We start from the raw sequence: 57,671 nt of genomic DNA on the forward strand, positions 1-57,671 counted from the left end.
GGGGAGACGTTTGAAGCATAATTTACTAGCGAAATTGACATTCGCAAATTTGTTTAACTCTGAAAATTAATTTCAAAGTACTTACACATTTGATTGTCAAAACTTTATTCAGTTTTCAAAGATCTACATCGTTGCTAACAACTTAATATGTCGCAACAACATTTATTAATAATATCAGACAGCATTGTTAATGTCAACAACATTTTGAAATTATTTTTGTTGCTTGGAGAAGTTTTTAGTAACCTCTTTAACAACAAATAATATATTACTATGAACTATCATATTCGTCAATAACTTTTGTTTATTTTAATTCAAATAAACAAAATAATAAAAAAGACTTGGAATTAATATTTCCAAGTCTTTTAGTAGTCTAGCAAAATTATGGACGCATAGTTGGGAATAATAACACATCACGAATTGATTCTGAATCAGTTAATAACATAACTAAGCGATCGATTCCAATTCCCAATCCTCCTGTAGGTGGCATACCATATTCAAGGGCTTCGATAAAGTCTTCATCAATTCCTTCAGCTTCATCATTACCAGCTTCACGTTCAGCAACTTGTGCCTCAAAGCGTTCCCGTTGATCAATTGGATCGTTTAATTCAGTAAAGGCATTGGCATATTCACCACCCATGATAAACAATTCAAAACGATCAGTAAAACGAGCATCAGTATCATTTTTCTTAGCCAATGGCGATACTTCCAGTGGATGACCGTAAACAAACGTTGGTTGAACTAGAGTGTCTTCAACAAATGTTTCAAAGAATTCATTAATGATATGACCAACCGTCCAGTATGGTTCATACTTAACGTGTTTTTCATCAGCTAATGCTTTTGCTTCTTCGACCGTCATTGGTTGCCAGAAATCTACTCCGGTTTGTTCTTTAATTAAATCAACCATATGTTTACGCGCAAATGGTTGGTCTAAGTTGATTTCAGTCCCTTGATAATTAACAATTCCATTATCCGTAACAACTTTTGCGGCTGCTTTGAAGATAGCTTCAGTTTCGTTCATAACGTCTTCAAAGTTCCAAAAGGCTGCATATGATTCAAGTACGGTAAATTCAGGGTTGTGTTTAGTATCCATTCCTTCATTACGAAAGACCCGCCCAATTTCATAAACGCGATCCATACCACCAACAATTAAACGCTTCAAATGAAGTTCAAGCGCAATCCGAAGATACATGTCAATATTCAAGGCATTGTGGTGTGTAATAAATGGACGGGCTGAAGCACCACCTGCTTCAGTTTGAAGCATTGGTGTTTCAACTTCAGTAAACATTTGGCTATCCAAGTAGGCCCGTACTGCAGAAATAATCTTTGAACGTTTTTGGAATTTATCAAATGATTCTTCATTGGCAATTAAGTCCAAATAACGCTGACGATAAATTGTTTCCACATCGGTTAAACCGTGGTATTTATCTGGTAATGGACGAAGTGCCTTACTCAAGTGAGTTACATGGGTTGGTTTAATCGTCAATTCACCCATATCAGTCTTGATTAATTCACCTTCAACCCCTAACCAGTCACCGAGGTCAGCTTTTTTAAAGATAAAGTAGTTTTCTTCACCGACAACATCTTTACGCACGTAAATTTGTACCTTACCACTACGGTCTTTAATATCCGCAAAGCCAACTTTACCTTTACCACGTTTAGACATCATCCGACCAGCGATTTTTACAACAAGATGTTTATCATTTAATTCATCTTTTTCTAAATCGCCATATTCAGCATGTAAATCAGCAGCTAATGCTGTTCGATCAAATTTTTGACCAAAAGGATCAATCCCATTTTCGCGTAATTCAGTCATCTTTTCGCGACGGGCGATCATTTGATCATTCATTGTTGGTTCTTGATTTGCCACAATTATTCCTCTTTTCTGCAGTTATTCCTTTATTACTATTACAAGAAACACATAAAAATGCAAGTCTTTAAATGGAATTTACCAATGGTTTACGCTTGATTATTAATAATAGTTTGTAAATCATTTTCGCTAAATTGATAATGGGTGTTGCAATATGAGCAAACCACTTCTGCTCCATGATCATTATCAATCAAATCCTGTAAATCGGCCTTAGGTAAAGCTGCCATCCGTTCAGCAAATTTATTTTTTGAGCAATCACATTCAAATTTAACCGGAATCTTGTCAATTACATTAACTTCGGTATTATCAAACAACATCGCTAAAACATCTTCCGGTTGTTTACCAGCTAAAAGTAATTCTGACAACATAGGCATTTCTGCTAACTTCTTTTCTAATGCTGAGATTGCTTCATCGTCTGCACCTGGGAGTAATTGAATTAAAAAACCCCCGGCTGCAGCAATTGAGCTATCAGCGTTTACAAAAACCGATACACCGACTGCTGATGGGATTTGCTCAGACTTTGCTAAATAATACGTAAAATCCTCACCAATTTCACCACTAACAATCGGTACTTGCCCTGTAAACGGCATGCCAAAGCCTTGATCTTTAGTAATTGTTAAAAAACCATCTCTACCAACTGCTTGAGCTACATCGATATGTCCATCTGCTTTAGGTGCTAAATTAACATGTGGGTTTTGAATGTATCCTTTGACGATTCCCTTGGGGCTTGCTTCAACAACCACATTTCCAACTGGCCCTTGACCATCAAATTTGATACTTAACTTATCATCACCTTTCAAAATTGATGACGCCATTAATAAACCACCCGTTAACGTACGACCCAATGCTGCTGATGAAGAAGCCCAAGTATCGTGTAGCACTTGCGCTTGAGCAACTAGATCAGTTGTTAAAATGGCATATGCACGAAAATTGCCATCTTGAGTAACACTTTTAATTAAATAATCTGACATTATATTCTCCTATATTATTTATACTTACGTTTATTTTAGCAAAAATTAGAACTTGATTGTACTTTCGTTACTATTTTCATGCAAAATAAAAAAGTCTTCCCAACCAGTTGATTAGGAAGACTTTTTTATTTATTTTTCATTCACATCATTATCCGTTGAATCAGATGCTGTATCATCATTTTTTGCTTCTTCTGGTTGCGTATATTGAGCGGCTTGTTCCGCATCTTTTTTAGCAGCCTCAGCTTTAGCTTCTTCAAAAGTTGCTGCTGAATGTTCAGCATTCGCTTGTGCTTCAGATTCAGCTGGCATTAAACCAGTTTCAAATAAGCTCTTAATTTCCTTAGCATCAAGGGTTTCGTATTTCAACAAGGCTTCCGCAATTGCTTTATGTTGCTCACGGTGACTTGCAATGATTTCCTTAGCTTGTTGGAATCCTTCAGTTGAGATACGACGAATTTCTTCATCAACCATCCGTGAAGTTTCTTCAGAAAATGGTGCATTACCACCAAATTGTTCACCAGCAAACATGGCACCGCCACCTTCAAGTTGAACCATCCCGACTTTGTCAGACATTCCATATTGGGTAACCATAGCACGGGCAATCCCTGTTGCCTGTTGGAAGTCATTTGAAGCCCCAGATGATTGTTGGTGGAAGATAATTTCTTCAGCCGCACGACCACCCATCAAACCAGCGATTTGATCCATTGCATCATCCTTGTTAAGCAACATTTGATCTTCTTTTGGTAAGACAATCGCGTAACCACCAGCACGACCCCGTGGCACAATTGTAACTTTGTGAACCACGCGAGCGTTGCTTAAAACCATCCCCACTAGGGCATGTCCAGCTTCGTGGTAAGCAACCGTTTCACGTTCATGTTTAGAAATCACACGATCTTTCTTAGCTGGTCCAGCAATAACGCGGTCTTCAGCTTCATCAACATCAGATGCATCAATTTCTTGCTTATTGCGACGAGCAGCGAGTAACGCAGCTTCGTTAAGCAAGTTCTCAAGATCAGCCCCTACAAAACCAGGCGTTTGTTGGGCAATCACTTTTAAGTCAACATCAGCTGCCAATGGCTTGTTCTTAGCGTGCACCCGAAGAACTGCTTCACGCCCTTTAACATCCGGTGCGCCAACTAGGATTTTACGGTCAAAACGACCTGGACGAAGTAAGGCTGGGTCTAAAACGTCAGAACGGTTAGTTGCTGCAATAACAATAACTGCATCAGTCTTTGTGAATCCATCCATTTCAATCAACATTTGATTAAGAGTTTGTTCACGTTCATCGTTACCGCCACCCATACCTGAGCCACGTTTACGACCAATGGCATCAATTTCATCAATAAAGATGATTGATGGTGAAGTCCGTTTGGCATTATCAAAGAGATCACGAACCCGTGATGCCCCAACCCCAACAAACATTTCAACGAAGTCTGATCCAGAAATTGAGTAGAATGGTACCCCAGCTTCACCGGCAACGGCTTTAGCAAGTAAAGTTTTACCAGTTCCGGGAGGGCCTTCCAACAGTACACCGGCTGGAATGCGGGCACCTAAAGCTGCAAACTTTTTAGGATCTTTCAAGAAATCAACAACTTCAACTAGTTCTTGTTTTTCTTCTTCAGCTCCGGCAACATCTGCAAATCGGATTGTATTTGACTTTGGATCTGCTGGCTTAGCCTTAGATTTACCAAAGTTCATTACACCGCCACGGCCGCCACCGCCACCTTGACCAGCTTGACTCATCATCAAGTAGAATAAACCAACAAGTATTAACATTGGTACTAAGGTAATTAAAATATTACTTAGAATTCCTGATGGTTGTGACTTAACTACTTCAGAAGCGTCACCTTTTTTAGTTGCTTCTTGAATTTCCTTTACAACAGGATCATTAGTTAAAACGGTTGTAGTAAAGCTTGTTACTTTATTGGTTGTTGAACCACCTAGTAATGGTGACTTACTTGAAACTGTTTGAGCTTTCTTGTAATCACCAGAGATTTTATAAACCCCATTACCAGGTTGAATTGAATAGGTTTTAATTTTCCCACTCGTTAACTGGCTAGTGAATTTTGTTGCATTAATTTCTTGTGTACCACTTTGACTACCGCCATTGGTGAAAAAGGTAATTACCCCAATTACGGCCAAAAACATAATGATATATAAGAAAGAATTGCGGAATACACCATTATTCCGTCGATTATTCATATATGCCTCCTTGCTGAATCTTTCGAATTTAGCGTTAGCTTATCCATTTAATTGATAATATACCACAGTTGACTAATCTTGACCATTTAATGTTGCACTATCTTCAGCAGTATATACCGCTGGCTTTAAAATCCCAACATATGGTAAGTTACGATATAAATCTTTATAATCTAATCCATATCCAACCACAAATTCATTTGGGACATCAAAACCGATATAATCAACATCGATATCAACAACCCGGCCTTCTTTTTTATCAAGTAGGCTTGCAACCTTGATACTTGCTGCACCACGTTGTTCTAATAATTCAACCATGTACTTTAAAGTTCGACCAGTATCAACAATATCTTCCAAAATGATAATATCCCGGCCTTTAACATCCGTTGTTAAATCAGTGCGCAATGTTATTGTCCCCGCTGATTCAACACCCCCATGATAACTTGATACATCAATAAATTCAATTTCAGCATATTCATCCATTGCTCGCATAACATCAACTGTCCAAAGGATTGCACCTTTCAATACTGAAAGTAAAATTGGGGTCTTACCAGCATAATCTTGCGCTAATTGAGCACCTATTCGTTGCGCGGCGGCTGCAATATCTGCCTCGCTATATAAAACGCGCTCAATGTCGTTGTTCATTGTCATTTAACAAAATCTCCTATTTAATCTCTGGAATATAGTGTACTTCATAGTTTACCTGATCGGCATTAACCCAATTTGCTTTATAACCAACTACCCATAGCACTTGATCATGTGCATCAACCATTATAGAGATTAAATCACGTTCTTCAATTGGAACTTTGGCATCGATTAATACTCGTGTAACTTTTTGATGCCCATTTTTTAATGTCAATTTATCTCCACGCTTACGATTTCTTAAATGTAATGGCCAAGCATTGGGTTCAAGATGAAATGGGATAATTATAGCGTTATTATTCAAATCTTGTGGCTGTGTTGTTTTTTGTTTAACAATAAATTTACCACCATTTGGCAATAAATACCACTCATTCAATGTTATCACATTATCTACTAAGTTTTGTTGTTGATTAGCTTTTATTGTAATAGCTAATAAATCTAATTTTTTATATGTTTTAACCAACTCATATTCTTGATTTAATCGAATGCGGCCATTGGGGTGGTTAACATTATAATATAAATGCTCAATTTGCTGTAATTGTGCTTGTTTGATACTGACATTAGGCAATTTTATTGCTAAATATTCCTTCAAAGTTGCTTGAAACCAAGTTCGTGGAATTTGTTGCCAATCTTGTGTTTTTTGAATCATCTTTAAATATAAACTTACTTGTTCTTTAATCATGGTATCAACATCAGAAATTTGTTTGGCATATTGATTAATCTGGTTTAAAGCATCGCCGTTTTCGGCCATAATTTGTGGCAAGATGGTATTTCGAATTCGATTACGGGTATATATCAAATCTTGATTACTCTCATCTTCAAACCAAGGTAATGCATTGATTTTAGCATACTCGATTAGCTGTGCTTTAGGGATGTTAAGCATCGGTCTTACTAAGCTACTTTGCTCATCAAAAGTACGCGACCAACGAATGCTTGCCAATTGTTCCCATCGGCCGCCACGAAAAAGTTTCATCAAAAAAGTTTCAGCTAAATCATTGGCGTGATGTGCAGTCAAAATTTTAGTTGCCTGATATTTATGTGCTATTTTTTTTAAAAATTGATAACGAATTGTTCGACCAGCAGCTTCGACTCCACTTTGAGGATGCTTTGCTTTAATCCAGGTTAATGCCTCGTAGCTAAAGCCATAACTAGCTGCTTGTTTAGCAACAAATTCAGCTTCATCGGCTGCCTGAGGACGCATATCATGGTTAATATGCACTACGATAACTTTGCTACAATCATGAATTTGAGCCAAAGATTCTAATAACACTTGTGAATCAACTCCAGCAGAAGCAGCAACTACCAAGATATCAGCAGATTCAAATAACTGATGTTGCTCAATATTATTTTGAATTTGCTTTACAATATTAATTTTTTTCACCACTATTAGCCCCCTTTATTTTTAACATTAAATAAATAAAAAGCTACGCCATAGCGTAGCCCTTTTATTTATTAGCATCTGGATCAGTTGCTGGCAAATTATAAACTTGTTCACCATCTTTAGTGTACATATACTTTTCACGAATTAATTGTTGTAAATACGTTGAATCATGTAACGAGGTTACCTGTTGTTTAAGTTCAAGATTAGTTTGTTTTGCTTTTGCAACTGTTTGATTCACTTCGGCAATTTGTTGTTTAACAATTTTGTACTGTACCATACGATAACCAATCGTTAGCCCACAAACAACTAAAAAAGCAACCGTCATCCACCGCAACATTTTACGGCGACGACGATGGATACGAGCATGGTATGAATCTCGTTTATTATTTAAACTTTCACTTGCTCGAATGTCTTGCTTAAATTCTGAATTTAATTGCATACTTTTAGCCCTCACCGTTTTTTAGCACTTACATATTTACAATATATTCTACCACGAACACCTTATGCTTCATTGTCAAAGCTTTGTTCGTAATCTTCTTTTAATACTTGATACATCTTATCGGCATCTTCTTTTTTAGTTGTTTCAAGCAATGCAAGTACTTCAATAACTAAAGTTTTATTTCCAAAATGAATTTCTAATTCATCATTAATGTTTAAATTAGATGATGACTTAGCTTTTTTGCCGTTAATCAAGATACGACCTTGATCAGAAATGTCTTTAGCAACACTTCGACGCTTAATGATACGTGAAACCTTCAAAAATTTATCTAATCGCATTTGTTTTCCTCAATTTCTTGGTTAATTTAATAATGAACTTGCCCTTAGGCAAAAGTTGCCATTCGCTATCAGTTAAAGTTTGTTGCCATATTGACAAACTAACAAAAACAAGTACTCCTACTATACTGCCAAGCATAATTGGTAGTATTGTTATTATACGGCTTGAACCGACTAATGAAGTAACTTCATAAGTTATAAATTTAACAAGTACCGCCATAATAATCAAGTGTAGACCAATTTTTACTAGCAATTGCCAAGGTAAGAAAATTACTTGTAATCTTTTAGGTAAACTAATAAGAATGTAGCCTAACATTAACCCTAATGAGATAATTGTCGCCCAACTAGCGCCAATTAAGCCGATATACTTAATTAGTAATAAGTTTAAACCTATTTTGCTGATTAAAGCAACTAATATCCCACGTGATAAAAAATTTGTTAAGTCCAAACTTTGTAAAATGCTCGTTAGCAAGATTAAAATCGACATACTTATGATACTTAAAACGTACACAGCTAAAACATTACTTGATGTCATACTACCAAAAAGCAGGTAATTAATTTGGGGCATTAAACACATCATCCCCACAGTTGCTGCACTAGCTAACCAGACGGTCAACCGTAGTAAACTCCGCCCAGTTGTTGCTACGCTGTCCCACTTACCTGCCAAATAAGCATGTCTTAATTGTGGAACTAACGCTGTCCCAAAACTGGTCGCTAAAACGAGGCCAAATTGAACTAATGGCTGGGAGCGATCATAACTTCCTTTTGCCATTTTTGCGGCTGTTTCTGTCATACCATTACTAACCAAACTATTTTTGATGGTGAACGAATCAACTAATTGCAAAATAATTAATAATGCTGCCAAAATACATACTATAGCCCCTTCACTACATATCTTTTTTAGCAATCCCCAATCCATTTTACTTGCACGTGTAATTCTCCAATAATGGATTGTTGATTTAATAAAGAACATGCTTGCACACGCACTTGCGATAGGTGCTGATAACATCGCCAATGTGCCCATTAAATAAACATCCATTCCAATTTTCATCGCTTGATAGGCAACAACTACAATAATAACAACACGTACTAATTGCTCAATCACTTGTGAATAAGCAGTTGGCCGCATATTTAATTGTCCTTGAGCAACCCCACGTCCAACTGCTAAGATTGGCATCATTATGAACATTAGGCTAACTGCACGAATAACATTAGTTAATTGCTGATCACCCATCCACTTAGCCAATGCAGGAGCCGTTATATTTAGTAAGATCACGATTATGCATGCTATTACAAATAATAGCCGTAATAGTTGACCTGCTAGCCTATCTCGCGCCTCATCAGTTTCCGCAACAATTAATTTTGAAATAAAGTTTGGAAGGCCATTTAATGCTAAAATCATGCCAATTCCATAGATGGGATAAATTTGTTGATAAACATAAAAACCCGTATCACCAACAAAATTTTCCAAAGGAATTCGATACACCGCACTTAAAACTTTAGCAATTAGTGCCGCAACTGCCAAAATAGCCGTCCCTTGTGCTAACTTATTATTGCCCATTGGATTCCTCATCAATTACTTGCGTTTCATTAATTGCGGTTAAATAGTTACTTAGTTCTGTAAACCAAATTGCCTGTGTCATATTAGGTTGGATAACAAATTTAATCTTAAGTGCCTCATTGTTTCCTTGGCTAACTACAGAACGTAATTTTGTATGGCCTAAACTTGTCATTAAATTTTCCATAGTCAGCACTTTGACCGCATGCGCTGAGAATTGCACAAAAATAAAGTTGCTTTCTTGCCAAATTTTTTCAACTAGTGTTACATCCGCTAACGTCTTTAAACGACTAATTTGTAAAAGATTGGCAACCTCATCAGGATAATCACCAAATCGATCTACTAAGTCTTCTTCTACTTCGATAAATTGATCTTCTTTGGTTGCTTGCCTAATACGACGATACATTTCAATTTTTTGACCTTGGTCGTCAATATAAGTACTTGGAATATATGCTTCAATCGCCAAATCAATTTCAGCATCTGATAATGTAGTCTTACCTTGTCCGCGTTTTTTAGCAACTGCTTCAGTTAGCATCTGTGTATATAAATCGTAACCAACTGAATCAATAAAGCCATGCTGTTGCTTACCTAATAAATTACCAGCTCCACGAATACTTAAATCACGCATAGCAATTTTGAACCCGGAACCTAGTTCTGTAAAATCACGAATTGCTTCCAATCGTTTTTCGCTTTCTTCATTAAGAGTCCGATTAGCTGGATATGTAAAGTATGCATACGCCACTCTTGATGAACGACCAACTCGACCTCGAAGTTGATAAAGCTGAGCCAGTCCCATATGATCTGCATTTTCAATAATTAATGTATTAGCATTTGGAATATCAACACCCGTTTCAATAATTGTTGTGGCAACTAACACGTCATATTCACGATTAATAAAATCATATAGAACTGTTTCTAATTGATTTTCACTCATTTGACCATGAGCGTAAGCAATCCGCGCCTCTGGTACTAATGATCCTAAATATCCTGTCACTTTTTCAATGTCATCAACACGATTATGAAGATAAAACACTTGACCTTGACGCCCCATTTCACGTTCAATCGCATCAGTAATGACCCCACCATTTTGTTCCATTACGTAAGTTTGAATTGGATAACGATTAGCTGGCGGGGTTTCAATTACTGATAGATCACGTACACCTAACATTGACATATGCAATGTTCGTGGAATTGGAGTGGCGGTTAAAGTTAATACATCAACATTGGTTTTTAATTCTTTCAAGCGCTCTTTATGTTTAACCCCAAACCGTTGTTCTTCATCAACAATCAATAAACCGATATCAGCAAACACTACATCTTTTGACAATACGCGATGTGTCCCAACAACTATATCAATCGTATGTTCCTTCAATCCAGAAATTGTTTCTTTCATTTGCTTTGGTGTTTGAAAACGTGATAATAAACCAACTTTAACCCCAAAATCCGCAAATCGTGCTTGCATTGATTCAAAATGCTGTTGTGCTAAGATGGTTGTCGGTACTAAAATAGCGACTTGTTTTTGATCTAAAACGGCTTTATATGCTGCCCGAAAGGCAACTTCAGTTTTTCCAAAGCCAACATCACCAACTAATAATCGATCCATTGGCCGTTGTTTTTCCATATCAGCTAAAACTTCAGCGGTTGAGCGTAATTGATCAGGCGTTTCAGTATATGGAAATGCATCTTCAAATTCCTGCATCTCTACTTGATGGGGACTGAATGCATATCCCTTAGCTGCTTCCCGTTCAACATATAGTGCTAAGAGCTGATCGGCAATATCTTCAATTTGACTGGCAACCTTACGTTTAGTTTTTGCCCATTCTGTCCCACCTAGCTTATTAATTTTAGGCGATTTATCTTCCGCACCAACGTATTTTTGAACTAAATTAAGCTGAGAAGCTGGAATAAAGATTTTAGCATCTTTTTGATAGCCAATTGTAATGTAATCTTGGTGTACACCATGGATTTCTAGAGTTTGCATACCTTCAAATACCCCAATACCATGGTTAACGTGAACCACATAATCACCAACCTTAAGTTCTGAATAGCTTTTAATACGTTCTGCATTAGCTAAAGTTTGCCGTTTGGGGTGCGCTTTTTTTCGAATATTTGCAAAAATTTCATTTTCAGTTAAAATTGCTAAGCGTTGCGTTGTTAATTCAAATCCACTATGTAGTTGGCCCACTGCAACTTGTACTAGTTGTTTTTGAATTTCATCTTCTTTAACAATTATTACCTGAATTTCAAAATCTGCTAGAATACGCTGAATTTCAATTATCCGTTCTTGCACATTAGCTAAAATTACCACCGTATATTTTTGTTTTTGCCAACGTTCTATTTCAGCTTTTAATAACGGTAGTTGCCCAAAGAATTGTTGCATAATCCGGGAATTAACTTGTACTAAATTATCAAGCTTTAATTTTCCGATGCCTTTTTGAAATTGACTAACAATTACTTGAGCATGCTCACTATGATGTACAATATCTATTAAGTAATTAGCCGTTTCAATCTGTGGAAGTACTTGCTGCTTAGCTAAGCGATCAGCAATCCATTCAGCATCATTAGTAATAAATTGTTGTTCAACGTCTTGTAAATGCGCTAAATCTTCAAAAATCAAAATTCCATTAGGTTGCAAGTAATCTATTAACGATGCCGCTTTGGGATAAAAATAATCTATATATAGACTCAATTCTTGCGAGCGAACTGAGGCATCACTAGCTAATAGTGGTGCAAAATATTCTGTCAGATGCTTCTTATCAGCACCCGCTAAACTATTGCGGTGCATTGTCATGGCCGCTGATAACTTTGTTTGCCCCATGGTTAAAGTTTCACTATTAAGGACAAACTCATTAACTGGTAAGACTGTAAAACTTTCAACGCTGGTCAATGATTTCTGTGTAACAATATCAAAAAAACGCATTGAATCAATTTCAGTATCAAAAAAATCAACTCGTAATGGATTCTCAACTCCAAATGGATAAACATCTATAATTGACCCACGAATGGCAAAATCGCCCGGCTTGTCAACCATTTTTACCGGTTCATACCCCATCATCAGCAACTGTAGTCGAATATTCTCAAATTGATATTCAGTTTTAAAATCAAAATCTAATTTTGCTGCTTGGAAAATAGTTGGTGGTGTCAGTTTTTTTCGGATTCCGGCTAACGTTGTAACAATAACAACCGGTTGATCAGTTAATAATGCATTTAAAGTTGCTAATCGTGCAGCTCGGGCATCCGGTGAGGCGGTTGCCAATTCAACTTCAATACGGTCTTCAGTTGGAAAATTCAAAACTTGCTCTTCTGTTAGGAAGTTCTTTAAATCTTCAGTAATTTGATCAGCATGTAGTTGATTATCCGCTACAATTATTTGTGGTTGGTTTAAATGATCAAAAAACGAAGCATAATAAGTTGTTCTTGCTGCACCTGTTAAACCAGTAATTAATTGCCGTGTATGAGGTAACAAATGTTGTAAAACGTTTTGGAATTCATCCGTTCTAGCAATCAAATCTTGAATTTGCATCTTTCAACTCCTTTTATAGATTATTTTGTTATAAAATTAATTAAATTTATTCATAGTTGCTTGGAAGTTATCATTAGATACCCAATCTTCAATAATCTGGATTGCTAAGATTATTCCATCTGCTAAAGGTTGTTGCTGATCCTTACTAAATTTACCTAACACATAATTAACAACTGCATCTTGTGTATGTGCTGGATGATCAATTCCAAATTTTAAACGCTTAAATTCTTGAGTTCCAGTATGAGCAATAATGCTCTTAATTCCATTATGACCACCAGCTGAACCCTTTTGACGTAGGCGTAATGACCCCATCGCTCGATCCATATCATCAAAAATAATTAATATATCTTCAATAGCAATATCATAATACTTCATCAAAGCTGCAACCGCGCGTCCTGAATCATTCATATACGTTGTTGGTTGTACCAATAATACTTTTTCACCTTTTAGCTCAGTTTGAGCAATAAAAGCTTCTTGTTTGACTTTATTTAAGTTAATTTGCAATTCTTTACTTAATGCATCAACTACCATAAATCCTACATTATGGCGTGTTTGTGCGTATTTTTCTCCAATGTTTCCTAAACCAACAATCATTTTCATTATCTATCTATATCCTCATTTCATCATGCCAAATCAGAGGAGGCCTGAAATGGCCTCCTCTGATTTTTAATTTAAATTCTATTAAAAATATTATACCATGCTGGTGCCTTTTTCACCGATTGTTCTATTTTTTTACCCTTTCATATGATAAGATTAGATATTATCTCAGCAAATTCTAATCGGAGGCAAAATTTTGGATATTTCGTTCATAAAACCTAAGCAAATGCTCACAATAGTTCATGAAAATACAACAATTGCTGAAGCACTTGATATCTTTGAAAATTCTAATTTTCGTGCAATTCCGATTTTAGATACAACCGGTGAACTTTTCCGTGGGAATATTTATAAAATGCATGTATATCGTCATATGGCTGAACACGGTCAAATGGATTTACCAGTTACGACATTAATGCGTAACTCAACTAAATTCATTAATCTTGATGCAGCTTTTTATTCTATTTTCTTTGCAATTCGTGACTTACCGTATATCGCTGTTTTGGATCACCAAAATCATTTTTATGGGATTTTGACGCATGCAAGTTTGATGGAATCACTTTCAACGAGTTGGAATGTTGACCGTGGCTCATATGTTTTGCGGGTTCGAACGCCTGGACAACGAGGTGATTTGCAACTAACATCTAAAGTTATTTCTAAATATACTGATATTGAGGCTGTGATGACGTCAAATTCACATCCTGAGAATAAGTCAGTTGATATTTTATTTACTTTGCCAATCGGCCTTGATAATATGCTTTTACAAAAGATTATTCGCGGTTTACAACGTAAAGGTTATCCAGTTGTTGAAATTGAAGATTTACAGCTAAATCGTATTTCAAAGATATATTAAAAACATGGCAAATAGCGGCTATGACATATTTAAAATTTAGTAGTAATTTGCTTATAGAACGTGTCTCAAAAGGTAGATACTAGCATAAAATATGAAAATCCCGGCCGAATTTTTTTAATTCGGCCGGGATTTTCTAATCTTATACCGTATCTATACGGCTTTGGGCACATTTTTTAATTATTGTGCACTTTTATCTGCATCGCTAGCTTCAGTAGCTTCCAAAAAGTCAATTAAACCAGCACTGTCAATGCGACCATCTAAAACCATGCCCACACCAGCCATAAAATTCATTCCTGTTTGGACACCATTATAAAATGCCTTAGCAGTTTCATCACTTCCTACTTGATCAACAATTGCATCAGTATATGCTTTTTGATAATCACCTAAACGACCAATCAAGTATGATACTGTTTTAGCACGACCTAATTCCGTTGCTAATTGTTTTACTTGTTCAGCAATCTCAACATCATCGGTATCAATGGGCATTCCATTAGCAAAATTCAAAAATGCCTTGCTAATTGCTTCTGCTTCAATTGCATCTAATTTAGTAAAACTCCGTACGTGCTGCTTCATAATGTAAATCTCCTACTTTTTTTCCATTAATTCTTTTGTGCGTGCCATTATTGGCCCTAAATACTGTCCAGTGTAAGAACTTACTACTGAAACAAGTTCTTCAGGCGTCCCAGTTGCTAAAACTGTACCACCACCAGCACCACCTTCTGGTCCCATATCAATTAAATAGTCCGCTGCTTTAATTACATCTAAATTATGTTCAATAACCAAGACCGTATTTCCAGCATCAACTAAGCGATTTAGGACAACCAATAAACGCGCAATATCATCAGTATGCAGCCCTGTTGTTGGTTCGTCAAGAATATAAAAATTCTTTCCGCTTGCTTTTTTGTGTAATTCTGATGCTAGCTTCATTCGTTGTGCTTCCCCACCGGATAAAGTGGTAGCACTTTGACCTAATGCCACATATCCTAAACCAACATCTTGAATTGTTTGTAGTTTACGTCTAATTTTGGGAATTGGCTCAAAAAATGCTAAAGCTTCATCAACTTTCATTTCTAAAACTTGAGCAATATTTTTACCTTTGTATTCAACTTCCAGAGTTTCTGAATTATAACGTGCTCCATGACATACCTCACATGGAACGTATACATCTGGCAAGAAATTCATTTCAATTTTTATGATACCATCACCATGACACGCTTCACAACGGCCACCTTTAACATTAAATGAAAAGCGACCCTTTTTATAACCACGCATTTTAGCTTCATTCGTGGTAGCAAATAAATCACGGATATCATCAAAAACACCAGTATACGTAGCTGGATTAGACCTTGGTGTTCGACCAATTGCACTTTGATCAATATCTACTATTTTCTCGATATTTTCATAACCCAAAATTTCATCAAATTTACCTGGCTTTTCAGAATTGTTATTTAATTTTTGTTTCAAAGCACGTTTTAAAATCATATTAACTAATGTTGATTTCCCTGAACCAGATACCCCGGTGACTGCTATAAATTTACCTAACGGAAAATCAACGGTCACGTTTTGTAAATTATTTTCAATAGCACCAACAATCGTTAATTTTTGGCCATTCCCCGCACGGCGCTCCATCGGTAATGGAATAAATTTTTTACCTGATAAATATTGACCTGTTAATGATTTAGTTGTTCGAGCAACTTGTTTAGGAGTTCCTGCTGCCATTACTTGGCCACCTAAATCACCTGCTCCAGGACCAATATCAATTAGATAGTCCGCTGCCCACATGGTATCTTCATCATGTTCAACCACAATTAAAGTATTACCTAAGTCACGCATTTTCTTTAATGAAGCAATCAAACGGTCATTATCACGTTGATGTAATCCAATTGACGGTTCATCAAGAATATATAAAACTCCGGATAAGTTAGAACCAATCTGGGTTGCTAATCGAATTCGCTGTGCTTCGCCTCCCGAAAGAGTGCGCGCTGAACGTGATAATGTTAAGTAGTCCAAACCAACATTTTCTAAGAAAGTTAATCGATCAATTATTTCTTTAATAATTGGTTGCGCAATGGTTGCATCTTGTTCACCGAACGTTACTTGCTTAAAGAATGCTAATTCTTCTGTAACAGCCTTTTCAGAAATCGCTGCAATATGCTGACCATTTATTTTAACTGATAATGCAGCGGGATTTAAACGATACCCTTGACAAGCTACGCACGTCAATTCTGTCATATATTGGCGCATTTGATCACGGGTGAAATCTGAATTAGTTTCTTTATAACGTCGTGAGATATTATTAATAACACCTTCAAATGGTGCATCAACATCACGAACACCACCAAAATCATTTTTGAAATGAAAATGAAACTTTTTCTTACCAGACCCATATAAAACCAAATCTCGTTGTTTTTTCGTCAACTTGTTAAATGGTATATCCATTGGGATTTTAAATTGTTCAGCAAATTGTTCCAACATTGCTGGATAATATTGTGATGAGATTGGACTCCAAGCAGCAATTGCACCATCTGCTAACGTCATTGTTTTATTGGGCACAATTAAATCTTCATCAACTTCAAGTTTAACCCCTAAACCTTCACAGACCGGACAAGCACCCAATGGAGCATTAAATGAAAATAAGCGTGGTTCTAACTTGCCAACGCTAAATTCTTTTAATGCACCTGTGTAATGATCAGAAAATGTCACCTCTGTTTGTCCAATAATATCGATTGTTACTAATCCTTCAGCCAAACGCATTGCAGATTCAATTGAATCAAATAAGCGGGAACGAATACCATCTTTTAAAACAATTCGATCAACAATAATTTCAATCGTATGTTCTATATTTTCATCTAATGAATAGTCCTCAGCTAAATCAACAATTTCACCATCTAAACGAATTCGTACAAAACCTTCTCGCCGAATTTTTGCAAAAATTGACTCGTGAGTCCCGGTCTTAGCCACAATAACTGGGGCTAGAATTTGAAGCTTGGTCCGTTCAGGATAATGCTGCAAAATATAATCGGCAATTTGCTCAATTGAAGGTAGCGTAATAACACCATCTGCGGCCGTATCTGGCTTTCCTACCCGAGCCCAAAGTAATCGTAGATAATCATTAATTTCAGTTACTGTACCTACCGTTGAACGTGGATTTTTAGAAGTTGTTTTTTGATCAATTGAAATTGCCGGACTTAAACCATCAATTGAATCAACATCTGGCTTATCCATTTGGCCTAGAAATTGACGTGCGTATGCCGAGAGGCTTTCTACATATCGGCGTTGTCCCTCGGCATATAATGTATCAAATGCTAACGATGATTTTCCTGATCCAGATAGTCCTGTTACAACCACTAATTTATCTCGTGGAATTGTTACATCAATATTTTTTAAATTATGGGCTCGAGCCCCATGAATTACAATCTTATCATTTGCCATACTTTACCCTCAAGCTTTTTTAAGTGCCTTTAATTCCATTATCGTATCACGCAATGTTGCAGCCTCTTCAAAATCAAGCCGTTTAGCTGCATTCTTCATTTGATCCTCTAAACTGGCTAAGATTAATGCTTGGTCAGCTTTTTTCATATCTTTAAATTCAACTTCCGTTAAACTAGCTGATTGTGATTGTCCACCGTCAGAACTAGGCTGCGTAATCGAAATTAGATCACGAACTGGTTTGATAATTGTTTCGGGCACAATTCCATGTTCAGTATTATATGCCATCTGAATTTCCCGTCGACGAGCAGTTTCAGCCATTGCATTTTTCATTGAATCAGTTATCTTGTCAGCATACAAAATAACATGGCCCTTACTATTTCTGGCAGCACGCCCGATTGTTTGAATCAATGATCGTTCATTTCGCAAGAACCCTTCTTTATCTGCATCTAAAATCGCAACCAATGATACTTCTGGTACATCAATACCTTCACGTAGCAAATTAATTCCAACTAGTACATCAAACTTTCCTAGCCTTAAATCACGAATAATTTCTGTACGTTCAAGCGTCTTAATGTCAGCATGTAAATATTTGACTTTAATGCTTAAATCGTTAAAGTAATCTGTTAAATCTTCTGCCATTTTTTTCGTCAATGTTGTAATAAAGACGCGTTCATTACGATCAACACGCTCATTAATCTCACCAACTAAATCATCAATTTGTCCCATTACTGGTCGAACTTCAACAGTTGGATCAAGGAGCCCTGTTGGCCGAATGATTTGTTGGGCGATATCATTTGCTGGGACCCGCTCAGTCTCATAGACTCCCGGCGTTGCTGACATATAAACAATTTGATTAACGTGCTTTTCAAATTCTTTAAGCGTTAACGGCCGATTGTCTAGTGCAGATGGTAATCGAAAACCATAATCAATCAACTGCTGTTTGCGAGCTCGATCACCATTATACATTCCCCGAATTTGAGGCATTGTAACATGGCTTTCATCTACAACAATCAAAAAATCATCCGGAAAGAAATCAAGTAAGGTAAATGGTGGTTCGCCAGCCTTGCGGCCATCCATATGCCGTGAATAGTTCTCAATTCCTGTTGTGAAGCCCATTTCTTTAAGCATTTCAATATCATATTCAGTCCGTTGTTTCAATCGTTGTGCTTCAAGTAATTTTCCTTCATTTTCAAGGATTTTTAGTTGTTCTTCCAATTCTGCTGCAATTGTACGCGTTGCTCGCTCAACAATCGCATCATTAGTCATGAAATGCTTAGCAGGAAAAATCGACACGTGGGCTTGATCACTAAGAATTTCACCTGTTAATGAATCAATTTCACGAATTCGATCAATTTCATCCCCAAAAAACTCAATTCGTAGAGCTTTTGAATCACTAGAAGCTGGAAATATCTCAACCACATCTCCTCGAACTCGGAAGCGACCACGTTGAAAATCAATATCATTGCGTTCAAATTGGATATCAATTAATTGCCGCAATAAAGCATCACGTTCAACTTCCATACCCGCCCGCAAAGAAATAACGTGCTCTTTATATTGATGCGGATCACCTAATCCAAAAATCGAAGAAACTGATGCCACCACAATAACATCATCACGCTCTAGTAATGATGCCGTTGCTGAATTTCGTAACTTATCAATTTCATCATTCACAGATGAATCTTTTTCAATATATGTATCTGAGGATGGTACATATGCTTCTGGTTGATAGTAATCATAGTAAGAAACAAAATATTCAACAGCATTATCTGGAAAAAATTCTTTAAATTCACTATATAGTTGCCCGGCTAATGTTTTATTATGTGATAAAACAAGCGTTGGTTTGTTAACTTCTTTAATAACATTACTAATCGTAAATGTTTTACCTGTTCCGGTTGCCCCTAATAAAATTTGTTCCTTTTCCCCTGCATTAATCCCTGCAACCAGTTGATTAATCGCTTTTGGTTGATCTCCGGTTGGTTTGTATTTTGAATGTACTTGAAATGCATGTGATGTCTCACGATTAATCATAAGTGACCCCTTTCAAAATAAATAATCGAATAAAAAAGAAAGCTTAATTCTAAGCTTTCTTTTTACTTAATTATTTAATTTTACCATATAGAACGATTGTTCGGTTAAATAATCACCGGCTTAACTATTTTAAAATAGTTTTCGTTAAAGCCATTAATTTACCACGATCAGAAAATTCTTGATCTAGCATTTCCGGCAATACAGATTTGATTACATATTTAACACTCGGCATATCACCAAATTCCAACATTGTTTCTAAGCTTTCTTTATAAATTTCAACGAATACTGGCTCTGGATTGCCCTTTTGAATTTCGCCAAATGCTTCATAAAGTAAATCTAATTTATCCGCAACTGATAAAATACGTCCTTCTAAGGTATCGTCCTTACCTTCTGTCAAACGACGACGATACCGGTCCGCTAGTTCTGATGGAATTTCATTTTCAATAAAGTTTTCTGTTAACGAATCCTCAACATCTGAAAGCATCATTCGTAACGTATGCGTCGCATATTTGACTGGTGTCTTAATATCACCAATAAATCGCTCCGTATAGTCGTGATTAAGAGCTTTTTCGTATAAGCTTTGCCAATTGACCTCATTGCCATTAACTTCCTCAATATCGCCTAAAAATTGAGCAGCTTGGGTTACCTTCCATGAGTGAGCAGCTACGCTATGTCCTTGATACTTGAAATATCCTGGCGCGCGTACAACCATCTCAAGTTCACTTAATCCTTGCAAGTATTCGTGCATCCCCATTGAAATATTCCTCCGATTTGTTTTATATATCCTATCAAAATGCGAAAAAAGTTGCAATATCTAATTGATATTGAAAAAATCCTGGGGATGTAGCATAACTATTTTTAATTATTATGCAATAAAATCACTAATTGCTGTTTCAAACGCAGCTAATTGTTTTAATGACTGTTCTTCCGAACTAGCCACCGTACCAATATAGAATTTAATCTTAGGTTCAGTTCCTGATGGCCGGACTGCAATCCATGTGCCATCGGCAAGATGATATTTTAAAACGTTGGCAGTCGGTAACGTAAGTGGTGTAACATTTCGTGTTTCGACATCTAGAGAAGTTTGCTGACTGAAATCTTCAATTTGTACAACCTTAACACCTGCAAATTCCTTTGGTGCTTGTTGGCGGAATTTAGTCATGATTGCATTAATTTGCTCACTACCATCAACTCCGGCAAAAGTCTCAGAAATAGTCTTTTCACGGAAGTAACCATATTCTTCAAACAAACCTACTATGCCATCATAAATTGTTTGTCCCTGTGCTTTGTAATATGCTGCTACTTCAGCTAATAAAACTAGTGTTTGGATGGCATCTTTGTCATGTGAAAATGGTTTGATTAGATACCCGTATGATTCTTCAAATCCAAACATGAAAGTATGTGTGCCAGTTGCTTCAAAATTTTCAATCTGCGCTGCAATATATTTAAATCCTGTTAAAACGTTAATCATCTCAACATTAAATGATTTAGCAATTGCGGTCGCAAATTCAGATGACACAATTGATTTAACTGCTGCCGCATTCAATGGTAGTGTCCCAGCATTTTGATTGGCTGTTAAAATGTAGTGTAATAAGACACCAGCAATTTGATTCCCAGTTAATAATTGATAATCTCCATTAGGTAATCGAACTGCCGCACCTAGACGATCAGCATCTGGGTCTACAGCCATCAACAAATCAGCATCAACTTTTTGTCCAAGCTTAATGGCCAAATCAAAGGCAGCAGGTGACTCTGGATTAGGTGATGTAATTGTTGGAAAATCACCATCTATTACCGCTTGTTCTGGTACGATTACATAATTATTAAAGCCTGCATTCTTAAGTGCTCGCTCACCAATCATTTGACCGGTTCCATGAAGTGGAGTAAAGACAAGCTTCATATCTTTACCAACTGTGTCAATTAATTCTTGATTGATCGTAACGGTTTTAATCGCTTGTAAGTAAGCTTGATCAATATCTTCTCCAATTATTTTGACAGTCCCAGCAGCAATTAATTCTGCCTCATCGGCTGCTTTAATATTGAATAAATCAATTACATCACGAATATAACCTGTAATTAAATCAGATTCTTTAGGCGGCATTTGACCACCATCTTCACCATAAATTTTATAACCATTATATTCTTTAGGATTGTGCGATGCTGTAATCATAATTCCTGCGTAAGTATTTAAGTGTCGAACTGTAAATGACAACTCAGGGGTTGGCCGTAAGCTTTCAAATACATAAACCTGAATACCATGCGCACCCAACACGCGGGCTGCTTCATGTGCAAATAATTCTGAGTTATGGCGTGAATCGAAACTAATAGCAACGCCACGTTTACGTTCAGCAGCTGACAACGTATCCATAAATTTTGCCAAACCTTCAGTTGCTTGACGGACAGTATAGATATTCATCCGGTTAATACCAGCTCCTAATACTCCACGCATCCCTGCTGTTCCAAAACTCATTGGTTGATAAAAAGCATCTTCTAATGCTTCTTCATCATGTACTTTAGCATCCAATTCACTTCGTAAATCAGTTGCTAAATTTTGGTAATCCCGCCAGACTTCATAGTTATCTTTCCAACTCACAATATTTGCCTCCGCATCGTTAATTTGTATATTAATTATAACTTATTAATCAAAAAAAATCAGATAGAAAACTATTCCCATCTGATTTTATCAATTAATCACCTAATGATTGTAAATAGCCATATGCACTTTGTCCTGCAATGGCACCATCACCAACCGCTGTCGTAACTTGACGAAGTTCTTTTTCACGAACATCTCCTAGTGCGTAAATACCAGGAACTTTAGTTGCCATTGAATCATTAGTTTCAATCCAGCCTTCTTCATTTGTAATTCCTAAATCAAGAAATGGTGCTGAAATTGGGTTTATTCCAACATAAATAAATACTCCATCTGCATCAATTTCAGAAACTTCTTGTGTTTGGTTATCAATAACTCGTACACCCGTAACTTTTTTGTCATCACCTAAGATTTCTTGCACTTCAGTAAACCACTTAAAGCTAATCTTTTCATTCGCAAATGCGCGATTTTGTAAAATTTGTTGTGCCCGTAGTTTGTCACGACGGTGTAAAATGGTAACCTTTTCAGCTAAGCCAGCTAAATAAGTCCCTTCTTCAACGGCTGAATCACCACCACCGACAACAATAACATGCTTGTTACGGAAGAATGCACCATCACAAACGGCACAGTATGAAACACCACGGCCACCAAATTCTTCTTCACCAGCCACACCTAATTTCTTATATTGGGCACCAGTTGCGATGATAACACTCTTAGTTTCATAAGTATCCATATCAGTTACAACCGTCTTGGTTGTCCCATGGTCTTCAATTTTTGTAACCGTACCAAAAGCGTATTCGGCACCAAATTGCGTTGAACTTTGGTACATCTTTTCAGCTAAATCCGGACCTAAGATTGAATCAAATCCAGGATAATTTTCAATCTCTGCCGTATTATTCATTTGACCACCATAAACACCACGATCAATCATTAATACTGATGAGTTTGAACGTGAAAGATATAAAGCGGCTGTCATTCCACCAGGGCCCGCACCGATAACAATTGCGTCGTAAGTCTTTTCTGCCATTTAAATCGCCTCTTTTAATTTATTTTTATCTATTCTACTATATTTTAGTAAGTAAGTCACTAAATAACTTTCTTATCAAAAAGGGACTAGAAACATTTCTGCCCTAATCCCTACAATTACTAAGCTTGATGCTTAAAGCTCTTTAGCAATTTTTTTGATATATTCACGCAATTCGTCTTTTGTTTCTGGGTGTTCAAGTCCAAATTCAATTGATGTTTCTAAGAAACCAATCTTAGAACCAATATCATAACGACGACCAGTAAACTCATGTGCATATACATGTTGACGCTTATTTAAGCTATCGATAGCATCTGTTAACTGAATTTCGCCACCTTTACCAGGTTTTGTATTTTCAAGTTCTTCAAAGATTTCAGGAGTTAATAAGTAACGACCAATAATTGCTAAATCAGAAGGTGCTTCCTCTGGCTTAGGTTTTTCAACGAATTGTCGAACTTGATATAAATTATCCCCAACTTTTTCAATTGGATCAATTACACCATATTTTTTAGTTTCTTCATGTGGCACCTTAACTACAGCTAAAGTTGATTCACCAGTTTTTTCATATTGATTAATCAACTGCTTAGTCAAAGGCACTTCATCACGCGTCATATCATCACCAAGTAAAACAACGAATGGTTCATCACCAACAAATGCTTTTGCTTGTAAAACAGCATCCCCAAGTCCACGTGGTTTTGACTGCCGAATGAAGTATAAGTTAATGTCAGTTGTTTCTTGAACCATTTGTAATTTTTCAAGCTTTCCATCAGCTTCAAGTGCTGCTTCAAGTTCTGGATTTGAATCAAAGTGATCTTCAATAGAACGCTTTGATTTACCATCAACAATCAAAATATCCTCAATACCGGCTGCCCGAGCTTCTTCAACAATGAATTGAATGGTTGGCTTATCAACGATTGGTAACATTTCTTTAGCTAATGCCTTGGTAGCTGGTAAAAAACGTGTTCCTAATCCAGCTGCAGGAATAACTGCTTTTTTAACTGCTTTCATTTTACATACTCCCAAAATAGTCTGTATATTTTTATTAAATAATTAATTATGCTTATATTCTAGCACGATTTAGCGCTTACATGTATTCTTTTAATCGATTTCTGAAGTTGCTTCTCGTTGCATCAACTCGCAAATTGCCATTTTAATATCTTTGCCTTCATACAAAACTTGATAAATTGCATCTGTAATTGGCATCTGAACATGACGCTGTGCAGCTAATTCTTTCGCTGCTTTGGTTGTTGAAACACCTTCAATAACCATCCCCATTTCATCCTCAACTTCAGCTAATGACTTTCCCAAGCCTAACTGATAACCAGCTCGCCAGTTTCGGGAATTTTTAGATGTACCTGTAACAATTAAATCCCCAACTCCTGATAAACCAATAAAAGTTAATGGATTAGCTCCAAATGCCAAACCTAAGCGTGAGATTTCAGCTAGCCCACGTGTCAACAATGCTGCTTTAGCATTATCACCATAGCCCAAGCTTACTAATGCCCCTGCTCCAATCGCAATAATATTTTTAAGCGCACTACCCATTTCAGTACCAATGACGTCATCATTAGTGTATACACGGAAATTATGGTTTGAAAAAGCCTTTTGAACGCGTTCTGCAATTGGCATACTTGAACTTGCAACTGTTACTAATGTTAAATCATGTTTAATTACATCTTCAGCATGTGAGGGACCTGATAAAACAGCAATTGCCACTGTATTTTCAGTTGGAATTTCCTCACTTAACATTTGAGAAACACGCTTATACGTCTTTGGTTCAATCCCTTTAGTTGCATGTGCAACAATGACTTTTTGCTTATTAACAATCAAAATTTTGGCAAGCTGTCCAGCAACTTCTCGAACCGCCTTAGTTGGGACTACACTTAAAACAATATCAACACCATCAACGGCTTGTGCCATATCATCAAAAGCTGTTAATTTGGCATCAAGTTGTGCTTCATTTAAGTAACGTTGATTAGTATGTTGTTCATTTATTTCGATTACTTGAGCTGGATTATGTGACCATAATCGAACATCATGACCATTTTCTGTTAAAACATTGGCTAAGGCCGTTCCCCAAGAACCTGCGCCGAGAACTGCTATTTTTTCTGTCATTTGCAATCTCCTTAATTACTTATTACACATTTTGACTCAAACTATGGCCATCTAAATACCAACGATTCTCTGGATTACGTTTGCGACGAACATACCATAGTATTATTGCACCAAAGAATAAGATTAGTGATAGCACTTGTGAAACTCGGAATGGGCCCCAATACAAACTATCTGTTCGCATGCCTTCAATCCAAAAACGACCAAATGAATACCAAATAATATAGGTTAAAACAACTTCACCTTGTTTAAAAAGTTGTGGTCGATGGCGTAAAAGCATAATCACAATAAACCCTATGACATCCCATAATGACTCCCATAAGTACGTGGGCATTCGATAATGACCACCAATAAACATCTGATTAACAATAAAAGTTGGTACATGTAAATTGGTCAAAAAGGAATGTGATACAATTCGCCCGTATGCTTCTTGATTCATAAAATTACCCCAACGCCCAATTCCTTGAGCCAAGATAACTGTTGGAGCAATGATATCTAAGTATAACCAAGTGTTAATCAACTTATGCCGAGTTACCAATAAGACAACTAGTAAGCCACCAATTAAACCACCATAAATAGCGATTCCACCGTCCCAAATAGCCGGAATTAAAGCCGGATGTTGGCTGTAATATGACCATTCAAAAATCACATAATAAATTCGGGCAGTTACAAGTGCTACAGGCATACCAATTAAAATCACATCATAAATATCATCTGAAATCAATTTACGTCGCTTAGCTTCACGTACTGACAAAACAACCGCTAAAACTACTGCACTTGCAATAATTACACCATACCAGTGTACTGGCCAAGCTCCAATCTTAAAGGCAATTGGATTTAAAGCCATCATTAAATCAAACAAAATATTAGTCCCCAACTCTCATTTAGTTTTCGCTATTTTCAGCAATTAATTTATTTAAATTGTTATCAAATTTTTTCATAGCGTCATATCCCATTGATTTAGCACGGAAATTCATGGCTGCTGCCTCAATAATAATCGCCAAGTTACGTCCAGTTCTAACAGGAACTGCAAAGCGTGGAATATCAACCCCAAAAATACTTAACACATCACCAGCGTTACCTAAGCGATCAAATTTAGCTTCTGGTGTCCAAGTTTCCAAATGTAGATTCATTGAAATTGTTGCATGTGAACGGACCGCACCCGCCCCATAAAGATTCATGACATCAATAATTCCGACTCCACGAATCTCCATTAAATGATTCAAAATTGCCGGTGCTTCACCCACAAGACGTTCTTCATCTTGTTGATAAATATCAACACGGTCATCGGCTACTAAACGGTGTCCACGACGCACTAATTCCAACGCAGTTTCTGATTTACCCACACCAGAGTCACCTGTGATTAGCACTCCTAACCCATAAATATCGACTAAAACACCATGGACTGATTGCCGTTGAGCAAGTTTACCACCTAAAAAGTAAGTCATATTTGCTAGAATTCGTGAAGAAGTTAATTTTGTACCTAAAATTGGAATTTTAGCTTCTTCAGCAGCTTGAATAAATTCATCCGGAACATTTAACCCAGTCGAAACCACAAAAGCAGGAGTCTCTTCTGAAGCCATTTTACGAGCTATCATTAATAACTCATCATGACTCATTCTTTTTGAAAATGAAATTTCAGTAATTCCTAATAACTGAACTCGATTAGGAGCATAATAACTAAAATACCCGGTCATTTCTAAGCCAGGTCGTGAGATATCACCAGTTGTAATAACACGATCTAAATATTCAGATCCTGCTACAACTTCCAAACGTGTATTTTCAACTAAATCCTGTACCTTAACAACTTCTGCCATGTAATATATTCTCCTAATTTGCGCGATTGAAATAATTTGAAATTACTGCATTAATGACTGACATAATAATTGCCATCAATATTGTGGCCCCAAATGATGAAAAGTGAAAATGATGGGTCCCAACTAGATAAGCAGTTAGTTGCAGTAACAGTGCATTAATGATGATACTAAAAAGGCCTAATGTCATAATCGTTATCGGTAATGAAATCACAACTAATAACGGTTTTACAAACGCATTTAGGAATGCTAAAACAATTGCTGCTCCTATTGCTGCCCAGATACTACTAACGAAAAAAATCTGTGTACTTTGCAGTAATCCTGCCAAAGCCACAAAACTAATTGCGTTAATGATTACTCGTTGTAAAAATGTCATATATTACTTTTCTTTCTTTGAATTACGTTCGTCAAGAATATCGCCATCAACAATAATCGTTGCTTTGTGTTGACTCGTTTTCTGACGTGATGTGTCACGTTTAGTGGTATTTGCTCTTTTATTACCAGATGTTTGTTGTTCACGACTAGCATCTTTTAATTGAGAAAATATATTTAGCCAACTGCCGACCGGTGCTGGCATTAAAATTGTTGCAAGTAGGTAAATCAATAACCATGTACCTATTCCAAAATGGGCGTGGCTAAAAATAGTAATTAAACCGATGATTATTAGAAAACCTAATCGCATAATTTTGGCATCAATGCCAAAATATTCAGCAAAACCGCCCAAAACTCCAAACACAACGCGATTATTTGAGCGTCGTAATTTTTTTGTTTGTTTCATTAACTTTTCTGTACCTCGTAAACTTAATATTTTATAGCTTTACTATCTAATTTTATCTTATATAAAGGCTTTTTAACACTATAAATCTAAAATGATAACCAAAGCTTTAAGCAATTAGTTATCATTTTACACAACTATTACATGGTGCTAGTATACCGATAAACAAAAAATCTCAGCAAGAATTTTATCTTACTGAGATCAATAATTAGTATACTCACTAAACAAATGAACTACTATTACCAGGATTTAAATCAACAATTTTCCCAGTACGTTTGTACACAATCCATTCTGCAATATTAGTTACATAGTCTGCGATTCGTTTTAAGTGCCCCGCTACAATTAAATAATCCGTTCCTGACGTTGCAAGTTCACTATCTTTTTCAATATTGGTGATGACATCTAAACGAACTTGGTGTGATAATTGACCTACACTAAGATTATTAGCTGCGATAACGCTCGCACCTTGAGCATCATCATTAACATATACACCAAGAATGTCTTTAACCATTTGGCGAGTTTGTTCACCCATTGTGGCAATTGTTTCCTCAATTGATGCTGAGCGCTTAGTACCTTTAACCCGAATAGTAGCTTCGGCTACATCCCGGGCATGATCTCCCATTCGTTCAAGTTCAGATACCGCTTTTAAGACCGTCACAATTTCACGTAAATCAATGGTTACTGGTTGGTACAAAGCAATCATTTCAAAAGTTTTCTTTTCAATTGCTACTTCACGTTGGTTAATTTGTTCGTCAGAATTGATAATTTCTAATGCTGTTTCACGATCGTGGTTCACAAAAGCCACAACTGATTTACCAATGGTTTCACTCACGAGCATCCCCATTTCAGTAAAGGAAGCATCCAAATCTGCTAATTCTTCATCAAATAAGCGTCGCATAATAATCTCCTATTCTACTTAACTAGCCGAAACGACCAGTGATATAATCTTGTGTTTGTTTTTCTTTTGGATCAGTAAATAATTGTGTAGTTGGACTCACTTCAATCAAGTTCCCATCCATGAAAAATGCGGTACGATCAGAAATACGAGATGCTTGAGACATATTATGTGTAACGATAATAATCGTGTAATCGTTACGAATGTTCATCAATGTTTCTTCAATTTTATGTGAAGAAACGGGGTCAAGTGCACTAGTTGGTTCATCCAATAACAAGATATCAGGTGAAACAGCCAAGGTGCGGGCAATTGAAACCCGTTGTTGTTGACCACCAGAGAGTGACAAGGCACTCTTGTGAAGCACATCTTTAACTTCATCCCAAATGGCAGCTTGCTTTAAAGATTTTTCAACAATTTCATCAAGTTCAACTTTTTTAGTTTTACCTGCAATCCGTAACCCAAAGGCTACGTTATCATAAATTGAAAATGGAAATGGGTTGGGTTGTTGGAAAACCATCCCAATTTGCTTACGCAATTCAACCGTATCAGTTGTGGGGGCGTAAATATTATTACCTTTAAACATAAAGTTTCCAGTAACTGTTACCCCTTCAGTCAGATCGTGCATCCGGTTAATTGCCCGAATATATGTTGACTTACCTGAACCAGAAGGTCCAATTAAAGCAGTAATCCCCTTTTCAGGGAAATCTAAATCAAACCCATGGAGAGCTTCTTTATCGCCATAATAAAGGCGCACATTTTCTGTTGTTAAAATTGAATCTGCCATTGTGGCCTCCTATCCTACCCAAAATTACCTGAAATATAATCATTAGTTAATTTAACCTTTGGTCGGGTAAAGATCTTACGTGTTTCATCATATTCAATTGCTTTTCCCATATGGAAAAAAGCAGTATAGTCTGAGATTCGGGCTGCTTGTTGCATGTTATGCGTAACAATAACGATGGTGTACTTTTCCTTAAGTTCAAGTAAAGTATCCTCAATTTGTGATGTTGAAATTGGGTCTAAGGCACTAGCCGGTTCATCGAGCAATAAAATATCTGGTTTCATTGCAATTGCACGAGCAATCACTAATCGTTGTTGTTGCCCACCTGACAAAGCCAATGCACTCTTACCTAAATCATCTTTAACTTGATCCCAAAGGGCAGCTTGTTTAAGTGATGTTTCAACAATTTCTTCAAGTTTATTTTTGTCACGCATTCCTCGTTGCTTCAATGCAAAAGTAATGTTGTCTTTAATCGACTTGGCAAATGGATTAGGTCGTTGAAATACCATCCCAATATGACGACGCATTTCATAAACATCAACTTCTTTAGAATTAATATCAATCCCGCGGTACATAATTTGGCCTTTAACCGTTGCAACATTATCATTCATTCGATTAAGCGAACGCAAGAATGTTGATTTACCTGAACCTGACGCGCCAATTAATGATGTAATCTTGTAGCGCTCAAATTCTAAATCACCTTCTGATAATGCCTCGTTATCACCATAAAAAACATGGAGATCATGGGTTGATAACGCAATTTCTGCGTTTTCACCAAAGCGATAAATATTTCGTAATGGTGCATTATCAGTATTTAATGCTTCATTTTCTAACATACTTTTAATTCCTTTCAGATTCCCACGGTCTAACGAGCTGAGGTCAAACGCTTGTAGAGTGCCTTTCCAATCCAACGAGCTGAGATGTTAAAGATTAGGACAGCAATAATTAAAACTGCTGATGCACCTGCTGAAACTTGAGCGGCATCAGGTTGAATTCCTTCAGAGTTAATTTTCCAAATGTGGACAGCTAATGTTTCTGCTGGTCGCATTAAGTTCAATGGACTAGCTGCATTAAATGGATTCCAATCTGTAAAATCAAGGGCTGGTGCAGATTGACCGGCTGTGTAAATCAAAGCCGCCGCTTCACCAAATACTCGCCCAGCAGATAATACAACCCCTGTCACAATACTTGGCAATGCTGCTGGGAAAATAACATGAATAACTGTTTCCCATTTTGAAAGGCCTAAGGCAGCCCCCGCTTCACGTTGTAAATCAGGAATTGACTTAAGCGAACCTTCAACTGAGCGTGTTAATAAAGGCAAATTAAAAATTGTTAAGGCAATCGCTCCTGAAAGGATTGAAAAACCTAATTGCAATTTAACAACAACTAATAAAAAACCGAATAAACCAACAACTACTGATGGCAATGAACTTAAAATTTCAATTGCAGTACGAATAATAGTTGTAAAAATATTTTGCTTAGCGTATTCGTTTAAGTAAATTCCAGCCCCTAAAGCAATAGGGAAAGAAATAATCATAGTAATAAATAAGAGATAAATTGAGTTAAACAATTGAAACTCAATCCCCCCGCCGGCTTGAAAGGCCAATGAAGGACTTGTTAAGAAATGCCAACTTAGGTGTGGTACACCATTAAATAGGATAAAGCCAAGTAACCCAGCTAAAAGAAGAATCACCAATCCGGCAATTAAATACAAAACTGCTGTAGCAATCTTATTAGTTAATTTTGCATTCATTATTTCAATTCTCCCTTCTTACCAATGACCCGAATAATAATATTAAATACTAATGACATGAGCAACAAGATTAATGCTAATGTCCAAAGAACATCGTTTTGCATTGAACCCATGACGGCATTTCCAATACCTTGCGTTAAAATAGAAGTTAATGTCGCAGCTGGACTAGTTAAATTAGTTGGTAAGATTGGTGCATTACCAACCACCATTTGCACAGCAAGGGCTTCACCAAAAGCACGTGCCATCCCAAATACAATTGCCGTTAAAATTCCTGGTGTTGCTGCACGTAAAATAACTTTGTAAATTGCTTGCCAACGAGTTGCCCCAATAGCGAGGGCAGATTCACGGTAATATTGTGGTACTGAACGTAAAGTATCAACGGTCATTGAAGTAACCGTTGGTAATATCATGACAAATAAGACAATCGTTCCAGCTAGTACCCCAAATCCTGAGCCACCAAAAATATGTCGTTGTAGCGGTACAATAACCGTTAACCCAATAAAACCATAAACAACTGAAGGAATCCCTACCAATAATTCGATAACTGGTTGTAAAATACGGGCACCATTTTTTGGTGAAATTTCAGTCATAAATACTGCAGTACCAATTGCAAATGGTGTTGCAATAATTGCCGAGAGCACTGTAATTAAGAATGATCCAACAATCATTGGTAGTGCCCCAACTTCTGGCTTTCCATGAGCATCAGTCGTACCAGGATTCCATGTTTTACCACTTAAGAAGTCCCAGATATTAATCTTATCAACAAAGAATGTTGACAATCCCTTTGAAGCAATAAAATAAAAAATTGAAATAACTACAACTGCAATTAAAATTAATGCCGCCATTGTAATTGACCTACCAAAACGTTCACGTTTAGTTCCAATTGATGTCTTTAATAAACTTTCACGGATTTGATCCATGAGCACTCTCCTTCTAATTAACCCACTTAAGTACATAGTGCTCTTATGGACAGCTATGTATCAAAAGTACCTACATACTAGGTAGACAATAAAATTTATATTTACAAACTTACATTAAATACACAATATTTTTCTAGTAACAAATTAAAATCACAAAGTATCACACACTCATTATTTAAATTCTTACTTGTATAATCTGCGTATATCCAAACTTATCTACTAGGTTAGTATACGTAAATAACGTAAATCCACTGTAGTGGTAATGTAAATATTTTGTAAATGTTCTTTAAATCAACTAAAAAAAGCCTAATCAATCTTTTGACTTGGCTTTTAATTTATTAAGTGCTTAGCTTTTATTTATACTTATACGTTATTAAAAATGATTGTAACAGTTGTTCCTACTCCAACTTGACTTTTCATGCTAATTTCACCGTTTAATTTAGTAACAAGCTCTTTAACAATTGCTAAGCCTAAACCTGTCCCACTAGCAATCTGTTGCGTTCGTGAAGCATCACCACGATAAAAGCGTTCGAATACTCGTGGAAGTTGTGTACTTGGAATTCCAATACCATTGTCTTTAATCTCTAGTTGCCAACCTGTTTTGATAGGTTGAGCAGTAATTACTACTGCACCCCCATCTTTATTGTATTTGATAGCATTGCTAACCAAATTCTTAACGATTTGTGTTAAGTAATTTTCTTTGGTAGTAACATTAAAGCTTACCGGTGTAGCATCAATAACTTCAACATTTTTATTGGCTGCAATTCGTGACATACTTGCAATTTCATTATCTAACCAGGTCTTTATCGCTATTTGAACATCGTCTTGTTCATCACCAACATCAGCAGTAGAAAAACGTGAAATTGATAATACATCTTCAACTAAATCAATCAAGCGTTTACTTTCGTTATTAATAATCATTAAGAATTGATTTAAAGTAGCCGGATCATCTTTAGCACCAGCTAGTAAAGTTTCTGCAAAACCATTAATAGCTGTAACAGGCGTCTTTAACTCATGCGAAGCATTTGAAACAAAATCAACTTGCATTTGTTCAAGTTGAACAACTTCTGTTAAATCATAAAGAATAATTACAATTTGAAAATGAGTTTGCGAAGTTTCATGATAAACCATCGTTACTTCTAGATGTTTAATCCCTTCATCAGTTTCAATTTGAATTGCTTTGCGTTGTTCTTCGTGTGTATCCATTATTTTTTCAAGTAATACCGTTAATGCGTAGTGATTCGTAATGATGCTATATAATGGTTCGCCAATAATTAAATTAACACCTAATAAATTATTAGCAGCCGCATTCATTATTTTTATTTTACGATGATGATTAACGACTAATACCCCAACTGGTAGATGTTGAATTAAAGTTGTCAATTCACCTTCACGGCGCCGTAACCAATATACTTTGTTACTTTCAAATGACTGAACGTTATTGATTGCATTAATCACGTCATAGTATGGATCGCCCTTATCCAATAATATATGACTAGGATTTTTTTCAGCTGCAATAGCTTCTAGCTTCTCTGTCATGATGTTCAGATATGATTGACGTTGCATAACAATCATGGCATACATGCCAATTTGAACACTAGTTAAAATAGTACTTGCAATAATTGCGGTCCAAGCAAAATTTAATTTTAGCATCGTGTCCAAAACTCGGACTAAAATCAATGCAATGCTAATATTAATGCTTAGCAAGACCACACTAATTAAAGTTATTCGTTGCCATACTTGCTTTTGCATTGATTAATCCTTCTTAACTACAAATTGATAGCCAAAACCACGAACAGTTTTTAAAATTTGGGGATTCTTTACATCAACTTCTAACTTTTCACGAAGGTGTGATATATGAATATCTACCATTCGTGTCTCACCAGCATAATCATAGCCCCATACACCACTTAGAATTTCTTCTCGACTAAGTACGCGATTTTTACGTTCAACTAAAAATAATAATAGCTCAAATTCCTTTGGCGTTAAGTTAATATCATTACCTTCAATTGTTACTGTTTTTCGATTTTTATCAATTTGTACACCAGAAAAACGTAATATTGCACCGTGTTCCTCATTATCATTTAGCATCGTCATTTCTTCATATCGCCGCATAACTGCTTTAATTCGTGCTAATACTTCACGTGGACTAAATGGTTTTGTAATATAATCATCGGCGCCAATTTCTAGTCCTAAGACTTTATCAAATTCATCACCTTTAGCCGTAATAATAATGATAGGTGTCTTAACTTTTTCTTGCCGCAATTTTTTAGTGACATCAATCCCATCCATTCCAGGTAACATCAAATCTAATAAAATAACATCATATTGATTTGTACGCCCGGCTTCAAAGGCTTGCAAACCATCGTTTACAACTTGCACATCGTAATTTGCTTGCTTTAAATTATATTCGAGCAATGTTGCAATTGCCGGTTCATCATCGACCACCAAAACTTTTCGCATTTTTAAATCCTCACAGATACATATTTACTATAAGTATACCAAACTAACAAAAAAGCGATACATCAACTGACGTATCGCTTTTGTAAATGTTTTGTAAACATAAGTTTATTCTGGATTTTGTAAACTCAATTTCCATTGTAAGTAAGCCATAATAAATGGATCAATATTGCCGTCCATCACCGCTTGTGGATTACTTGTTTCAAAATTTGTTCGATGATCTTTAACCATGCTATATGGATGGAATACATATGAACGGATTTGAGAACCCCAGCCATTTTCCATTTGTTCCCCCGCAATTGCAGCCCGTTCTTGTTCCTTTTTTTCCATTTCCAATTGATAAAGTTTTGATTTTAGCATTGCTAAGGCTGTATCTTTATTTTGAAATTGTGAACGTTGGGCTTGGGAAGCAACCACAATCCCAGTTGGAATATGTGTCAATCGTACGGCAGAACTAGTTTTATTAATATGTTGTCCACCAGCACCTGAAGCCCGAAAAACGTCCATTTTAATATCATCCCAACTAATATCAACTTCGACACTATCATCAATCTCAGGCATAACATCAATTGATACAAATGATGTATGCCGACGCCCAGCAGAATCAAATGGTGATATACGTACAAAGCGGTGAACCCCTTTTTCAGAACGTAGATAACCGTATGCATTATACCCTTTAATGGCTAAAGTTACAGAGGATACCCCAGCAACATCATCAGGTTGGTAATCCATAACTTCGACCTTAAAATCATGCTGTTCTGCCCAACGAGTGTACATTCGGAATAAATTTTGACCCCAATCAGCTGATTCGGTTCCCCCTGATCCTGGATGAATTTCCAAAATTGCATCATTAGCATCGTAAGGTTCGTTTAATAGTTGTGCCAAACGATAACTCTTAAGTCGTTCCTCTAATGTAGTAATTTCAGTATCCAATTCAGCTTGTAAATCATCATCTGGCATTTCTACTAATAATTCGATGGTCGTTGCAATATTATCAACACTATCACTCAAAACCATATATTCGTCACGGCGCTTTTTTAATTGATTAGTTTCATCAATAATCTTTTGTGCCGCTTGATTATCGTTCCAAAATTCGCTTTGGCTCATTTCATATTCATTTTCGGCAATTTGACCATCTAATGCATCCAAATCAAGCGAACCACCAAATTTAGTAACCTCTAGTTGCATACTTTCTAATTTTTTTCTTGCTTCACCTAATTCCATTAATAAATCTCCTCCTTTTATTAGGATATTTCTCAATTTTTATATAAAAATCGCATGATTCATAAATCGAATCATGCGATTTCCGTATTAATTACATTGTTAAGTTTTGACGAATTTCAGCTTTCATGAACAAACGCGTCACGTCATATTCAATATCTGCAATCATTTCCTCAAACATCCGGAAACCTTCTGATTGATACTCGACAAGTGGATTTAATTGTCCATATCCACGAAGTCCGATTCCTTGACGCAATTGATCCATTGCATCAATATGGTCTGTCCAATGACTATCTACAACTCGTAAAATAACCACACGTTCAAATTCAAGCATTTGTGATGGTTCGTAAAGCAACTTAGCTTTTTCATCGTAAATAACAAGGGCTTTTTGGTATAGAAAATCAACTAATTGTTCCTTACTCTTACCACCTAAATCATTCAAAGTAACTGATTCTTCAGGAACAATGACCGATGTAGCAAAATCAACAATTGCATCTAAATTCCATTCAGATTCTTTACCAAATGTGTGGGCATCAACGACTCGTTTAATAGTGCGCTTAACCATTGGTAATAACACGTTTTTTAAATCTTCTTTTTCATCAATAATTTGATTACGTTCACGGTATATAACCTCACGTTGTTCTCGCATAACATCGTCATATTGCAAGACATTTTTACGTGAATCATAGTTATTACCTTCAACTCGTTTTTGAGCTGATTCAACTGAACGTGTGATTAAGCGATTTTTAATCACCGCTTCATCATCTTCAAGATTCATGCGTTCCATAATTGCACGAATCTTTTCACCACCAAAGCGTTGCATTAAATCATCTTCAAGTGAGAGGAAAAATTGTGAATATCCCTTATCTCCTTGACGTCCTGAACGCCCCCGTAATTGGTTATCAATCCGTCGTGATTCATGTCGTTCAGTTCCAATAACTGCTAAACCACCAAGTTCAGATACACCAGGTCCCAACTTAATATCAGTTCCACGGCCAGCCATATTAGTAGCAATCGTTACAGCCCCACGTTGACCTGCATTTGCAATAATTTCAGCTTCTTTAGCGTGGTTTTTAGCATTCAACACATTATGTGGAATATTTTCATTATCAAGTAAATGCGCCAAGTATTCTGAAGTTTCCACAGCTACCGTCCCAATTAAGATTGGTTGCCCTTTACTGTGTAATTCTTTTACTAATTCAACAACAGCATCAAACTTGTTCTTTAATGATGGGTAAAGTAAATCTGGTTCATCAACCCGTGCAATTGGTCGGTTTGTAGGGATAGAAATAACTTCCATATTATAAATTTCACGGAATTCTTCACGCTCAGTTTGAGCAGTCCCTGTCATCCCTGACAATTTTTTGTACATCCGGAAGAAGTTTTGATAAGTAATATTAGCCATCGTTTTGTTTTCATCTTGAATTTCAACATGTTCCTTGGCTTCAATCGCTTGGTGTAACCCATCTGAGAAACGGCGGCCATCCATAATCCGACCAGTAAAACTATCAACAATCATAACTTCATCATCAGAAACCACATAATCTTTATCTTTTAACATGATGTAGTTAGCTCGTAAACTTTGATCCAAATGGTGAGTTAATGCGGTATTTTCAGCATCATATAAATTGTCTAAGTTAAAGAAATCTTCTGCCTTCTTAATTCCCGCATCCGTTAAAGTAATTGTTTTAGATTCTAAATCAACTTTGTAGTCTTCTTTAACTGTCAACGTTTTGACAAAGCGATCTGCGCGTTGGTATAGTGCTGTGGTACCTGACGATGGTCCTGAAATAATCAACGGTGTCCGAGCTTCATCAATTAAAATTGAGTCAACTTCATCGACAATTGCAAAGTTTAATGGCCGTTGCGAACGTTCTTCTGGATCAGTCACCATATTGTCACGTAAGTAATCAAAACCTAATTCTGAGTTAGTTGAGTACGTAATATCAGCTTGGTAGGCAACACGTTTTTCTTCTGGACTCATATCTGAAGCATTAACACCAACTGTTAAGCCCAGCCAATTGTAAACTTCACCCATTTCAGCGGCATCACGAGCTGACAAGTATTCATTAACCGTCACCACGTGTACCCCATCACCTGAAATTGCATTTAAATAAACTGCCATGGTTGCTGTTAATGTTTTACCTTCACCAGTCCGCATTTCGGCAATATTACCTTCATGTAACACCGTTGATCCCATAATTTGAACTCGGAATGGGAATAAACCAAGGACACGTTTATCTGCTTCCCGAATTGTCGCAAATGCTTCGGGTAATAATTTATCTAAAGATTCACCTTTTTTGTATCGTTCTTTATATTCAGTTGTTTTAGCTTTTAATTCTTCATCGCTTAATGCCGCCATGGCATCAGCGTAACTTTCAACTTTATCAGCAATTTTGCCGAGTCGTTTTAAATCACGGGTATCGCTTTCAATCCATGTGCGTAAAAAGTTAGCCATAAATCTAAATCCTTCTTTTCAATTCGATTTTCATTTTTAAATATTGATACTTAGTTAAAATACTCCAACCTATATATTATCAGAAATTATTCAATGATTAAAGAACTCACCATAAAAAACCAATTTTTATGTGTATTATAATACTTTCTTTACTATAAAATAACCAGAATGGTAGCGTAAAAAAGCAGCCATCTTAATTAATAAGGTGACTGCTTAAAATAAACATTATTATTTAACTAATTACGCTCAGCTTCAATCAAGCCATAACGTCCATCCGCGCGACGGTAAACAACATTTACTCGTTGATCTTCATCTTCAAAAATAAAAAATTCATGCCCAAGTAATTCCATTTGAAGAACAGCTTCTTCTGAATCCATTGGTTTTAATGAAATATGTTTATTGCGGACAATTTCTAAATTATCTTCTGATTCAACTTCCGCATCGACAATTTCACCAGTAAAGTCAACTCCTTTGTACCCCTTTTCGCGTGACTTACGATTAACCTTGGTCTTATGCTTACGGATTTGACGTTCCAATTTATCAACTACTAAATCAATAGCGGCATATAAATCGTCTCGGGTATCTTCAGCACGTAAAGTTAAGTATGGAAGTGGAATCGTTACTTCAACTTTAGCAGCCTTTTCTGGGTAAACGCCCACCTTCACATGTGCTAAAGAATCCGTTGTATTGTCTAATAGACGGTTTAATTTTTCTAAACGTTTTTCAACATATTCACGGATAGCATCTGTAACTTCAATGTTTACACCACGTACATCAATTTTTAACATAATAAAAATCCCCCTTCGACTTGAAAGATTAGCCTTTCAAGATTTTGGTGTTAGCAAATATATTGCATTTGCTTACCTTAATTGTAATTATAAACCATTTTTGCATTAAATGTAAACGAATTCACTTTATCGACATAAAGTATAACTAGCTATTTTATGGACGGTAAATGGTGCTAATAAATCAGCAGCCTGACGTATAGTTGTCCCGGTAGTATAAATATCATCAACAATCACTATTTTTTTATTTTTAAGTTCGTAAATTAGAGCTTGATTTAAGTAGAATGGTTGTTGACTAGTGACTCGCTGATAACGATTCCTTTGAGCTTGTTTCTGGTCAAAAGCAATTTCATTAACTGCTAATGCATCAACTATTGTTATCAAATTTGACTCCATTAATGCTGTTACCTGATTAAATCCTCGCTGGGTACTTTTTACAGGAATTGGTACGTAGATAACATCACCTGCTTCTTTTAAAAAGCTTGTAAATTGTGCTTTAAAAACTTGTGCTAGTTCAAAATCATATTGGTACTTGTAAGCTTGCATATACATTTTCATAGTTTTATCATAACGAAATAAAGCTCGATTAGTAATTGAGCGGTTGTTATTTGACCACCAAAGACAATCATTACATTGTTGATTATGCTCCTGATAGCGACTGCATTGTGGACAAAACGTATCACCAATATAAGAAAATTTACTGATACAATCGGTTCACAATAGAGGCCTTTTTAGTGCTTTAAAGCTTATAACTTCAACTAAAGTTAATTCTTTTGTTATAAAGTTGCTACAGAGTTTACAAATCATCTTTATCACCTTTGGTTGCTTGATAATTCAACCACTTTATTGTCATTTGAGCTACTAGAACTTGCCAACTAGGCGTACTCATAATCGCTAAGACCATCCCCGTTGGACGTGAAGTTTTTCGTCCGACTCGTCCGGCAATTTGAATTAAAGTCCGACTATTAAAATTGTGGTGATCAGCTCCTAAAATAATGACATCAATATCTGGTAGCGTTACTCCTCGTTCTAAGATGGTTGTAGTAACTAAATATTGAATTTCGCGATTACGCATTAATTGAACTTTATTCATTCTTTCAGGATCTTGCGCAAATACCCCTTCAAGCTTAACATCAGGAAATTGCTGATGAATGGCAGCTGTTACTGTGGTTACATCATGAATAGTTGGAACAAATACTAAGCATTGGTAGCCCTGATTATTTTGCTCAAAATAGCTTTTTAAACAGATTGGCAATTGCCTGTTTTTTATTAATATGCGCCATTTATTTACTACCTTTGTTTCAATCTTAGGCAATGGATAGCCATGGAAACGTGCCGGTAAATAACTTCGCTGCTTAAACGTCATTAAATGTTTTCTAGTCGGAGTTGCAGTCATTACAATTAAACGCCCTGTTAATTTTAAAGCTGTTTGTGGTGCATTTTTTAATAATTGATTACCTGCAAAAGGAAAAGAATCAACCTCGTCAATTATCAACAAGTCAAAAGCAGCTCGAAAATGTAATAATTGATGGGTTGTACAAATTACCAATTGCGTATATCGATAAGGTTCTTTATTTTGACCATATAAAACAGCTATTGGAATAGTCGGAAAAACTACTGTAATTCTGGGTACTAATTCTAAGATGACATCAATTCTTGGTGCAGCAATACAAATACGCTGGTTGCTTATTAAGGCTTGAGCAATTATAGGAAATAATATCTCCGTTTTTCCTGCACCAGTCACTGCCCACACTAAATGATTATGGGTATGTTTTTTTATTTCATTAACTACTCTTTGTTGTGACCTAGTTAGTACACCACCCCATTGCCAGTTTGAGAAGCTTGGAAACATATTGGGCTCTGGAATAGTTACTAACGTATCAGCAGTTGTAATTCGGCCAAATTTTAAGCATAATCCACAATATCGAATACCATTTGGTAATTGCCATTGTTGGTCTAGTGTATTAAAACAGCGTTGACAAACATTATCTTTAATTGCTGGCATCATTTCTAATGCTGGATAAGCGGTCACATCAATATTGTGCTTAATTATTAGCCGCCCATAAAAACTACTTATCTGCATTTTACTTACCCCTCTGTCCCTTGTTAGAATAGATACAGTAAATAATGTACGTAATTTTAAATCAAATGAAACAACAAGGAAGGTTAATATGCCGGAATATTTAACTATTAAGTCAGATTTTATCGATGAAACGGTTATTAAAAAATCTCGTTTTATCGCTAGTCTCAAACGAATTACATCCGAGTCAGATGCTTTAGACTTCATTGCTGCTAACAAGAAACTTCATAACAAGGCAAACCACAACTGCTATGCCTTTATACTAGGTTCCCAAGATCAAATTCAACGTGCTAGTGATGATGGTGAGCCCAGTGGTACTGCTGGAGTACCAATTTTAGAGGTACTTAAGCGAAATGAAATCCATGATGTTTGTGTTATCGTCACGCGTTACTTTGGTGGTATTAAACTTGGGGCTGGTGGTTTAATTCGTGCTTATGCTGGTAGTGCGGCTAATGCTATTGAAGCTGTCGGTTTGATTGAACGCTTATTAATGCGAACCATCACACTCACAATTCAATATAATCAACTTGATACTCTTAATCACTGGCTACAACAACATAATTATCCAACACCAACTATTGAATATGGTGCTGATGTTCAAGTAACATTACCAATCCAAATCGATGATTGCGTTAATTTCGAAAATAATATTACTGAATTATTAAGTGGTAAAGTTACGTTTGAGCTAGGCGAAGAAAGTTTCCAAGAAATTGATTATATCCGTAGTTAAAAATGAACTGTTAATAAAAGTTGAGCGATATTGTTAACATACTAAAAATCCCAGGAAAAGTTTATCTTTCCTGGGATTTTTAATATATTCTATTTTAATAATTAACTATTACTTGATTGCACCTGATGCATCACGAGTAACTTTCATGTCTGAAATTGGTAAGTAACCAAGCTTCTTCACAAGACCATTTTGGATAGCTGGTGAAACCATGTACTTCAAGAAAGCTGCAGTAGCTCCTTTAGCTTCACCCTTAGTGTACATGTGTTCGTAACCCCAGATTTTCCAAGCATTTGTTGTTACATTGGCATCAGTTGGCTTAACATTATCAATTGATACAGCTTGCAAGTTAGCACCTGTAAGATATGAAAAGGCTAAGTATGAAATTGCACCTGGTGTAGTAGATACAATCTTTTGCACTGTACCATTGGCATCTTGTTCTTGAGATGCTTTAGGCTTGGCACCTTTTAAACCAAATTGTTCAAAAGTTACACGAGTACCTGAACCAGCAGCACGGTTAACAAGAACGATTTTTTCGTCAGCCCCACCAACTTGCTTCCAGTTTGTAACCTTACCAGTAAAAATATCAATCAATTGTTTTTGTGATAAGTTATTAACTTTAGTATCTTTGTTAACTACTGGTGCCATACCAACTACAGCAACTTTGTGATCAACTAATTTACTTGCATCAATACTCTTACCTTGTTCAGCAAAAATATCAGAATCACCAATTTGGACAGATCCTGCTGCAACTTGTGAAAGGCCAGCACCTGAACCACCACCTTGAACTTCAACAGAAGCTTTTGGATTGTCATTTTGGAATTGTGCACCAGCTTGTTCAGCCAATGGTTGAAGTGCAGTAGAACCAACAGCAAGTACTTTGCCGCTAACTTCGCTTGAGTTTGCACCTGATTTAGCTGAGTCCTTTGAACCGGTGTTACCACATGCAGCTAACATAAATGCTGCTACTGCTACTGTGGCACCCAATGTGACGATTTTCTTCATAATATTCATACTCCTTTAGCACCATTGTGCAAAATATAATTGATAGCATACTTTAGTAAGCAAGTAGGACTAATTAACTTAATGATAAGTTACGAACGAATAATTACTGATATAGCAGTAGGCTTAAGTTTGTCGCACTTGATTACATAATTAAATATATCGTAATAATGTAAACTTATTCCACACTTTAAAGTATCGATATTGTAACGTTTTGTAAATATATCTTTACAAACTAAAAAGCACATGCCTTTATTTCAGACATTTGCTTTTTATTACGTATAGACTTTTACATTAATTGTAAGGTTATGCTAAGGCTCCCATTGGATCCCATGGTTGTAATTCCGTTGGTTTTTCATTATATGCTTTTAGTAACTTAGCAGGTAGAAATTCTTTTTTTATTACCACTTGGTAACAATATTCACTCATCCAGTCATCAGACATCGTGAAATAACCTTTGTTCCCAATTTTATCACCCCATGAGTTTTCAACCTTCCATTTAGTTGGTTTTCCATCAACTAAATCAACTCCAGTTAAGACCATTGCATGCGTCATTAAACTTTGACCGTAATCTAATCTTTCTGCTTTAGTCATTGAGAGATCGATATCAAACAATTCATCTTCGCGATGTACTCCTGTAGCCATTAAACCATTTTCACGTTCAGTTTGTGGCCCCATATCAACTCCAAACCAAACTGATTGACCAGCTTCAAGTTGTTTTATTGCCAATTCCTTAAAGGTCTGGATTTCAACATTCAAATGCTTAACTTCACGACCTCCTACGACATTCCCCAACATTTCAACTGAATAAGTATGGTTAAATGGCTTATCTTCCGTTGGCGCATTAATGATTGATACATATTCATCTAAATCCCAGCCAATGTATTTGTCATAGAAACTTTGTGGGGTTAAATTTTGATCTAAGTGATATTCTTTATTATCATCACGATATTCAAAATCAAATTTTACAGGAGGTTCACCTAAAGTTAAGCTTAAGAAGCGATAAATTTCTTGTAGCATCTCTACTTTAGTAGCTTCGATTTCACTAGTATTAGCACCTGCATTAACTAATTTACGTAGTACAACGGCGTCCTTACGTAACTTTAAATTGAGGGTAATATTTAATTCACGAGATGCTGAGGATGCTTGAGCTTCAGGGTAAACACTTTGTGGTACCACTCCATACTTTTGAATAAGTGCCACAATCATATCCCATTGTCCACCATCTTGTTGTGGTGTTTGTAGAAGAAAATTCACTTTCCGTGAAGATAATGCTTTGTCAGCAGTTTTAATAATATTTTCGTAAAAATAATTAGCTTTTTCAAACTTGTCCCAGAAAAATGTATAATTTTGTGAAAGTTCAAACCCATCTGGTAATTGAAATAAATCTTTAACTTCATGACGCATCGTATTAAGCGCTGCAAACATCCAACAACGACCAGATTGTTTTTGATTAGCGACCTTTCCAGTATCTAAGTCAATCGAAAAAATTGGAGTGTTATCGATTATTGTTTGTGAATCTTGTGCACTCGCATAAATTCCATTTTTAGTCACTGCACGGCGAATAACAGCTGTGCTAGGCCGTTGTTGTAAGTCTGTACGATATTTTTTTATTTGTTCAGTTGAAATTGCTTTTGTCATTTTTAGTCCTCCAAGAAAAGTCATAACCTTATCATACGCTATTTATTAAAAAAAGTTAATCACATTTTAATTCAAAAGACATTTTAAATAAATAAAAAGCCTGGGAATCCAGGCTTTTTATTTAAAATTGGCTTTGTGCCATCATTTTTTGGATTGAGATAGAAATCTTATCCATCTCATTTTCTTGAACCTCACCAGATGCATTAAATGCTTCTAAATCAACACTTTGATTCTCAACATTCAGTGAGTTTGTCATTTGGCGACATGCTGCTGCATAATTAGCATAATGCTTTTTCAAGTTTACATACATCCCCATCATCTTAATCGGTGCTGTCACACTTGCTAAGCGAGTAACATTAGCTTCATATACTTCTGTTGCGTCATTAAATTCTGCTGCGATTTCTTGAAAAACTGATTTATCCATATTTGCAAGCTCATTAGCTTGTAGAGCGTCATCTAACTTTTCAAAGAAAGGCGCAACATTTTGACCAGTTTGTTCAGTTTGTTCAACTACTGATTGTAATGTAATTGCGAATTGCTGAATTGATGCATTTGATTTTTTAGCCATTTTCTGACTCCTATTATCTATAAATATTTATCCGTTAATTAAAGACGGTCTTGATATATTATACATTAAATTATATCTAATGCGGGCTCTAAACCATAACTGTTCAGTCCAATTAAATTTTATTTGCAAAATGGCGTTGGCCAAATTTAACTATTTCGACAATTGCAACCATTAAGAATGCAGCAACAAGAATTGTCGCCCATTGAATTGTATCAAGTGGTGTAACATGAAATAATCCGTTTAAGCCGGGAATGAATACTGTTGCACTAAGTAAAATCCCAGCAATCAAAATTGACCAATTGAAGAATTTATTCTTAAATACACCAATTGTAAAAATTGATTGATAAACTGATTTAGTTGAAAAGGCATGTACTAATTGCAGTAATCCTAAAGTTACATATGCCATTGTCAATGCATCTGCATGGGCTAACGCATCATTAGCGTGAATTGGGAACGTAATTGCAATCCAGTAAACACCCAAAGTTAAGATTCCTTCTAAAAAGCCTTGATATACAATTGCTCCTTGAACTCCATTAGATAAAAAGTTCGCTAAGCGGCCACGTGGTTGCCGGTGCATCACTTGCTTTTCAGCTGGTTCAACTCCTAATGCAATTGCTGGTAAAGTATCAGTTACTAAGTTAATCCACAAAATATGAACTGGGGCCAAAATACTCCAACCCATTAAGGTCATAATAAATAACGTTAAAACTTCCCCTAAATTAGCTGATAAAAGATATTGAATTGCTTTTTGAATATTAGCAAATACTTTTCGCCCTTCTTTAACTGCCGAGATAATAGTTGCAAAGTTATCATCTGCTAATACCATATCAGCAGCCCCCTTTGAAACTTCCGTCCCCGTAATTCCCATCGCAATTCCAATGTCAGCATTCTTCAATGCCGGTGCATCATTGACCCCATCTCCAGTCATGGCCACGACTTTACCTTTAGCCTGCCATGCTTTAACAATTCGGACTTTATGTTCTGGTGCTACCCGTGCATAAACAACATACTGCTCAACTTTTTGCATAAACGTTGCTTCATCAAGTTGATCCAATTGAGCTCCGGTAATGATAGCATCATGATCATCAGCTGTTAAAATACCTAACCGCATAGCAATTGCTGCTGCTGTATCTCGATGATCCCCGGTAATCATTAATGGTTTTATCCCAGCTGCTTTAGCATCCGCAACAGCTGCTTTAACTTCTGGCCGTTCTGGGTCAATCATCCCAACCAACCCAACAAATATTAAGTCATTTTCGACTGCTTGTGATGTTAATTCTGCCGGAATCACAGGACTTTTTTGGTAAGCAAATGCCAATACCCGTAATGCTTGTGTCGCTAACAAATGATTTTGCTCTAAAATATTATTCTTAATTTCATGTGTTAATGGTACTACATGCCCATCAATTAAAATCTGAGTAACTCGGTCTAATAATTGATCAGGAGCTCCTTTAACCGTAATCAAATATTCATCATTAAATTCGTTAACCGTTGTCATTAATTTACGTTCAGAATCAAATGGTATTTCAGCTACTCGTTTATGTTGTTCAAATAATTGAGTAAGATTACGTGTGTGCTTTTGATTAAAGCTAATCAAGGCTGTTTCAGTCGGATCACCAACCAATTGATTATCGATTAGTTTGGTATCATTATTTAATGCCATTACATCAGCTAACATTTGTGCATCAACATTTAACGGACTTTGACTATCAAAAATTTTATTTGTAACATAATATTTTTCGATTGTCATTTTATTTTGAGTTAACGTCCCTGTTTTATCAGAACCAATAACTTCAGTTGCACCTAATGTTTCAACAGCTGGCAATTTACGAATTAATGCTTGTTGCTTAGCCATCCGGGTTGTCCCTAATGCTAAAGTAATTGTTACGATTGCTGGAAGTCCTTCTGGAATGGCAGCGACAGCTAATGCAATTGCTACTAGTAGCATATCAATCCAAGTATGTTGGTGGTTAAGCATACCGACAATAAAAACTACTACGGCAATAATTAAAATTAACCATGTTAATGTTTTACCCAAATGACGTAAATTAGCTTGTAATGGTGTTTCATTAACCTTGGCTTGCGTTAGCATTGTAGCAATTTGTCCAACTTCAGTTGTCATTCCGATGCCGATTACAATTCCTTGACCACGTCCATATGTTACATTACTATTCATAAATGCTAAATTAGTACGATCTCCTAATGGTAAATCATCACTTGTTAGTGCATTAATATCCTTTTCAACTGGAATTGACTCACCTGTTAACATTGCTTCATCAATTCGAAGTGAGGCTGATTGAATTAGTCGTAAATCAGCAGGAACAATATCACCTGCTTCAAGTAATACAATATCACCTGGTACTAGTTCACTAGCCGGTACTAAATGCGTTTTTCCTTCTCGAATAACATGTGCTTGTGGCGCAGACATTGTTTTTAATGCTGTAATAGCTTGCTCAGCTTTGGCTTCTTGAAAGACCCCAAAAATCGCATTTAATACTACCACTAATAAAATAATTAATGTATCGACCCCTTCGCCAGCAAAAGCAGCCACCAGAGCAGCAACTAACAAGACAATAATCATTAAATCTTTGAACTGACCAATAAACTTTTGTATTAAAGTAGTATTTTTTTGCTCACTTAAGGTATTGATACCGTATTTTGCTTGTCTGTGCTTTACCTCATCTGTTGTTAGACCACTAGTTATATCAACTTGATATTCGCGTGCAACTTCAGTTGGTGATTGTTGATAATTTTTTAATTCCATCTTGCTATCCCCTTTAATTTTAATCATTACGCAAAAAACGCGTAGCTGTCAATTAACAGTTACGCGTTTTGAGTTTACGAGTTAATATTTGAAATCTTAACTCACTTATGCGCAATCATGCCAACATAAATGAGTCTCACCAATTAAGAATATTGCCGGAATTGCTTCTTGCTGACGACAACATCACATACTAATATGCAGGTTACTCCCTCATATATTTAAATTGTTAGGTTAAGTATACCTTACTTAATAAAAAATTAACACCTTAATACTTAATTAATCCTTTTTATACCAATTATCAAATACTGAAATTGGTAATTGTCGCTTATGCTCTGTTTTAGTGTACCATTTTTCAATAATAGTAGCTGTAGCATCAACAATTTCACGTCCTTCAAGATAGTCATCAATATCATCGTATGTTACACCTAATGCAACCTCATCTGGTAAGGCTGGTCGATCTTCTTCTAGATCAGCAGTTGGTACTTTCAAATATAAGTGTTCAGGAGCACCTAATACCGCAAGCATTGCCTTACCTTGGCGTTTGTTTAAGCGATAAAGTGGTGTAATATCGGCTGCACCATCGCCAAATTTAGTGTAAAACCCAGTAATTGCTTCCGCAGCGTGATCAGTTCCAATAACTGCACCATTAGTTGCTCCTGCGATTGCAAATTGAGCAATCATTCGTTGGCGAGCTTTAATATTTCCTTTATTGTAATCAGTTATCTCAATATTATCATTAGTTTGAAGTGCTGCTACCATTGTATCAGTGGCTTCTTTAATATTAATACGAACTGATCGATCAGCATTTTGAAAAGCAATTGCATCCATTGCATCACTTTCATCAGCTTGCTCACCATAAGGTAATCTGACTGCAATGAATTGGTAGGTTTGATCACCTGTCTCTTCACGTAACTCACTAATCGCCATTTGGGCTAATTTACCAGCGAGAGTAGAATCTTGCCCACCACTAATTCCTAGAACCAATGTTTTTAGAAATGGATTTGCGATTAAATAATCTTTTAAAAACTCAACACTTCGTCGAATTTCAGCATGGGGATCAATCTTAGGTTGTACTCCTAATTTTTCAATAATTTCAGCTTGTAATGCGCGCATGTTAAACTTCCTCTTCTAACTTAATTTCTAATGCATTAACATAGTTACGTACGTCATGAATCATGTTCATTTTATGATCATACGCTCGTTGTGATAAATCAACTGGATAGTCTTGAGGATTTAAATCACGACGATATTCTTCCCATAAACTTTCTAAGCTTTTTGCAGAATATGCTTTGATTTCTTCAAGAGTTGGTTGGTCATAAACTAATTTACCGTCTCTAAAGATTTCAACTAAAATTGGTCGTGCGTTAAAATCAACAACTTCTTTTGAAATATAAGTATAGTTAGGATGAAACATGTGCAATGATTTTTCATGTTGTGGATCTTCATCCCATAATGCAATGTAGTCCCCTTCAGACTTACCATCTGTATTACGACGAATACGCCAAACTTGCTTCTTACCTGGTGTTGAGACCTTTTCAGCATTATTTGATAATTTAATTGTGTCAACCATTTGACCATGTTGATCTTCAATTGAAACCATCTTATAAACCGCTCCTAAAGCCGGCTGGTCATATGCTGTAATTAGTTTAGTACCAACACCCCAAACATCAATTTTGGCATGTTGCATTTTTAGGTTCATAATTGTTTTTTCATCCAAGTCATTTGATGCAAAAATCTTAGCATCTGGAAAGCCAGCTTTATCTAACTGTTTTCGAACTTGTTTAGAAATATATGCCATATCGCCTGAATCGATACGGACACCTATAAAATTGATTTTATCACCCATTTCCTTAGCAACTTTAATAGCTGTTAAGATCCCTGACTTTAATGTGTCGTACGTATCAAGTAAGAACACTACATCTTTATGCGTTTGTGCATAGGCTTTAAATGCTTCATAATCATTCCGATATGTTTGAACTAATGAGTGTGCGTGTGTCCCAGCAATTGGAATACCAAATAATTTACCAGCTCGAACATTACTAGTAGCATCAAAACCACCAATATAGGCTGCTCGAGTTCCCCATAATGCAGCACTCATTTCTTGTGCTCGGCGCGTACCAAATTCCATAATGCCATCATCTTGTACAATCGAGCGAATCCGGGCTGCTTTAGTCGCAATTAAAGTTTGATAATTAATAATATTTAATAAAGCGGTTTCTACTAATTGTGCATCAGCTAGGCATGCTTCCACTTGAAGCAGTGGCTCGTTACCAAACATCACTTCACCTTCACGGGCTGACCGAACCGTTCCTGTAAAACGCCAAGCTTTTAAATATGCCAAAAATTCCGGACTATAACTACCTAGTGAGGCCAAGTATTCAAGATCACTATCGCTGAAATGTAAATTTTCAAGGAAATTAATAATCCGTTCAAGGCCGGCAAAAATTGCGTATCCGTTCTCAAATGGTAGCTTACGGAAAAAAACTTCAAATACAGCTTTTCGATTTTGAATTCCTTGTGACCAATAAGTCTGCACCATATTAATTTGATAGGCATCCGTATGCAACATTAAACTGTCGTCAGGATATTTATATTCCATTGTATTGTCCTCTTCGTCTGCAATGATTTAACTATAATTATACCACTTGCCTTCTGCATTTAATGGAAATAATCCCCAAATGTAAATAATCTTTTATTTTCCCAGCATTTGCATTACAATGAAGATTTGCTCTTTTATCACTTATCTACACATACAAAGGAAATATCTATGCATACGCAAAATCGTATACACCCCACTCAATCATTACGCATCGCTGTCACACTTTCTATGCTTGGTGGCTATTTAGATGCATTTTGTTATCTAAACTTTAATGGCCATTTTGCAAGTTTACAATCTGGTAATATTATTTTACTTACCCTTAACCTATTTAAACATCATTATGGATATGCGGCATCTTTTTTAATTCCACTATTAACATTTATCCTTGGTGCAGGTTGTAATTATATTTGTCGGCATCTTTTTGCAGAACATAAAACATATGTCTGGCAAGAAATTAGTCTTATCATCGAATTGATTGGTTTCTTTATCTGTGCTCTCTTTGCCCCACAACTAAATGAACACGCCTTAATCGGTATTATGGCTTTCTTTGCCGCAATTCAAGCAGACACACTTAATTCTGTTCACGGTATGACATATGCATCAATCATGAGTACTAATAACCTAAAAACTCTTGGCTCAAGTATTGGTGAGTTCTTACTTACTCGTAAAATTCAAGCTTTACGTCATGCTATTAATTTCTTTACCATCATTTTTGCATTTTTTATCGGGGCCGTGTTTGCCAACATTGGTACTCAGCACTTTGGTATTCATGCTTTGTTTGGTTTATGTATCTTTTTGATATTAGCGTTAATCATTCTGCGACATCATCTTTTTAATCATACTGTTACTTCACAATGATAACTAATACGGCAAAAATCAGCCAATATTGAGAATATACTAGCAAAAATCCCAGGGAAAAATTATTTTTCCCTGGGATTTTTAAATGCGTTTTAGCTATAAATTAATGTTAAAGAATAGTTATGATATAGCTTTCTTTTATTTATATAGTCGTTGTTTAACTTTCAATAATGGTATTGCAATTATTGGGACAATAATGATTCCGGCGATAATTTCAAAAATTCCATTAAAACCAACTACGATTGATAAAAACCAACCCAGAAAATGTTGACTTTGGCCAAGATTAATAAATTGATGCCAATCAATATGGAAAAAGGTAAATCCAATCCACGTAAATAAGGTTACTATTGCAGTATTAACCAACGCCGCTAAAGCTCCAGCTAAACCAAGTTGCCAAACTCTCACATTAGTCGCAGTTGTTGTCGGTCTAACAACTAGATTAACAACAACGGCAACTAAGACACTTGCTCCAATTGCAGTAAATGGATTCATAAAAATTAATGACCCAACAGAAAAAGGTGTTGTAAATGCTTGCCAAATACGAATTAAACCCCAAAATAGTCCTAAAATCAAACCTGAACGAAGTCCTAAAAAGATCGTTCCTAGTGCAACTGTAAATTGGATAATCGTTACTGAAGCACCCACGATAACAGCGCCTAAGGGAATATATCCTAAAAATGGGATTAAAACTTGTACTAAAATAATTGCCATGAAAATTGCGGTTAATATTAATTGCCGAATATTTTTCATTATCGCCTCCGTTTAACTTTATCTGAAGATATATACTTAACTTGACTTATTACAGCCATTTATCGCTATAATAAGGAAAGACACAAATTATTATAACTTATCTAACTACGGAAAGGAAATTGCTTATGTCTCAACTTCTTGCTACTTTTTGTGCACTACCTGATGATGTCTTAACAGAACTTAAAAATAATGATACTAATGTTGTCGCTTTTAATGATCTTACACCCGAGGACTACGCAAATGTAACGATTATGCTAGGTTGGGATGCTAAAATTGGGAATGCCATTTTAAATGCACCATCATCCAAATTACAATGGATTCAAACCCATAGTGCGGGAGTTGATTACCTACCTTATGATAAAATACTTGCCAAAAATATTACGGTTACTAATGCCAGTGGTGTGCATGCAGAACAAATATCACAATCAGTAATTGGAGATATTTTGTACTTTTCGCGTGGCTTAAACGTTCATACTACTAATACTGCCAATAAAGTATGGGATGATCAAACCGGTAATACATATGTCTTAAGTGACTTTAAGGTTTTGATTCTAGGCACTGGTAGTATTGGTGTCGAACTTGCTAAGAATTTACACGCTCTTCATGTAACTGTTAGTGGTATTAATCATAGCGGTCGAGCGATTGATGGCTTTGATAAAACTTATGCAATCGCTGATTACGCTAATGCTGTTAAAGAAGCTGACATTATTGTTAATATCTTGCCTGGTACTGAAGAAACTCGTAATTTCTTTAATAGTGAGTTCTTTAAGCACATTGATAATTTATTTATGTTCATCAATGTTGGCCGTGGCTTTTCTGTTGAAAATACTGCATTGGTTCAAGCCGTTAATGATAAAAAAATTCGTTATGTAGCATTAGACGTTACCAATCCAGAACCATTGCCTAAAGATAATATTTTATGGAGTATTCCTGAAGTATTAATTACTAGTCATACTACTGGTCAATCATATGATTATAATTTACGTTTAGTCCGTATTTTCCAACAAAATTTACCTAGTTACTTCAAAGATGGTTCATTCATCCGTAATGTCGTTAATTTAAATAAAGGTTATTAGGGACCAATATTAGCAATTTACGTTACTAAAAAAGGCCACTTATTCTAAAAAATCACATTAAATATGCCCCCGGAAGAAAATTACCTTCCGGGGGCATATTGTTATATTGGATATCTTATTGATGTGTAAAGCTCATGTAGTAGCAAATCACCATTAGATATTTTATTTATAATGAATGCCGAACTTTTGAGTTACGTGAGCCATACAACGCATACCAAGCTAACCCGATAACCTGCCAAACTACAAATACTTTCCAAGTAATTAATTCAAGTTGTAACATCAAAAATACACACATTACAAATGATAAAATAGGTATTACCGGATAAAATGGTACTTTAAATCCCGTTCGATTATCTTTAAATTGTGGATCACGACGTAAAAATACTATTCCAAGTGATACTAATGCAAACGCAAATAATGTCCCGATATTCACTAGTTCTGCAATTGTTTGTAGCGGAACAATTCCACCAATCAACGCAGCTAATACTCCAAAAATAATTGTACTTGTAACTGGAATTTTTGAGCGCTCTGAAATTTTACTAAATGTTTTAGGCAATAAACCATCACGTGCAATTGCAAATAATAATCGATTACCACCAAATGACATAACCATTAAAACTGTGGTCATTCCAACAACTGCTCCAAGTGATACAATTCCTGCAACCCAGTTTTGATTAATCAACGTTAATGCATAGGCTACCGGATCACCTTGATGAGCAGGATTGGCTAATTCCTTATAATTTACAATCCCGACTAACACGGCTGATAAAGTCATGTAAAGGATTGACGCAACCCCAAGCGAACCAATAATTCCAATTGGCATGTCTCGTTTTGGGTTTTTAACTTCTTCTGATGCTGTTGAAACAGCATCAAAACCGATATAAGCATAAAAAGCAGTTGCTGCTCCAGCAATAATTCCACCAAAGCCGTAATGATGGATACCAGCTGCATCAGTAAATCCTTTAGGAATAAATGGCACAAAGTTACCTGACTTAATAAAAAATGCTCCAACTCCAATAAATAATAAAATTACAGCAATTTTAATAATTACCATAATTTCATTTACCCGCGTTGATTCTCGCACCCCACTAATTAATAATGCTGTAACCAACAAAACAATAATAATTGCAATAATATCAATTCCCTTACCATTGGCATGTTGAAGATATACTGGTAAATTTATTCCAAAACCACCTAATAAATTCTGAAAATACGCTGACCAAGAACCCGCAACTGAAGATACAGCAAACAGATACTCAGAAACTAATGACCAACCTAAAATCCAAGCAATAATTTCACCAAAAACAGAATATGCATATGTATATGCACTCCCTGCGAGCGGAATAGTTGATGTAAATTCAGCATAACAAAGTGCTGCTAATGTACATACAATAGCTGCAAGTAAAAATGAAAGCATAACTGCCGGACCGGCATACTTCCCAGCGATAATCCCAGGAGTTATAAAAATACCAGCACCAACAATCGCTCCAACCCCCATCGTTGTCAATCCAAATGCACTTAATGATCTTTCAAGCACAGGTTGTTTAGCAAGATCGGATGCAACATCTTTCTTTTTAAAGATACTCATATGATTCGATGCCATAAAAATTACCTTCTTTCTATATGATTATTAGATAATACACATTTTTTCATAAAAACGAAAGCTTTTTTCATAAAAAAATATCAATTTATAAATGATAACAAAAAAAGTACAATGATTATATACAATTTAATTCTAAAAAATAATTAATTCCAAATATATGATCAATTTATCAATCCAAATAAAAATAGATATTTACAAATAAAAAGTCGCCTACTCAAAACTTAAGCAGACGACTTATCTATGGTTTTACATACATAGGCATGCAAAATTTTTCCAATTTTTAATTTTAATTTTAATCTATAAATTCTCATTTAAAAATTAAATTCATTAATCATTTAGTGTTTGAAACCGTGGATCCATCACATCTAACCCATATTGATTTTCTAAATCATTAATAATTGTGCGTACTTCATCAGTTGAATTAGCTTCCATTAACTTTTCGCGTAATTCATGGGCGTTACGTAAGCCCCGCACATAAATCTTAAAGAACCGACGTAAAGCAACAAATTTACGTGAACCAAATCGATTGTAGAAATCATCAAACAAATCTAATTGGAAGCGTAATAAATCAAACGTTTCTTTTAATGTATGATCTTTTGGTTCTAATTCAAAACAGAATGGATTTGTAAAAATTCCCCGACCAATCATGAAACCGTCGACACCTGGGTGTTGCTTACCTAGTTCCATTGCATGGCTGGCATTTTCAATATCCCCATTAATTTGTAATAACGTATTGGGGGCAATTTCATCACGCATCTTCACGATTTCATCAATTAATTCATAGTGGGCTGGTACGCGTGACATTTCTTGCCGTGTCCGTAAGTGGACGGTCAATAATGGTAAGTCTTGCTTTAACAAGAACGGTAACCATGTGTACATCTCTTCAATTTTTGCAAAACCAATCCGGGTCTTAACACTAACTGGGACCCCGGCTTTACGAGCCGCCGCAATAATTGCTTCAGCAGCTTCTGGGTGGCGAATTAAATCACTACCCCCACCGTTTTTAACGACTGTGCCATCTGGGCAACCCATGTTAAGGTCAATGGCTTTGTAGCCCATCGCAACAACTTCAGGTACCGTCTTTTCAAAATCTTCTGGCTTATCACCCCATAGTTGCGCCACTGGGAAAGCTTCCGCTGGGTCAACATATAAACGCCCTTGCACGGAAAACTTCGCTTGGGGATGAGTTATTGAACGTGCATGCGTGAATTCAGTAAAGAATACATCAGGGGCACATGCTTTAGCTACCACTTGCCGAAATACGGTATCCGTAACGGCTTCCATGGGTGCTAAAGTTAAAAAAGGTCGTTTGTTGCCATTTGCATCTTTTGCATTGGCAGCAACTTCATTCCAAAAATTTGTCGTCTTCTCTGTCATTTTAACTACTCCTTAAATCAACATCGCGACCCATTTCAATGCTTCCTGGCTGTTAAAGACACCAAATAGTAGCCGCCAAATTTTTAATAATACACTAAATAATAAGTATGCGACTTTTTACATCAATTAGCAAGTCTTTAACTTAACCAATAAAAATTAAGCCTAAAATCATTCCAATAATAAACAAAGCCATTAAAATAACCGTGTTTTTAATCGTTAACAAGAATGAACCGCGCTTCGTCCGATCATGCCAGAAAAACTTAAAGTGCTTAATAATCACTGGAATAGCAATAATCGTAATTAACACCGTCCATGGTAAAATGCCCATTACAACCGCAGCAATTAAACTCGCATAACCTAATACATATAAAATTAAATATAAAATCAAACCCTTTGTTTGGCCTAAGTAAAAGGCTAACGTGTGGCGATCTTCTTTAATATCTTCTGGTAAGTCACCGATATTATTAGCCAACATAATATTAGCAATACTAAAGACTCCTAAACCTGAAGCTAAGAAGACTTGACCAGCTAAACGCCAATCAACATGGCTTGGGTTGTTCAATAAGACCACCAACAAGACAATGATGTATCCCATCGTAAGTCCTGAGGCTAATTCACCAAACGGAGTACGAGAAATTGGTTTTGGTCCAGCTGAATAGAAAAAAGCTACGGCATAACTAATTAAGCTAAGTAATGGCCATAACCAGCCACCAACACGAGCCCAAGTAGCAAATCCAAGCACCGTTGCGACGATAACTAAAATTGATAAGACAGTAATAACTTGTTTTTTAGTCACGCCTTCTCGACCAATAACATCATTAATACCTGCTTTAAATGTTTCATGCTTAGCATTAGTAAAATCTTGGAAATTATCCCAAACATTCGCAGCTAAATGAAATGAAACGGCGGCAATAAAAAACATTATAATTGATAACCAATCAATTGCTAACCCAGCATACGCTGAATATAATAAACCAACTAAAAATGGTAGCACACTGGCAATACCAGATTTAATTTCAACTAAATCAAGTAAAACTTTTTTTTGCATTTCTATCTCCTTTTATTAATAATAATTGCTAATAAAAAGGTCGATCCATTACTGGATCGACCTTTTTATCTTAATATATCGGTACTACTAAGCAGTCGATACACCAAGAAATTCCAAAATGAAAATTTTTGAAAAAACAAAAATTAACGTTTTGAGAATTGTGAAGCC

The 57,671-nt window shown here is 36.0% G+C and carries 49 protein-coding genes (1 of these 49 running past the window's edge); 4 read left to right on the top strand and 45 right to left on the bottom strand.

Features of this window, described 5'->3' with window-relative positions; translation table 11 throughout:
* Positions 1-379 precede the first annotated feature (379 nt).
* From lysS to pth, 10 genes are all read right to left on the bottom strand, one after another.
* A complete protein-coding gene (gene lysS, locus HF964_RS06105) occupies positions 380-1,867 on the bottom strand; it encodes a lysine--tRNA ligase (protein WP_168722170.1) in 1,488 nt (495 codons plus the stop codon).
* A gap of 89 nt (positions 1,868-1,956) precedes the next feature.
* A complete protein-coding gene (gene hslO / locus HF964_RS06110; protein WP_168722171.1) occupies positions 1,957-2,838 on the bottom strand; it encodes an Hsp33 family molecular chaperone HslO in 882 nt (293 codons plus the stop codon).
* A gap of 129 nt (positions 2,839-2,967) precedes the next feature.
* Positions 2,968-5,040, bottom strand: a complete 2,073-nt coding sequence (ftsH, locus tag HF964_RS06115) for an ATP-dependent zinc metalloprotease FtsH (RefSeq protein WP_168722172.1) — start codon at positions 5,038-5,040, stop codon at positions 2,968-2,970.
* A 72-nt stretch (positions 5,041-5,112) separates the two neighbouring features.
* Positions 5,113-5,682: a hypoxanthine phosphoribosyltransferase gene (hpt, locus tag HF964_RS06120; RefSeq protein ID WP_168722275.1), complete on the bottom strand. Its 570-nt coding sequence runs from the start codon at positions 5,680-5,682 to the stop codon at positions 5,113-5,115.
* Between the two features lie 19 nt (positions 5,683-5,701).
* Positions 5,702-7,060, bottom strand: a complete 1,359-nt coding sequence (gene tilS / locus HF964_RS06125) for a tRNA lysidine(34) synthetase TilS (protein ID WP_168722173.1) — start codon at positions 7,058-7,060, stop codon at positions 5,702-5,704.
* A gap of 64 nt (positions 7,061-7,124) precedes the next feature.
* Positions 7,125-7,499 carry an FtsB family cell division protein gene (locus HF964_RS06130; RefSeq protein ID WP_168722174.1) on the bottom strand — a complete coding sequence of 125 codons (375 nt, stop codon included), beginning with the start codon at positions 7,497-7,499 and terminating at the stop codon, positions 7,125-7,127.
* Between the two features lie 62 nt (positions 7,500-7,561).
* Positions 7,562-7,837 carry an RNA-binding S4 domain-containing protein gene (locus tag HF964_RS06135; protein WP_168722175.1) on the bottom strand — a complete coding sequence of 92 codons (276 nt, stop codon included), beginning with the start codon at positions 7,835-7,837 and terminating at the stop codon, positions 7,562-7,564.
* Positions 7,824-9,395 carry a putative polysaccharide biosynthesis protein gene (locus HF964_RS06140; RefSeq protein ID WP_168722176.1) on the bottom strand — a complete coding sequence of 524 codons (1,572 nt, stop codon included), beginning with the start codon at positions 9,393-9,395 and terminating at the stop codon, positions 7,824-7,826. Before HF964_RS06140 ends, HF964_RS06135 begins: the two co-directional genes overlap by 14 nt.
* Positions 9,385-12,915, bottom strand: coding sequence for a transcription-repair coupling factor (gene mfd, locus HF964_RS06145; protein ID WP_168722177.1), 3,531 nt, complete (start codon positions 12,913-12,915; stop codon positions 9,385-9,387). The genes HF964_RS06140 and mfd overlap by 11 nt, the downstream gene beginning before the upstream one ends.
* A 36-nt stretch (positions 12,916-12,951) precedes the next feature.
* The gene (gene pth, locus HF964_RS06150; protein ID WP_168722178.1) at positions 12,952-13,515 is read right to left on the bottom strand and encodes an aminoacyl-tRNA hydrolase; all 564 of its coding nucleotides are present in this window, start codon (positions 13,513-13,515) and stop codon (positions 12,952-12,954) included.
* A gap of 190 nt (positions 13,516-13,705) precedes the next feature.
* Here pth and cbpA point away from each other — a divergent pair, with 190 nt between their 5' ends.
* Positions 13,706-14,362 (top strand): cyclic di-AMP binding protein CbpA, encoded by a 657-nt coding sequence (gene cbpA, locus HF964_RS06155; RefSeq protein ID WP_168722276.1) that lies wholly within the window; start codon positions 13,706-13,708, stop codon positions 14,360-14,362.
* Between the two features lie 177 nt (positions 14,363-14,539).
* Here cbpA and HF964_RS06160 read toward each other — a convergent pair whose 3' ends face one another.
* The 24 genes from HF964_RS06160 to HF964_RS06275 form a co-directional block, all read right to left on the bottom strand.
* Positions 14,540-14,935 (bottom strand): hypothetical protein, encoded by a 396-nt coding sequence (locus HF964_RS06160; protein WP_168722179.1) that lies wholly within the window; start codon positions 14,933-14,935, stop codon positions 14,540-14,542.
* Between the two features lie 12 nt (positions 14,936-14,947).
* A complete protein-coding gene (uvrA, locus tag HF964_RS06165; protein WP_168722180.1) occupies positions 14,948-17,794 on the bottom strand; it encodes an excinuclease ABC subunit UvrA in 2,847 nt (948 codons plus the stop codon).
* Positions 17,795-17,803: 9 nt separating this feature from the next.
* Positions 17,804-19,822, bottom strand: a complete 2,019-nt coding sequence (uvrB, locus tag HF964_RS06170) for an excinuclease ABC subunit UvrB (RefSeq protein WP_168722181.1) — start codon at positions 19,820-19,822, stop codon at positions 17,804-17,806.
* Positions 19,823-19,946: 124 nt separating this feature from the next.
* Positions 19,947-20,576 (bottom strand): YfbR-like 5'-deoxynucleotidase, encoded by a 630-nt coding sequence (locus HF964_RS06175; RefSeq protein WP_168722182.1) that lies wholly within the window; start codon positions 20,574-20,576, stop codon positions 19,947-19,949.
* 111 nt (positions 20,577-20,687) lie between these two features.
* Positions 20,688-22,415 carry a phosphohexomutase domain-containing protein gene (locus tag HF964_RS06180; RefSeq protein WP_168722183.1) on the bottom strand — a complete coding sequence of 576 codons (1,728 nt, stop codon included), beginning with the start codon at positions 22,413-22,415 and terminating at the stop codon, positions 20,688-20,690.
* A 94-nt stretch (positions 22,416-22,509) separates the two neighbouring features.
* Positions 22,510-23,439, bottom strand: a complete 930-nt coding sequence (gene trxB, locus HF964_RS06185) for a thioredoxin-disulfide reductase (RefSeq protein ID WP_168722184.1) — start codon at positions 23,437-23,439, stop codon at positions 22,510-22,512.
* A 132-nt stretch (positions 23,440-23,571) separates the two neighbouring features.
* Positions 23,572-24,444, bottom strand: a complete 873-nt coding sequence (gene galU / locus HF964_RS06190; RefSeq protein ID WP_168722185.1) for a UTP--glucose-1-phosphate uridylyltransferase GalU — start codon at positions 24,442-24,444, stop codon at positions 23,572-23,574.
* A 90-nt stretch (positions 24,445-24,534) separates the two neighbouring features.
* Positions 24,535-25,551, bottom strand: a complete 1,017-nt coding sequence (locus HF964_RS06195; protein ID WP_168722186.1) for an NAD(P)H-dependent glycerol-3-phosphate dehydrogenase — start codon at positions 25,549-25,551, stop codon at positions 24,535-24,537.
* Positions 25,552-25,573: 22 nt separating this feature from the next.
* Positions 25,574-26,410, bottom strand: coding sequence for a prolipoprotein diacylglyceryl transferase (lgt, locus tag HF964_RS06200; protein WP_210727001.1), 837 nt, complete (start codon positions 26,408-26,410; stop codon positions 25,574-25,576).
* A gap of 22 nt (positions 26,411-26,432) precedes the next feature.
* Entirely contained in the window at positions 26,433-27,365 is a 933-nt protein-coding gene (gene hprK, locus HF964_RS06205; protein WP_168722187.1) for an HPr(Ser) kinase/phosphatase, read from the bottom strand.
* Positions 27,366-27,378: 13 nt separating this feature from the next.
* Entirely contained in the window at positions 27,379-27,738 is a 360-nt protein-coding gene (locus tag HF964_RS06210; RefSeq protein ID WP_168722188.1) for a phage holin family protein, read from the bottom strand.
* Positions 27,739-27,741: 3 nt separating this feature from the next.
* Positions 27,742-28,140 (bottom strand): PspC domain-containing protein, encoded by a 399-nt coding sequence (locus HF964_RS06215; protein WP_168722189.1) that lies wholly within the window; start codon positions 28,138-28,140, stop codon positions 27,742-27,744.
* Positions 28,141-28,357: 217 nt separating this feature from the next.
* On the bottom strand, positions 28,358-29,035 hold the full coding sequence (gene phoU, locus HF964_RS06220; protein ID WP_168722190.1) for a phosphate signaling complex protein PhoU: 678 nt from the start codon (positions 29,033-29,035) through the stop codon (positions 28,358-28,360).
* 22 nt (positions 29,036-29,057) lie between these two features.
* The gene (pstB, locus tag HF964_RS06225) at positions 29,058-29,816 is read right to left on the bottom strand and encodes a phosphate ABC transporter ATP-binding protein PstB (protein ID WP_168722191.1); all 759 of its coding nucleotides are present in this window, start codon (positions 29,814-29,816) and stop codon (positions 29,058-29,060) included.
* A 14-nt stretch (positions 29,817-29,830) separates the two neighbouring features.
* Positions 29,831-30,649 carry a phosphate ABC transporter ATP-binding protein PstB gene (gene pstB / locus HF964_RS06230; RefSeq protein WP_168722192.1) on the bottom strand — a complete coding sequence of 273 codons (819 nt, stop codon included), beginning with the start codon at positions 30,647-30,649 and terminating at the stop codon, positions 29,831-29,833.
* Positions 30,650-30,678: 29 nt separating this feature from the next.
* Positions 30,679-31,566: a phosphate ABC transporter permease PstA gene (gene pstA / locus HF964_RS06235; protein WP_168722193.1), complete on the bottom strand. Its 888-nt coding sequence runs from the start codon at positions 31,564-31,566 to the stop codon at positions 30,679-30,681.
* Complete coding sequence (gene pstC / locus HF964_RS06240; RefSeq protein ID WP_168722194.1) at positions 31,566-32,486, bottom strand: phosphate ABC transporter permease subunit PstC; 921 nt, start codon at positions 32,484-32,486, stop codon at positions 31,566-31,568. Before pstC ends, pstA begins: the two co-directional genes overlap by 1 nt.
* A 363-nt stretch (positions 32,487-32,849) precedes the next feature.
* Complete coding sequence (locus HF964_RS06245; RefSeq protein ID WP_168722195.1) at positions 32,850-34,238, bottom strand: sensor histidine kinase; 1,389 nt, start codon at positions 34,236-34,238, stop codon at positions 32,850-32,852.
* Between the two features lie 3 nt (positions 34,239-34,241).
* Positions 34,242-34,949, bottom strand: a complete 708-nt coding sequence (locus tag HF964_RS06250) for a response regulator transcription factor (protein ID WP_168722196.1) — start codon at positions 34,947-34,949, stop codon at positions 34,242-34,244.
* A 105-nt stretch (positions 34,950-35,054) separates the two neighbouring features.
* Complete coding sequence (gene prfB, locus HF964_RS06255) at positions 35,055-36,170, bottom strand: peptide chain release factor 2 (protein ID WP_168722197.1); 1,116 nt, start codon at positions 36,168-36,170, stop codon at positions 35,055-35,057.
* A gap of 91 nt (positions 36,171-36,261) precedes the next feature.
* Entirely contained in the window at positions 36,262-38,625 is a 2,364-nt protein-coding gene (secA, locus tag HF964_RS06260; RefSeq protein ID WP_168722198.1) for a preprotein translocase subunit SecA, read from the bottom strand.
* 236 nt (positions 38,626-38,861) lie between these two features.
* Entirely contained in the window at positions 38,862-39,413 is a 552-nt protein-coding gene (gene hpf, locus HF964_RS06265; RefSeq protein WP_168722199.1) for a ribosome hibernation-promoting factor, HPF/YfiA family, read from the bottom strand.
* 126 nt (positions 39,414-39,539) lie between these two features.
* Positions 39,540-39,968 carry a ComF family protein gene (locus HF964_RS06270; RefSeq protein WP_168722200.1) on the bottom strand — a complete coding sequence of 143 codons (429 nt, stop codon included), beginning with the start codon at positions 39,966-39,968 and terminating at the stop codon, positions 39,540-39,542.
* Between the two features lie 238 nt (positions 39,969-40,206).
* Positions 40,207-41,493, bottom strand: coding sequence for a DEAD/DEAH box helicase (locus HF964_RS06275; RefSeq protein ID WP_168722201.1), 1,287 nt, complete (start codon positions 41,491-41,493; stop codon positions 40,207-40,209).
* 88 nt (positions 41,494-41,581) lie between these two features.
* Between HF964_RS06275 and HF964_RS06280 the strand changes: the two genes are divergently transcribed.
* Entirely contained in the window at positions 41,582-42,220 is a 639-nt protein-coding gene (locus HF964_RS06280; protein ID WP_168722202.1) for a YigZ family protein, read from the top strand.
* A gap of 108 nt (positions 42,221-42,328) precedes the next feature.
* On the opposite strand, the gene HF964_RS06285 is transcribed toward HF964_RS06280, so the two are convergent.
* The 6 genes from HF964_RS06285 to HF964_RS06310 form a co-directional block, all read right to left on the bottom strand.
* On the bottom strand, positions 42,329-43,222 hold the full coding sequence (locus HF964_RS06285) for a phosphate ABC transporter substrate-binding protein (protein WP_168722203.1): 894 nt from the start codon (positions 43,220-43,222) through the stop codon (positions 42,329-42,331).
* A 303-nt stretch (positions 43,223-43,525) separates the two neighbouring features.
* Entirely contained in the window at positions 43,526-44,860 is a 1,335-nt protein-coding gene (locus tag HF964_RS06290) for a C1 family peptidase (protein WP_168722204.1), read from the bottom strand.
* 121 nt (positions 44,861-44,981) lie between these two features.
* Positions 44,982-45,428 (bottom strand): hypothetical protein, encoded by a 447-nt coding sequence (locus HF964_RS06295; RefSeq protein ID WP_168722205.1) that lies wholly within the window; start codon positions 45,426-45,428, stop codon positions 44,982-44,984.
* Positions 45,429-45,540: 112 nt separating this feature from the next.
* The gene (locus tag HF964_RS06300) at positions 45,541-48,192 is read right to left on the bottom strand and encodes a cation-translocating P-type ATPase (protein WP_168722206.1); all 2,652 of its coding nucleotides are present in this window, start codon (positions 48,190-48,192) and stop codon (positions 45,541-45,543) included.
* Between the two features lie 276 nt (positions 48,193-48,468).
* A complete protein-coding gene (gene nadE, locus HF964_RS06305) occupies positions 48,469-49,305 on the bottom strand; it encodes an ammonia-dependent NAD(+) synthetase (RefSeq protein WP_168722207.1) in 837 nt (278 codons plus the stop codon).
* Between the two features lies 1 nt (position 49,306).
* Positions 49,307-50,791, bottom strand: coding sequence for a nicotinate phosphoribosyltransferase (locus HF964_RS06310; RefSeq protein WP_168722208.1), 1,485 nt, complete (start codon positions 50,789-50,791; stop codon positions 49,307-49,309).
* A 168-nt stretch (positions 50,792-50,959) separates the two neighbouring features.
* Here HF964_RS06310 and HF964_RS06315 point away from each other — a divergent pair, with 168 nt between their 5' ends.
* On the top strand, positions 50,960-51,649 hold the full coding sequence (locus HF964_RS06315; RefSeq protein WP_168722209.1) for a YoaK family protein: 690 nt from the start codon (positions 50,960-50,962) through the stop codon (positions 51,647-51,649).
* Positions 51,650-51,787: 138 nt separating this feature from the next.
* Here the strand turns inward: HF964_RS06315 and HF964_RS06320 are convergent, their stop codons facing one another.
* Positions 51,788-52,399, bottom strand: a complete 612-nt coding sequence (locus HF964_RS06320; protein ID WP_168722210.1) for an ECF transporter S component — start codon at positions 52,397-52,399, stop codon at positions 51,788-51,790.
* 125 nt (positions 52,400-52,524) lie between these two features.
* On the opposite strand from HF964_RS06320, the gene HF964_RS06325 reads away from it, so the two are divergent.
* A complete protein-coding gene (locus HF964_RS06325) occupies positions 52,525-53,475 on the top strand; it encodes an NAD(P)-dependent oxidoreductase (RefSeq protein WP_168722211.1) in 951 nt (316 codons plus the stop codon).
* 166 nt (positions 53,476-53,641) lie between these two features.
* Here HF964_RS06325 and HF964_RS06330 read toward each other — a convergent pair whose 3' ends face one another.
* From HF964_RS06330 to rpsI, 4 genes are all read right to left on the bottom strand, one after another.
* The gene (locus HF964_RS06330; RefSeq protein ID WP_246220260.1) at positions 53,642-55,063 is read right to left on the bottom strand and encodes an amino acid permease; all 1,422 of its coding nucleotides are present in this window, start codon (positions 55,061-55,063) and stop codon (positions 53,642-53,644) included.
* A 342-nt stretch (positions 55,064-55,405) separates the two neighbouring features.
* Positions 55,406-56,455, bottom strand: coding sequence for a tRNA dihydrouridine synthase (locus HF964_RS06335; protein WP_168722213.1), 1,050 nt, complete (start codon positions 56,453-56,455; stop codon positions 55,406-55,408).
* A 142-nt stretch (positions 56,456-56,597) separates the two neighbouring features.
* A complete protein-coding gene (locus HF964_RS06340) occupies positions 56,598-57,503 on the bottom strand; it encodes a UbiA family prenyltransferase (RefSeq protein WP_168722214.1) in 906 nt (301 codons plus the stop codon).
* Positions 57,504-57,646: 143 nt separating this feature from the next.
* Positions 57,647-57,671, bottom strand: the 3' portion of a protein-coding gene (rpsI, locus tag HF964_RS06345; protein WP_168722215.1) for a 30S ribosomal protein S9. The gene runs 368 nt beyond the window's last position; only the last 25 of its 393 coding nucleotides appear in the window; its start codon lies off the right edge, out of view; it ends in the stop codon at positions 57,647-57,649.

Source organism: Periweissella fabalis (assembly GCF_012396505.1).
GTDB lineage: Bacteria > Bacillota > Bacilli > Lactobacillales > Lactobacillaceae > Periweissella > Periweissella fabalis.

Excerpts from the sequence above, each read along its gene's own strand:
- hslO (WP_168722171.1), bottom strand. The coding sequence starts at position 2,838 with ATGTCAGATTATTTAATTAAAAGTGTTACTCAAGATGGCAATTTTCGT.
- ftsH (WP_168722172.1), bottom strand. The coding sequence starts at position 5,040 with ATGAATAATCGACGGAATAATGGTGTATTCCGCAATTCTTTCTTATAT.
- hpt (WP_168722275.1), bottom strand. The coding sequence starts at position 5,682 with ATGAACAACGACATTGAGCGCGTTTTATATAGCGAGGCAGATATTGCA.
- HF964_RS06130 (WP_168722174.1), bottom strand. The coding sequence starts at position 7,499 with ATGCAATTAAATTCAGAATTTAAGCAAGACATTCGAGCAAGTGAAAGT.
- HF964_RS06135 (WP_168722175.1), bottom strand. The coding sequence starts at position 7,837 with ATGCGATTAGATAAATTTTTGAAGGTTTCACGTATCATTAAGCGTCGA.
- HF964_RS06140 (WP_168722176.1), bottom strand. The coding sequence starts at position 9,395 with ATGGGCAATAATAAGTTAGCACAAGGGACGGCTATTTTGGCAGTTGCG.
- mfd (WP_168722177.1), bottom strand. The coding sequence starts at position 12,915 with ATGCAAATTCAAGATTTGATTGCTAGAACGGATGAATTCCAAAACGTT.
- pth (WP_168722178.1), bottom strand. The coding sequence starts at position 13,515 with ATGAAAATGATTGTTGGTTTAGGAAACATTGGAGAAAAATACGCACAA.
- HF964_RS06160 (WP_168722179.1), bottom strand. The coding sequence starts at position 14,935 with ATGAAGCAGCACGTACGGAGTTTTACTAAATTAGATGCAATTGAAGCA.
- uvrA (WP_168722180.1), bottom strand. The coding sequence starts at position 17,794 with ATGGCAAATGATAAGATTGTAATTCATGGGGCTCGAGCCCATAATTTA.
- uvrB (WP_168722181.1), bottom strand. The coding sequence starts at position 19,822 with ATGATTAATCGTGAGACATCACATGCATTTCAAGTACATTCAAAATAC.
- HF964_RS06175 (WP_168722182.1), bottom strand. The coding sequence starts at position 20,576 with ATGGGGATGCACGAATACTTGCAAGGATTAAGTGAACTTGAGATGGTT.
- trxB (WP_168722184.1), bottom strand. The coding sequence starts at position 23,439 with ATGGCAGAAAAGACTTACGACGCAATTGTTATCGGTGCGGGCCCTGGT.
- galU (WP_168722185.1), bottom strand. The coding sequence starts at position 24,444 with ATGAAAGCAGTTAAAAAAGCAGTTATTCCTGCAGCTGGATTAGGAACA.
- HF964_RS06195 (WP_168722186.1), bottom strand. The coding sequence starts at position 25,551 with ATGACAGAAAAAATAGCAGTTCTCGGCGCAGGTTCTTGGGGAACGGCC.
- hprK (WP_168722187.1), bottom strand. The coding sequence starts at position 27,365 with ATGGCAGAAGTTGTTAAGGTACAGGATTTAGTTGAAAATACACGTTTG.
- HF964_RS06210 (WP_168722188.1), bottom strand. The coding sequence starts at position 27,738 with ATGACATTTTTACAACGAGTAATCATTAACGCAATTAGTTTTGTGGCT.
- HF964_RS06215 (WP_168722189.1), bottom strand. The coding sequence starts at position 28,140 with ATGAAACAAACAAAAAAATTACGACGCTCAAATAATCGCGTTGTGTTT.
- phoU (WP_168722190.1), bottom strand. The coding sequence starts at position 29,035 with ATGCGACGCTTATTTGATGAAGAATTAGCAGATTTGGATGCTTCCTTT.
- pstB (WP_168722191.1), bottom strand. The coding sequence starts at position 29,816 with ATGGCAGATTCAATTTTAACAACAGAAAATGTGCGCCTTTATTATGGC.
- pstB (WP_168722192.1), bottom strand. The coding sequence starts at position 30,649 with ATGTTAGAAAATGAAGCATTAAATACTGATAATGCACCATTACGAAAT.
- pstA (WP_168722193.1), bottom strand. The coding sequence starts at position 31,566 with ATGAATGCAAAATTAACTAATAAGATTGCTACAGCAGTTTTGTATTTA.
- pstC (WP_168722194.1), bottom strand. The coding sequence starts at position 32,486 with ATGGATCAAATCCGTGAAAGTTTATTAAAGACATCAATTGGAACTAAA.
- HF964_RS06245 (WP_168722195.1), bottom strand. The coding sequence starts at position 34,238 with ATGCAAAAGCAAGTATGGCAACGAATAACTTTAATTAGTGTGGTCTTG.
- HF964_RS06250 (WP_168722196.1), bottom strand. The coding sequence starts at position 34,949 with ATGCGAAAAGTTTTGGTGGTCGATGATGAACCGGCAATTGCAACATTG.
- prfB (WP_168722197.1), bottom strand. The coding sequence starts at position 36,170 with ATGGAATTAGGTGAAGCAAGAAAAAAATTAGAAAGTATGCAACTAGAG.
- secA (WP_168722198.1), bottom strand. The coding sequence starts at position 38,625 with ATGGCTAACTTTTTACGCACATGGATTGAAAGCGATACCCGTGATTTA.
- hpf (WP_168722199.1), bottom strand. The coding sequence starts at position 39,413 with ATGTTAAAAATTGATGTACGTGGTGTAAACATTGAAGTTACAGATGCT.
- HF964_RS06270 (WP_168722200.1), bottom strand. The coding sequence starts at position 39,968 with ATGAAAATGTATATGCAAGCTTACAAGTACCAATATGATTTTGAACTA.
- HF964_RS06275 (WP_168722201.1), bottom strand. The coding sequence starts at position 41,493 with ATGCAGATAAGTAGTTTTTATGGGCGGCTAATAATTAAGCACAATATT.
- HF964_RS06280 (WP_168722202.1), top strand. The coding sequence starts at position 41,582 with ATGCCGGAATATTTAACTATTAAGTCAGATTTTATCGATGAAACGGTT.
- HF964_RS06285 (WP_168722203.1), bottom strand. The coding sequence starts at position 43,222 with ATGAAGAAAATCGTCACATTGGGTGCCACAGTAGCAGTAGCAGCATTT.
- HF964_RS06290 (WP_168722204.1), bottom strand. The coding sequence starts at position 44,860 with ATGACAAAAGCAATTTCAACTGAACAAATAAAAAAATATCGTACAGAC.
- HF964_RS06295 (WP_168722205.1), bottom strand. The coding sequence starts at position 45,428 with ATGGCTAAAAAATCAAATGCATCAATTCAGCAATTCGCAATTACATTA.
- HF964_RS06300 (WP_168722206.1), bottom strand. The coding sequence starts at position 48,192 with ATGGAATTAAAAAATTATCAACAATCACCAACTGAAGTTGCACGCGAA.
- nadE (WP_168722207.1), bottom strand. The coding sequence starts at position 49,305 with ATGCGCGCATTACAAGCTGAAATTATTGAAAAATTAGGAGTACAACCT.
- HF964_RS06310 (WP_168722208.1), bottom strand. The coding sequence starts at position 50,791 with ATGGAATATAAATATCCTGACGACAGTTTAATGTTGCATACGGATGCC.
- HF964_RS06315 (WP_168722209.1), top strand. The coding sequence starts at position 50,960 with ATGCATACGCAAAATCGTATACACCCCACTCAATCATTACGCATCGCT.
- HF964_RS06320 (WP_168722210.1), bottom strand. The coding sequence starts at position 52,399 with ATGAAAAATATTCGGCAATTAATATTAACCGCAATTTTCATGGCAATT.
- HF964_RS06325 (WP_168722211.1), top strand. The coding sequence starts at position 52,525 with ATGTCTCAACTTCTTGCTACTTTTTGTGCACTACCTGATGATGTCTTA.
- HF964_RS06330 (WP_246220260.1), bottom strand. The coding sequence starts at position 55,063 with ATGAGTATCTTTAAAAAGAAAGATGTTGCATCCGATCTTGCTAAACAA.
- HF964_RS06335 (WP_168722213.1), bottom strand. The coding sequence starts at position 56,455 with ATGACAGAGAAGACGACAAATTTTTGGAATGAAGTTGCTGCCAATGCA.
- HF964_RS06340 (WP_168722214.1), bottom strand. The coding sequence starts at position 57,503 with ATGCAAAAAAAAGTTTTACTTGATTTAGTTGAAATTAAATCTGGTATT.